A 57671-nucleotide genomic window follows, 5' to 3' on the forward strand; every position below is an offset into this window, starting at 1 on the left:
GCTGGTGCCCCTGGTCCTGGCCGGGCTGCCCGGGGAGGGCCCCGTACGCCGGGTGATCGTCGCGGAGCCCCGGCGGATCGCGGCGCGCGCGGCGGCCCGCCGGATGGCCTGGCTGCTGGGCGAGCGGGTCGGGGAGCGCGTCGGTTTCACCGTGCGCGGGGAGCGCGCTGTGGGGCGCGCCACGGTGGTGGAGGTGGTGACCACCGGGGTGCTGCTGCAACGCCTCCAGCGCGACCAGGAGCTGGCCGGGGTCGACGCGGTGATCCTCGACGAGTGCCATGAGCGTCATCTCGACGCGGACACCGTCGCGGCCTTCCTGCTGGACGTACGGGCCGCGCTCCGCCCCGAACTGCGGCTGGTGGCGGCCTCCGCGACCACCGACGCGCAGGGGTGGGCGCGGCTGCTGGGGGACGCGCCGGTGGTGACGGCGAGCGGTGTGTCGTACCCGGTGGAGACGGTGTGGGCGCCGCCCTCGGCCCCCGTACGGCCGCCGCACGGGATGCGGGTCGATCCTGCGCTGCTGACCCATGTGGCGTCGGTGGTGCGCCGGGCGCTGGCCGAGCGCGACGGCGACGTGCTGTGTTTCCTGCCCGGGGTGGGCGAGATCGGCCGGGTGGCCGGGCTGCTCGCGGAGTGCGGCGCCGAGGTGCTCCAGGTGCACGGCCGGGCGCCCGCCGCCGTGCAGGACGCGGTGCTGGCGGGCTCGTCGGCGGGGCGCCGGGTGGTGCTGGCCACGGCGGTGGCCGAGTCGAGCCTGACGGTGCCGGGTGTACGGGTCGTCGTGGACGCCGGGCTGGCGCGCGAGCCCCGTACGGATCACGCGCGGGGGCTGAGCGCGCTGACGACGGTACGGGTGTCGCAGGCGGGTGCCGGGCAGCGCGCGGGGCGGGCCGGGCGCGAGGCCCCCGGGACGGTCTACCGCTGCTGGTCCCAGGCCGAGGACGGCCGGCTGGCGCGCTTCCCCTCTCCCGAGATCAAGGTCGCGGATCTGGCGGCGTTCGCGCTCCAGGCGGCGTGCTGGGGCGACCCGTCGGCGGAGGGGCTCGCGCTGCTGGACGCGCCGCCCGCGGGGGCGCTGGCGGCGGCGCGCTCCGTACTGGCCGCGATCGGCGCGGTGGACGGGGACGGCCGCGCGACCGGGCGGGGCGTACGGATGGCGGGGCTCGGTCTGCACCCCCGGCTCGCGCGGGCGCTTCTGGACGGCGCGGGGCAGGTGGGCGCGCGCCGGGCGGCGGAGGTGGTGGCGCTGCTGAGCGAGGAGCCGCCGAGGGCGTACGGGGACGACCTGGCGGCGGCGTGGCGTACGGCGCGCAGGGGCGGCGGGGGCGCGTCCGGGAGCGGGGGTTCGAACGGGGACGCGTACGCGGCGCGCTGGCGCCAGGAGGTGCGGCGGCTGTCCTCCTCTGTAGGGGGCTCCTCCATGACAGATGCCGGGGCCGGGTCCGACGATGTCGCCGCCGGGCTGGTCACCGCGCTCGCCTTCCCCGAGCGGGTCGCGCGGGCGCGGGGCGAGGGGGCGTTCCTGATGGTCTCGGGCACGGGGGCCGAACTGGGCCAGGGGTCGGGGCTGCGGAGTGCGGGCTGGCTGGCGGTGGCGGTCGCGGACCGGCCCGCCACGGCGGCGTCGGCGCGGGTACGGCTGGCCGCCGTCATCGACGAGGACACCGCGCGGGAAGCGGCGGGCCACGCGTACGCCGAGGGCGAGGAGGTCGGCTGGGAGGGCGGTGAGGTGGTGGCCAGGCGGGTGGCGCGGCTGGGTGCGGTGGACTTGTCCGTACGCCCGTTGCGGCAGCCGGACCCCGGTCTCGTACGGCAGGCGCTGCTGGCCGGTCTGGAGCGGGAGGGGCTGGGGCTGCTGCGCTGGACGCGCGACGCCGAGGGGCTGCGCGAGCGGCTGGGGTTCCTCCACCGGGAGCTGGGCGGCGGCTGGCCGGACGTCTCGGACGGGGCGCTGCTGGCGCGGGCGGACGCGTGGCTGGAGCCGGAGCTGTCCCGGGCCCGGCGCCGCGCGGATCTGGGGCGGCTGGACGCGGGGCAGGCGCTGCGGCGGCTGCTGCCGTGGTCGACCGGGGAGGCGGCGCGCCTGGACGAGCTGGCGCCGGAGCGGATCGAGGTGCCGAGCGGTTCGCGGGTACGGGTGGAGTACGGGGGGCCGCAGCCCGTGCTGGCGGTGAAGCTCCAGGAGTTGTTCGGGCTGCGGGACACGCCCCGGGTGGCCGGGGAGGCGGGCGTTCCCGTGCTGGTGCACCTGCTCTCGCCGGCGGGGCGGCCCGCGGCGGTGACGGCGGACCTGGCGTCGTTCTGGCAGGACGGCTACCGGGCGGTGCGGGCGGAGTTGCGGGGCCGCTATCCGCGCCATCCCTGGCCGGAGGACCCGTCGACGGCGGTGGCGACGCGCCGTCTGAACAACCGCCGCTGACGGACGGCGGCGGCTCGGGCAGCCGGAAGGCCGGTGAGCGGAGGAGTCCGCTCACCGGCCCCGGCCGTGCGGTGCGTCAGGCGACCGTCAGCTCGACGGTCAGGGTGGCGCCGCCCTCGGTCCCGATACGGAGCAGGAACGTGCCTGCCGTGTCGCCCGCGAAGATCTTCGGGAGCTGGAGGACGCCGTTGGCGTCGGTCTTGAGCTCCGTCAGGGTGCGCAGCGGGTTGCCGTCGGCGTCCTTGAAGTAGGGGCTGTCGGCGGGGACGGTGTCGTCGGTCGCGGAGGTGACGAAGGCGGCGGTCGCGGCCACGTTCGGGGCTGCGGCGCCCTGGTAGGTCGCCTTGACCTCGACCGGGGCGGTGAACTCGGCGCCGGGGGCGGCCGTCAGCGCCGTGTCGGCGGTCCTGGCCAGCTCGTCGGCCTGACGGGCCGTCACGGTCGCCTTGTAGTCGACGCCCGCGACGTCCTTGTTGTCGACGACGGTGGCGCGGATCGTGAACGCGCCGGTCACCTCGCCCGCCTGGACGACCGGGGCGGTGGCCTTGCCGTCCGCGCCGGTGACGACGGTCAGCCCGGCCTTGCCGGGCGCGAAGCGGGCGTCGGTGTCGCCGACGATCTCGAACCGTACGGACACGTCGGCGACGGGCTTGCCTGCGGCGTCCGTGGCGCGGACCGAGGCGCCTTCGGTGAACCGGCTGCCCGCCACGGCGGTGGCCGTGGCCGGGCCGGTCTTCACCAGCGTCTTGACGACGGGCTTCGGGGTGGGTGTGCCGGGGGGCTCGGTGTCGCCCGGGGAGGGGCTGGTGCCGCCACCGGGCTTGGGCGGCGTGGGGCTGCCGGTGCCGGGTCCGGTCGTCGGCGGCTTCGACGGCGTGCCGGAAGGCGTGTCCGGGGTGGCCGGCTTGCTCGGCTTCGACACGGAGGGCTTGGGGGTGGTGCTGGGCGTCGGGATCGGGGTCCGGGTCGGGGTGGGGCTCGGCTGGACGGTCGTGGGGCTGCCGGGTCCGCTGCCGACGGGCAGTACGCCCTGGCCGTCCGGGACCTCGTGCGTACCGTTCTTGTAGTACCGGAACCAGGTCAGGACCGTGTTCAGGTACTCCCGCGACTGGTTGTAGCCGAGGATCGCCCGGTGGAGGTCGGCCTCCACGGAGAGATCGCGGTTCCCCGCGCAGAGGTAGTAGCCCGCCGCGAGCGCCGCGTCGTAGATGTTGTTGGGGTCCTTGCGGCCGTCACCGTTGCCGTCCTGGCCCCAGGTCGCCCAGGTGGACGGGATGAACTGCATGGGGCCGACGGCGCGGTCGTGCGTGGTGTCGCCGTCGTAGAGGCCGTTGTCGGTGTCGGAGATGTTGGCGAAGCCGACGCCGTTGAGGACCGGGCCGAGGATCGGCGCGTTCGTGGTGCCGTCCGCGTCGACCTGGCCGCCGCGCGCCTGGCCCGACTCGACCTTCCCGATGGCGGCGAGGAGTTGCCACGGCAGGTTGCAGCCGGGCTTGTCCTCCGTGAGCGTCTGTTCCGCCCTCTTGTACGCGGCCAGGACCGTGGCCGGTATGCCCGCTTCCGCCGGACCCGTGGCCGGCAGCTCTATCGAGGTGCCCGGCTTGTCCGGGGTGGTGAGCGGCGGAAGCTCCGTGTAGTACGGGGAGTTGCCGGTGACCGCGGTGTCGGGGGACGGGGTCGCGTCGGCGGCCTGGGCCCCGCCCGTGCCCGTGGGGATGGCACCGGGCGCCTGGGACGCGGAGAGCGCCGCGATCGCGGCGGCGGCCACGGCCGTGGTGGTCGCGCCTCTGCGCAGTCGGCTGCCGAATAGCGCTGGCATAGGTCGGGCCCCTCCCCGTGGACGGCTGTTCGCGCTCCCCGCGCGAGGACTCAGGCGACCCTATGTCAACTCCTGGCCCCAGCACACCGGTCGGTCGGCCGTTTTCACCAGTTCGCCACCTCGGCATCGCCCAGTTGTCCGTACCGACCGCGACCGCTTGTGCTCCCTTCCCTCGTGCGCCCCTTCTGTGCTCAGTGCGCCGCGGACTCCCAGTCGGCGCCCACGCCGATCGAGACGTCCAGCGGCGCGCGCAGCTCGGCCGCGCTCGCCATCTCGCGGCGCAGCAGCTCCTCCACCCGCTCCCGCTCGCCCGGGGCGATCTCCAGGACGATTTCGTCGTGGACCTGGAGGAGCATCCGGGAGGTGAGACCGGCCTGTTCCATCGCCCGGTCGACCTTGAGCATGGCGACCTTCACGATGTCCGCCGCGGTGCCCTGGATGGGCGCGTTGAGCGCCATCCGCTCGGCCATCTCGCGGCGCTGGCGGTTGTCGCTGTTCAGGTCCGGGAGATACCGGCGCCGGCCGAGCATCGTCTCCGTGTAGCCCGTGGCCCTGGCCTCGACGACCGCGCGGTGCAGATAGTCCCGTACGCCGCCGAAGCGCTCGAAGAACGTGTCCATCAGGCCACGCGCCTCGGCGGCCTCGATGTTGAGCTGCTGGGAGAGGCCGAACGCCGAGAGGCCGTAGGCCAGTCCGTACGACATCGCCTTGATCTTGCGGCGCATCTCGGGGTCGACCGCGGTCTTCTCCACGCCGAACACCTGGGAGGCGACCGTGGTGTGCAGGTCCTCGCCGGAGGTGAACGCCTCGATCAGACCCGCGTCCTCGGAGAGGTGGGCCATCACCCGCAGCTCGATCTGGCTGTAGTCGGCCGTCATCAGCGACTCGTAGCCCTCGCCGACGACGAAGCCGCGGCGGATCGCCCGGCCCTCGTCGGTGCGGACCGGGATGTTCTGGAGGTTGGGGTCGGTGGAGGAGAGCCGGCCGGTGGCCGCCACGGTCTGGTTGAACGTGGTGTGGATCCGGCCGTCGGCCGCGATCGTCTTGATCAGTCCTTCGACCGTGACGCGCAGCTTCGCCTGCTCCCGGTGGCGCAGCATGATCACCGGCAGCTCGTGCTCGGTCTGGGCGGCGAGCCAGGCCAGCGCGTCGGCGTCCGTGGTGTAACCGGTCTTGGTCTTCTTGGTCTTGGGCAGGCCCAGCTCGCCGAAGAGGACTTCCTGGAGCTGCTTGGGCGAGCCCAGGTTGAACTCGTGGCCGACCGCGGCGTGCGCCTCCTTGACGGCCTGCTGCACCGCGCCCGCGAACTGCTGCTCCATGGACTCCAGATGCGCCCGGTCCGCGGCGATGCCGTGCCGCTCCAGACGGGACAGCAGTACGGAGGTGGGCAGCTCGACCTCGTCGAGCAGCTCGGTGGCGCCGACCTCGCCGAGCCGCTCGGTGAACGCGCCGCCCAGGTCGAGGACCGCGCGGGCCTGCGCCATCAGCGCGTCGGCCTCGGCCTGCTCGTCGGCGCCGAAGGCGAGCTGTCCGTCGGAGGACGCGGGGGCCAGCTCACGGCCCAGGTACTCGATGGCGAGGGCGTCCAGCGCGAAGGAGCGGCGGCCCGGCTTGACCAGATAGGCGGCCAGGGCGGTGTCCATCGTGACGCCGCCGACCCGCCAGCCGTGCTCGGGGGCGACGCGCATCACGCCCTTGGCGTTGTGCATCACCTTGGGGCGGTCGGAGGCGTCCAGCCAGGCGGCGAAGGCCCGCTCGTCGGCCTCGTCGAGCCGCGTCGGGTCGAACCAGGCCGCGGCGCCGTCCGCCGCGGCGAGCGCGACCTCGGTGACGCTGCCCGTGCCCAGCGCCCAGGTGTCGGTGGTGGCGACGCCGAGCGGCTGCTCGCCGTGGGCCGCCAGCCAGGGCGCCAGCTCGCCGGAGCCCAGGACCGCGCCGTCCAGCTCGACGCCCGCCGCGGGCGCCGGGGCCTCGTCCTCGACGGCCCCCGGGTCCACGGCGAGCAGCCGCTCGCGCAGGCTGGGATTACGGATCTCCAGCACGTCGAGGACGCCCTTGAGCGCCGCACGGTCGTACGGGGCGCGCTCCAGCTCCTGCGGGGTCTTGGGCAGCTCGACGTCACGGACCATCTCCGTGAGCCGGCGGTTGAGCTTGACGGACTCCAGGTGGTCGCGGAAGTTCTGCCCGGCCTTGCCCTTGACCTCGTCGGCGCGCTCCACCAGCGCGTCGAACGAACCGAACTGGTTGATCCACTTGGTGGCCGTCTTCTCACCGACCCCCGGGATACCGGGAAGATTGTCGGACGGGTCGCCGCGCAGAGCCGCGAAGTCCGGATACTGCGCCGGGGTCAGCCCGTACTTCTCCTCGACCTTCTCCGGGGTGAACCGGGTCAGCTCCGAGACGCCCTTCGTCGGGTACAGCACCGTCGTGTGCTCGCTGATGAGCTGGAAGGAGTCCCGGTCGCCGGTGACGATCAGCACCTCGAACCCCGCGGCCTCCGCCTGCGTGGCCAGCGTCGCGATGACGTCGTCCGCCTCGAAGCCGTCGATCGCGAACCGGTCCGCGTGCATCGCGTCCAGCAGCTCGCCGATCAGCTCGACCTGCCCCTTGAACTCGTCGGGCGTCTTCGAGCGGTTCGCCTTGTACTCAGGGAACTCCTCGGAGCGCCAGGTCTTGCGGGACACGTCGAACGCCACCGCGAAGTGCGTGGGCGCCTCGTCACGCAACGTGTTCGCCAGCATCGACGCGAAGCCGTAGATGGCGTTCGTCGGCTGGCCCGTCGCGGTCGTGAAATTCTCCGCGGGCAGCGCGAAGAACGCCCGGTACGCCAGGGAGTGCCCGTCCATGAGGAGCAGGCGGGGACGGTTGTCTGCGGTCTTCTTCGATGCTGTCTCAGCCACGGGTCCGATCCTGCCACGCCCCACTGACAATCCCGACCGCCAGCACCCGCCGGGCCGCCCTCGGGCCGCCCGTGAGCCACTCGCCGGACCGGCCCCGGGACCGCCCGTGAGCCACCCGCCGGACCGCCTGCCGGGGCCTCTGCCGACGGTTGTCGGCGGCCCGTGACAGGATCGGGGCCGTACGCGAAAAACCCACGCCCGAGGGAGAGCGCGATGGCCAGCAAGCCGCCCACAGGTGATCCGGTCCAGGACGCGCCCCAGGTCTCGGCGCCCAAACACGCGGCGGCGGGACTCCCCGCCATCGGACACACCCTGCGCATCGCCCAGCAGCAGATGGGCGTGCGGCGCACCGCGCAGACCCTCCTCAAGGTCAACCAGAAGAACGGCTTCGACTGCCCCGGCTGCGCCTGGCCCGAGGGCGACCACCGGCACACGGCGGAATTCTGCGAGAACGGCGCGAAGGCCGTCGCCGAAGAGGCCACCCTGCGCCGGGTCACCCCCGAGTTCTTCGCCGCCCACCCCGTCGCCGACCTCGCCACCCGCAGCGGCTACTGGCTGGGACAGCAGGGCCGGATCACCGAACCGATGCTTCTCGACCGGGACGCCGAAGGCCGCTCCGCCGACCACTACACGCCGGTGACCTGGGAACGGGCCTTCGCGATCATCGCCGAGGAGCTGACCGCGCTCGGCTCCCCCGACGAGGCCCTCTTCTACACCTCGGGCCGCACCAGCAACGAAGCGGCGTTCCTGCTCCAGCTCTTCGCCCGCGAGTTCGGCACGAACAACCTGCCGGACTGCTCCAACATGTGCCACGAGTCCTCCGGCTCAGCGCTCTCGGAGACCATCGGCATCGGCAAGGGCAGCGTCTCCCTCGAAGACATGCACCAGGCCGACCTGATCATCGTCGCCGGACAGAACCCGGGCACCAACCACCCCCGGATGCTCTCCGCCCTGGAGAAGGCCAAGGCCGCCGGCGCGAAGATCATCTCGGTGAACCCGCTGCCCGAAGCCGGCACCGAGCGGTTCAAGAACCCGCAGACCCCCCAGGGCATGCTCAAGGGCGCCGCCCTCAACGACCTCTTCCTCCAGATCCGCATCGGCGGCGACCAGGCCCTCTTCCGGCTGCTCAACAAGCTCGTCGTGGAGACCCCCGGCGCCGTCGACGAGGTCTTCGTCAGCGAACACACCCACGGATACGAGGAGTTCACCGCCGCCGCGCGCGCCGCCGACTGGGACCAGACCCTGGCCGCCACCGGCCTGACCCGCACCGAGATCGAACAGGCCCTCCGCCTCGTCCTCGCCTCGAAGCGCACCATCGTCTGCTGGGCCATGGGCCTCACCCAGCACAAGCACTCCGTGCCGACCATCCGCGAGGTCGTCAACTTCCTGCTGCTGCGCGGCAACATCGGCCGCCCCGGCGCCGGCGTCTGCCCCGTGCGCGGCCACTCCAACGTGCAGGGCGACCGCACCATGGGCATCTTCGAACGGCCCGCCCCGGCCTTCCTCGACGCCCTCGACCGGGAGTTCGGCATCACCTCGCCGCGCCACCACGGCTACGACGTCGTACGGTCCATCGAGGCGCTCCGCGACGGCAAGGCCAAGGTCTTCTTCGCGATGGGCGGCAACTTCGTCGCCGCCACCCCCGACACCACCGTCACCGAGGCCGCGATGCGCCGCGCGAGCCTCACCGTCCACGTCTCGACCAAACTCAACCGCTCCCACGCCGTCACCGGCGCCCGCGCGCTGATCCTGCCCACCCTGGGCCGCACCGACAAGGACGTCCAGGCGGGCGGACGGCAGATCGTCACCGTCGAGGACTCCATGGGCATGGTGCACGCCTCGCGCGGCAACCTGCCGCCCGCCGGCCCGCGTCTGCTCTCCGAACCGGCCATCGTCGCCCGCCTGGCCCGCGCCACCCTCGGCCCCGGCTCCCTCACCCCGTGGGAGGACTTCGAGAAGGACTACGCCACCATCCGCGACCGGATCGCCCGCGTCATCCCCGGCTTCGAGGACTTCAACGCCCGCGTCGCCCGCCCCGGCGGCTTCGCCCTCCCGCACGCCCCGCGCGACGAGCGCCGCTTCCCGACCGCCACCGGCAAGGCCAACTTCACCGCCGCCCCCGTGGAGTACCCGAAGCTCCCCGCAGGCCGGCTGCTGCTCCAGACGCTGCGCTCCCACGACCAGTACAACACCACGATCTACGGCCTGGACGACCGCTACCGCGGCATCAAGGGCGGCCGCAGGATCGTCATGGTCAACCCGGAGGACGCCGCCGAACTGGACCTGGCCGACGGCTCGTACACCGACCTGGTCAGCGAATGGAGCGACGGCGTGGAGCGCCGCGCCCCCGGCTTCCGCGTCGTCCACTACCCCACCGCGCGCGGCTGCGCCGCCGCGTACTACCCGGAGACCAATGTGCTGGTCCCCTTGGGCGCCACCGCCGACACGAGCAACACCCCGGCGAGCAAGTCCGTGGTCGTGCGCTTCGAGTGAGAGCCGCCCGGGTCCCGTCCCGTCGGTCAGGACCCGAGGCGGGACGGGACAGGCCAGGACCTAAGCGTTCGCTCAGCCATCTGATACACAGGACGGTGTACACCGCACACACAAGCGAACACCGCAGCCGATCGGAGCCTGGCCCATGGGTGAGCAGACCACCGTGAAGTTCCCGCAGCACGTCCTCGACGAGTACGCCGCGCTGGGCGTCGACCTGCCCGCGCTCTTCTCCGCCGGGCACCTCGGCCACCGGATGGGCGTACAGATCGTCGAGGCGTCCGCGGAGCGCATCGTCGGCACCATGCCCGTGGAGGGCAACACCCAGCCGTACGGGCTGCTGCACGGCGGCGCCTCCGCCGTGCTCGCCGAGACCCTCGGCTCGATCGGTTCGATGCTGCACGGCGGCGCCACCAAAATCGCTGTCGGCGTGGACCTCAACTGCACCCACCACCGCGGCGCGCGCAGCGGCCTGGTCACCGGCGTCGCCACCCCCGTCCACCGCGGCCGCTCCACCGCGACGTACGAGATCGTCATCACCGACGACCACGACAAGCGGGTCTGCACCGCCCGGCTGACCTGTCTGCTCCGTGACGCCGCGGCCGGACACGTCGGGCCCGTCGCCGCCCGACCCGACGCCGTCGCGCCGCGATAGGCCCCGAAGGACCCCTTGTACGGACCGGTAGCACCACCTACCGTGCCCCCATGGCCTCGGGCGGACGGCGCGGATCCGGTGCGGGCGGGCGGCACGCCCCCGCACGGATCCGTCCGGTCCGCGCGCCCGCGCCGGCCCCGCCGATCGCCCTCGCCGCGCTGATCGCGGCCCTGGCTCTGACCGGCTGCACGGGCGGCGGCAACAGCTCCGCAACCTCGGCGCCCTCCGCCCGTAACACCCCTTCCCCGCACCGCACCACGCCCGCCGAACTCTGCGCCACCCTCGTCTCGTACTGGGCGAAGGAGGAGCTGAACGGCGGTGAATGGGCAGGTATCGACTGGGAACAGAAGGGGCTGTCCAACGAGCAGTACGTGATCCACGACGCCGTTGTCGCCGCCGCCCGCCGGGAGTTGGCACTCCACGGCGCCGCCGCGGCACGGACCCTCGTCGACCGTGCGGCGAAGCGGGAGTGCGCGGCACGGGACGGCGCCACCGGCAGTACGGAGAACTGGCGCGAGCCGCCGTAACCCCTCCCGGACCCCGGTCGAGCACCTGTACGACCGCTCCGCCGCCCATCACCCTGTGTAACAACCAGGTGAACCAGGATCCGCCCGCTGCCCGCGCGGAACGCCCGGCTGCCCGTTTCCCTCTCCACCTGTGCCCGATCCGGCCGTCAGTACCAAAAAGCGCCCAAGTCCCTTAGCGGAACTGCGGGTTCTCACGATGTGGTCGAAAATCGGAATGCACGGAACATCCGGATACACATGAAATGCACCCACCTGGTGTTGGTCTCGGCATAACAAGACAGTCACATCCTGACCTCACCGCTCCCCACCTCCCTCACCTCGGCTTAGAGTCACGCCCAGTCACCGCGCCGCCGGTGTGAGCATCAGCTCATATGTACGCACCAGTACAGTCCGGCGAACGCAACGGCACCTCAGCAGAGGAGGCCGCGCCAGGGAGAGGACTCAACGTGCGACACCGTTCCTTGCTCATGCTCACCACCGTGATAACCACGGGTGCGCTCACACTCACCGCTTGTGGCTCCCGCGACGACAGCAAGGGCAACAGCGGTAGCGACAAGACCACCGTCGTCATCGGTGTGGACGCGCCGCTCACCGGCTCGCTGTCCGCCCTCGGCCAGGGCATCAAGAACTCCGTCGACCTCGCCATCAAGACCGCGAACAAGAACAACGAGGTCCCCGGCGTCGAGTTCAAGATCGAGGCCCTGGACGACCAGGCCGTCCCGGCCTCCGGTCAGGCCAACGCCACCAAGCTGGTCGGCGACACGAACGTCCTCGGCGCGGTCGGCCCGCTGAACTCCGGCGTCGCCCAGTCGATGCAGGGCGTCTTCAACACCGCCAAGCTCGTCCAGGTGTCGCCCGCCAACACCAACCCCGCCCTCACCCAGGGCGACAACTGGGCCAAGGGCGACCTGAAGCGCCCCTTCGCCTCCTACTTCCGCACCGCCGCCACGGACGTCGTCCAGGGCAAGTTCGCCGCGCAGTACTACTACAACGACGCCAAGAAGCGGAAGGTCTTCGTCGTCGACGACAAGCAGACCTACGGCGCCGGCCTCGCGGCGATCTTCTCGACCGAGTTCAAGCGCCTCGGCGGCAAGGTCGTCGGCACCGACCACGTCACCGTCAAGGAGACCGACTTCTCCGCCACCGCCGACAAGGTCAAGTCCACCGGCGCCGACTCCGTCTACTTCGGCGGCCAGTACCCCGAGGGCGGCCTGCTCTCCGACCAGATCAAGAAGACGGGCGCCAAGGTCCCCACCATGGGCGGCGACGGCATCTACGACCCGAACTTCATCTCCGCCTCCGGTGAGTCCAACGACGGCGACTTCGCCACCTCCATCGGCTACCCCGTGGAGAAGCTGGACACCGCCAAGCAGTTCATCACCGACTACAAGGCCGGTGGCTACAAGGACCCGTACGGCGCCTACGGCGGCTACTCCTACGACGCCGCCTGGACCATCATCCAGGCCGTCAAGGCCGTCGTCGCCGACAACGACGGCAAGCTCCCGGACGACGCCCGCGAGAAGGTCCTCGCCGCTACCGGCAAGGTCACCTTCGACGGCGTGACCGGCAAGGTCGCCTTCGACGAGTACGGCGACACCACCAACAAGCAGCTCACCGTGTACGAGGTCAAGAGCGGTGCCTGGAAGGACGTCAAGAGCGCCACGTTCCAGGACTGATCACTCCGCCACACCCCACAGACGACCGAACCGCGCGAGGGCGCAACAGCGCCCTCGCGCGGTGTCATATCCGACACGCTCATCGGAGGCCCTGCGGTGAACGAACTGCCGCAACAGCTCGCCAACGGCCTTGCCCTCGGTGCCCTCTACGGCTTGATCGCCATCGGGTACACCATGGTTTACGGCATCGTGCAGCTCATCAACTTCGCCCACGGCGAGATCTTCATGATCGGGGGCTTCGGAGCCCTCACCACCTACACCTGGCTCCCCAGCGGAACCTCCCTGACGGTGGCGATACCGCTCATGATCGTAGGTGGCGCCCTCGCCTCGGTGGCCGTCGCCACCGCGGCCGAGCGCTTCGCCTACCGCCCCCTGCGAGGCGCCCCACGACTGGCCCCGCTCATCACCGCGATCGGCCTCTCCATCGCGCTCCAGCAGCTCATCTGGGCGTTCTACCCCGACGCCAAGAAGGCCGTCAGCTTCCCGGAATTCAAGGGTGAGTCCTTCCACATCACGGACAACCTCTACATCCAGCGCGCCGACGCCTTCCTCTTCGTCCTCGCCCCCCTGTGCATGATCGCCCTCGGCCTCTTCGTCTCCAAGAGCCGCAGCGGACGCGCCATGCAGGCCACCTCCCAGGACCGCGACACCGCGAAGCTCATGGGCATCAACACCGACCGCATCATCGTCATGGCCTTCGCGATCGGCGCCGCCTTCGCAGCCGTCGCCGCCGTCGCCTACGGGCTCGACAAGGGCCAGATCAACTTCGAGATGGGCTTCCTCCTCGGACTCAAGGCGTTCACCGCCGCGGTCCTCGGCGGCATCGGCAACATCTACGGAGCGATGGTCGGCGGAGTCGTCCTCGGCCTCGCCGAAGCCATGTCGATCGCGTACATCGAAGAAATCCCCGGGATGCAGCAGCTCGGCGGCGGCGCGTGGGCCAACGTCTGGGCGTTCGTCCTTCTCATCGTCGTACTCCTCGTCAGGCCACAGGGCCTGCTCGGTGAGCGCGTCGCGGATCGGGCGTGAACCCAATGACTGACAAGACTGACAAGACCGGCACGACTGACACGACAGACACGACCGGCACGACCACCAAAACCCCCGCCACGGCACCGGCCGACGCCAAGCGCACCACCCAACTGCGCGCGCTCGCCCTCATCGGCGGCCTCGCCACCGTGGCCAGCACCTTCCTCTCCTGGACCTACACCACCGAGTTCCCCGGCGACCTCACCGTCTACGGCTACCCCGGCGGCCTCCAGCTCCTCACCCTCACCGCCGGGGTACTCATCGCGCTCTTCGCGCTCTCGGCACTCGGGATCAAGGGCCTCGTCTGGCTCACCCCCACCGGCTCCACCAAAGCGCTCCAACTGCTCGCCCTCGGCGCCTTCGCCACCACCTGGTTCACGGTCATCGCCATCGCCGTCGAACTCGGCGGGCTCGTCAACCTCGACCCCGGCGGCTTCGTCGCCGCCGTCGTCACCGTCATCCCCGTCGTCGCCGCCCACCTGCTGCCCGACGACACCCGCCAGGCCAGGCGGCCCAAGGAACTCCCCTCCTGGGCAGAGATCCTCATCATCGTCGCCGCCTTCGCCCTCGGCCTCTTCGTCTTCACCTACGGCATCGACACCGAGTACGCCGAACTCTTCACCGGCTACCTGCTCACCGTCGGCTTCACCGCCACCGCCCTCTTCAAAGCGGGCCTCATCGCGCGGATCAACGGCCTCACCGCCAAGTACCGCCTGATCGCCGTCTCGGCCGCGTTCGTCGCCGCCGCCGCGTTCCCCTTCACCCAGAGCACCGACCAGTTCACCCTCATCGCGGTCAACATCCTCATCTTCGCGACCGTCGCCCTCGGGCTGAACATCGTCGTCGGCCTCGCCGGACTGCTCGACCTCGGATACGTCGCCTTCCTCGGCGTCGGCGCCTACACGGCCGCCCTCGTCTCCGGAACCACCGCCTCCGTCTTCGACGTCCACTTCCCCTTCTGGGCCGCCGTCCTCACTGGCGCCGTCGTCTCCCTGATCTTCGGCGTCCTCATCGGCGCACCCACCCTGCGGCTGCGCGGCGACTACCTCGCCATCGTCACCCTCGGCTTCGGAGAGATCTTCCGCATCGCCGTCGGCAACCTCGACGGCGTATCGGGCCCCCGCATCACCAACGGCCCCAACGGCGTACCGAACATCCCCGACCTCACCTTCTTCGGGTACAACTTCGGCGAGTCCCACACCGTCCTCGGCTTCGAACTCGGCGCCTACGCCAACTACTACCTGCTGATGCTCCTCGCCATGATCCTCGTGGTGGTCGTCTTCAGCCGGGCCGGCGACTCCCGTATCGGACGCGCCTGGGTCGCCATCCGCGAGGACGAGACCGCCGCCACCGCCATGGGCATCAACGGCTTCCGCGTCAAGCTCATCGCCTTCGCCCTCGGCGCCACCCTGGCCGGCCTCGCCGGCACCGTACAGGCACACGTCCAGCACACCGTCGTCCCCGAGATGTACGTGTTCGCCGGCCCCGTGCCGCCCAACTCCGCGTTCCTCCTCGCGGCCGTCATCCTCGGCGGCATGGGCACCATCACCGGACCGCTCATCGGCGCGTCCCTGCTCTACCTGATCCCCGCGAAGCTCCAGTTCCTCCAGGACTACCAGCTCCTCGGCTTCGGTATCGCCCTCATCCTGCTGATGCGCTTCCGCCCGGAAGGGCTCATCGCCAACCGGCGCGCACAGCTCCAATTCCACGAGACGGACCAGCTCGACGTACCGGACGACACCACCGGCGCGGGCGCCGGCGTCGCCAAGGCGGGGGCGTGAACGACATGACGACCGCGACCACAACCACCAGCGTCCTCGACGCCACCGGGGTCACCATGCGCTTCGGCGGCCTCACCGCCGTACGCAACGTCGACCTCCACGTCAACGCGGGCGAGATCGTCGGCCTCATCGGCCCCAACGGCGCCGGCAAGACCACGTTCTTCAACTGCCTCACCGGCCTGTACGTACCGACCGAGGGCACCGTCACCTACAAGGGCACCGTCCTCCCGCCCAAGCCCCACCTCGTCACCAACGCGGGCATCGCCCGCACCTTCCAGAACATCCGGCTCTTCGCCAACATGACCGTCCTGGAAAACGTCCTCGTCGGACGCCACACCCGCACCAAAGAAGGACTCTGGTCCGCACTCCTGCGAGGCCCCGGCTTCAAGAAGGCCGAAGCCGCCTCCCACGAGCGCGCCATGGAACTCCTCGAATTCATCGGCCTCCAGCACAAGGCCGACCACCTCGCCCGCAACCTCCCCTACGGCGAACAGCGCAAGCTCGAAATCGCCCGCGCCCTCGCCGCCGAACCCGGCCTGCTCCTCCTCGACGAGCCCACCGCCGGCATGAACCCCCAGGAAACCCGCGTCACCGAAGAACTCATCTTCGCCATCCGGGACCAGGGCATCGCCGTACTCGTCATCGAGCACGACATGCGGTTCATCTTCAACCTGTGCGACCGCGTCGCCTGCCTCGTCCAGGGCGAGAAACTCGTCGAGGGCACCCCCTCGGCCGTCCAGGGCGACGAACGCGTCATCGCCGCCTACCTCGGCACCCCCTTCGAAGGCGCCCCCGGCGGCGAAGAGGTCGCCGCGGTCGAAGCGGCGGAGGCAGCCGCCGAGGCAGCGGAACCGGCCGCCGACGCACCGGGCACCACCAGCACCACGGGTACGGAAGGGGACGCGAAGTGACCGCGCTTCTGGAGGTCGAGGACCTCAAAGTCGCCTACGGCAAGATCGAAGCCGTCAAGGGCATCTCCTTCAGCGTCGAAGCCGGCCAGATCGTCACCCTCATCGGCACCAACGGCGCCGGCAAGACGACCACCCTGCGCACCCTCTCCGGGCTCCTCAAGCCCTCGGGCGGCCGGATCGTCTTCGACGGAAAGCCCCTCACCACCGTCCCCGCGCACAAGATCGTCGCCCTCGGACTCGCCCACTCCCCCGAGGGCCGGCACATCTTCCCCCGGCTCACCATCACGGAGAACCTCCAGCTCGGAGCGTTCCTGCGGACGGACAAGGCCGGCATCGAGAACGACATCCAGCGCGCCTACGACCTCTTCCCCATCCTGGGCGAACGACGGAAGCAGGCAGCCGGCACCCTCTCCGGCGGCGAACAGCAGATGCTCGCCATGGGACGCGCCCTGATGTCCCAGCCCAAACTGCTCATGCTCGACGAACCCTCCATGGGCCTCTCCCCGATCATGATGCAGAAGATCATGGAAACCATCGTGGAGCTCAAGTCACAGGGCACCACCATCCTGCTCGTCGAACAGAACGCCCAAGCCGCGCTCTCCCTCGCCGACCAGGGCCACGTCATGGAAATCGGCAAGATCGTCCTGTCCGGCACGGGCGACTCCCTGCTCCACGACGAATCCGTACGCAAGGCATACCTCGGCGAGGACTGACCCGTACGCACACGAAGAGGGCCCGCCCCCGGCCGATGACCGGGAGCGGGCCCTCGTTCACGTACGGAACAAGGTCACATACGCGACCAGGGGCCTACTGCCCCTTCCCCGCCTTCTTCTCCGCCGCGTCCTCGATGACCGCCTCGGCCACCTGCTGCATCGACATCCGCCGGTCCATCGACGTCTTCTGAATCCACCGGAACGCCGCCGGCTCCGTCAGCCCGTACTGCGTCTGCAGCACCGACTTCGCCCGGTCCACCAGCTTCCGCGTCTCCAGCCGCAGCGTCAGATCCGCGACCTCCCGCTCCAGCGTCCGCAGCTCCGTGAACCGCGACACCGCCATCTCGATGGCCGGCACCACATCACTCTTGCTGAACGGCTTCACCAGATACGCCATCGCCCCGGCGTCCCGCGCCCGCTCCACCAGATCCCGCTGCGAGAACGCGGTCAGCATCAGCACCGGCGCGATGGACTCCTCCGCGATCTTCTCCGCCGCGGAGATCCCGTCCAGAACGGGCATCTTCACATCGAGGATCACCAGATCGGGCCGGTGCTCCCGCGCCAGCGCGACAGCCTGCTCCCCGTCACCGGCCTCACCGACGACGGAGTACCCCTCCTCCTCCAGCATCTCTTTGAGATCCAGACGGATCAGGGCCTCGTCCTCAGCAATGACGACACGCGTCGTCAGCGGCGGGACGTGCGACTTGTCGTCATCGTCGGCGGGCTGGGGCGACTCGGGGGCGGTCACGGGGGGCTCCTCGTTCCAGACAGGATGCTGCTCCCCATGAGCCTACCGAGCTGCGGTAAAGTAGGCCCAGGCGGGGGACCTGAATCCCTTGTATTCTCAGGCCCCAGTACTCCAACTGGTTAGAGAGGCCGCTCTCAAACAGCGGACAGTGTGGGTTCGAATCCCACCTGGGGCACTTTCCTTTCATTCCAAGGTCGCGCGAACTCTCTCCGCAGTCACTTGATCGTGTGGTTTTCCGCGGTTCCAAGGCCAAGGCCTCCGGTGCTGGTCAGGATCGGCCCCATGTACGACCTTCGGACCCGGCGACGTGCACTGGCCCTTCTGGGTCAGGGGCGCAGCCTCAACACTGTCAGCAAACAGACCGGCATATCCCGGTCGGCGATTCGCTCCTGGCTCACCCGCATTGAGCCGTTGCCACGCATGCTCGAACCTGACATATGCCCGAGATGCCAGCCCGCGCCCGGCTCACCCGCCACCCCTGCGGCGTACGCCTACCTCCTAGGCCTCTATCTCGGCGACGGCTGCATCAGCCCGCGTCCCCGGGGCGGCTACTACCTGCGTATCGCGTGCGCTGACGCCTGGCCCGGACTCATCAGGGAGTGCGAGGAGGCCATAAGGGATGTTCGCCTCGACAGCCGTGTGTGCATCCTCCAGAAGGAGGGATGCGTCATGGTCACCTGTTACGGACGCCACTGGCCGTGCCTGTTCCCTCAGCATGGCCCGGGCAAGAAGCATGACCGGCACATCGCCCTCGAACCCTGGCAACAACGGATCGTGGACGAGCACCCCTGGGAGCTACTGCGCGGGCTCATCCACTCCGACGGCAGCCGCTGCACCAACTGGACCGAGAAGATCATCGGCGGCGAACTCAAGCGGTACGAGTACCCCCGCTACTTCTTCACCAACCTGTCCGCCGACATCATCCGGCTCTTCACCGACACCCTCGACGCCGTCGGCGTCGACTGGCGGCGCGCCAACGCGAAGAACATCTCCGTCGCCAAGCGTGCGTCCGTCGCCCTGATGGACGCCCACATAGGTCCCAAGCACTGACAGAGCCGGCGGACCGCCTTGGCCTGATCGCGTGAAGCTGTGCTTTCACCCGGGGCGTCAGTGCCGAAAATACTATTACCGCATCAATGGTGGCCTTCGGAGACGTAGACCGGAGGCCCTCAATGGATCAGAACATCGTGCGGGTGAAGATCCACCCTGCCATCGGAGTCGCCCGCGTCGGTAACAGTGCCACGGAGTTCTTCGTCGGCCCGGAGTCGCCCGACCGATTGCCCGAACAGCCCGGGTTCTACAAGGACGCGGCCGGGGCGGTCAAAAGGCAGGCGGCGCGGTTTCGGGTGTACGGCTACAACGCGGCCGGGGAGGTCGTGCGGGAGCTCAAGGTGAACGAGGGGGGTGTGTCCGAGGTCGCGTGGACCGTGCACCTCGCCAACAAGAAGGCCGCCTGGTACCAGTTCCATGTGCCGCTCGACATCCCCGAGGGGAAGAATCTGACGCCCGCGCAGTACGGCCTGCGGAACGCCGGTGTCGTGGGGGCCAACCGGAAGAAGCTGGTCAACGATCCGGGAAGCCGGACCGTCCTCGCGTCCGCCGCCGAGACCCGGAAGTTCGACTCCGGGAAGATCATGGACAGGACGGTCTACCTCGGGGAGATCTCCGCCCGGTCGGACGGCCGTCTGCTGGTGCTCGGCGGCATGGGTACGTCCAAGTCCTACGCGAACCAGCCGGCGACCGGGGTCGCCAACAACGACACCTGGTACGACGACACCTCCGACGGCCCGGTGACGGCGACCGTCACCCTTGAGGGCCGCATGCTCACGGCGACGCCCGCCTGGGTCGTGGTCGGCCCTCCGGACTACGCGCCGAACACGAAGAGCGTGCGCACCCTGTACGACCTGCTCCACGACGTGTTCTTCGGCGGTACGCAGCCCCCACCGCAGGTCTCGTTCGCGCAGGACATCGAGCCCGTCCTGCGCCGGTTCTGCGATCTCCAGTGGGTCAATCACGGGTTCGCCTCCCAATTCGGCTGGAAGGGGCCGCACGACTTCCTCGCTCCGGCGATGCTGAGCCGTCTCGCCGACGCGTCCGACCGGAACGCGGAGCTGCGCCGTCAGGTGTACATCGCGCTGCGCGACTACGACCGGGACGGGACCTCTCCGCTGCCGTGGCCGTGGGTCTACGGCGACGCGATGGCCACGGCCGCCCATCCGTCCGTACGGCACTATCTGCTGCTGTCCCCGACCCAGGACCGGATGATGGAGCGCTGGGCGGAAGGGAAGTTCACGCCCGGCACGGAGCGGACGGTGTATCCGGAGGTCGACGACGCCCCCGTCGCCGAGCAGCCGGGCCTGCTGGACCGCGCGGCGCTGGAGCACTGCGCGGCCGACGCCTTCCACCCGGGCAGCGAGGTGACCTGGCCGATCCGGCGCACCACCATGTACACGGAGCCGTTCCGGATCCGGCATCGTGCCGCGGGCGCCTCCGAGCCCGACTACGGGGCGTCGCTCACGCCGGAGAAGGCGCTCGCGCCGAACGGCCCGACGTATGCCCAGGGGCCCGGGGACCTCACCCGGTGGATGGCGGCTCCCTGGCAGACGGACGCGGCGCGCTGCCGTTCCGGGTACGAGGTCCTGAGCCATCTGGGTCCTCGTTACAGTCCGTACCTGCCGACGTTCTGGCCCGCCCACGTGCCCAATCACGTGCTGAAGGAGGACGACTTCACGATCGTCAACTCGGCGCCGACGCCGGGTGATGACAGTGTGCGGGCGACGGCCTTCGAGCGGCGTGCGGTCTGGTTGCGCGGTCTTGTGGGTACGGTCGCGCAGCAGACCAATCAGATGATCACCGACTGGCCGAAGTTCGGCATCGTCGAGGAGCGCGCCTACACCGTGGGGGACGGCGCGTTCCCGGAGAGGATCTCGGTGGAGTCCCGTCCCGCCGCGCCGTTCGATGCCGCGCCGGACACGCGCAATCTGGTCAATCTCCAGGTGCCTCAGGCCGCTTTCCCGCATTTGTCCGCCGCGGCGGGTACCTGGGCGGCGGAGGGTCCTGGTGCGGAGGCCGTGGAGGAGGCGCTGGTGAGTCAGGCGGTTCGTCGGGCCGTGGCGGAGACCCGGTTCACCGAGGAGGAGATCTCCGCCGGGTACGACGAGCGACTCGACCCGTTCCACGAGGGGCTGTGAGGGGTGGGGGTGTGGCCCGCGAGGTCGTGAGCCGCGCGCCGTCCTTCGGTCGGTCCCCGGGCGGCCGTCCCGGCGCCGGGTTCGACGTGGTGGTCGCGGGTGGTGGGCCGGCCGGCTGCGCGGCGGCGCTGGCGCTCGCCCGTGCGGGCCGGAGGGTCCTGCTGGCGGACGCGGGGACCGGCCCGCCGAAGGTCGGGGAGGCGCTCGTGTCCGCCGGTGCGGTGCTGCTGGAGGACCTCGGGGCCGGTGGCGGGGTGCTGGGCTCCGGGCATCTGCCCTGTTACGCGAACCTGTCGGCCTGGGGTTCGTCCGAGTTGCGGGCGGTCGACCTCATCAACGATCCGCGGGGCCATGGGTGGTACCTGGACCGGAGGGTGTTCGACGGGCGGCTGCGTGAGGCGGTGCGGGCGGCGGGGGCCGAGGTGGTCGAGAACAGCGCGGTGCGCCGGCCCGTCCGCCGGCCGGACGGCGGTTGGGTCCTGGTTCTGCGCGGCGCGGGCGGTGACCGTACGGTGCGCTGTCGCTGGCTGGTCGACGCCACGGGGCGGGCCGCCGCGGTGGCCGTCGGATGCGGTGCGCGGCGGCGGAGGTGTGATCGGCTGGCCGCCTTGTGTCTGGTCCTCGGGGCGGCTCCGGGCGCCGTCGAGGGCTGTTCGCTGGTCGAGTCGGACGAGGACGGCTGGTGGTACACGGCGCCGCTGCCCGGGGGGCGTCGGCTGGTGGCCTATTTCACCGACGCCGATCTGCCGTCGTCCGCTCTTCGTACCGCGGCGGAGTTGCGACCGCGTCTTCTGGCGACCCGCCATGTGGGGCGGCGGGCGGAGCCCCATGGTTTCGCCGAGTCGGCGGTGCTGCGCAGGGCGCCCGCGCACAGTGTGTTCCTGGACCGGGTGTGGGGGGACGGCTGGGTCGCGGCCGGGGACGCGGCCGTCGCCTTCGACCCGCTCTCCTCGCAGGGTGTCCTGACCGCCCTGTACACGGGGATGGGCGCCGGGCAGGCCGTGGACGCCCGGTTGCGGGGGGACGCGGCGGCTCTGGCCGGTTACGAGGACGGGGTGCGGCGGGCGCGTGCGGCGTACGTGCGTGGCCACCGGATCGTCCACGCGCGGGAGACCCGTTGGGCCCATCGCGTCTTCTGGGCCCGCCGGCTGGCAACGGCACGGAACGGCGTACCGCCCCGGGTACGGGCCCGGACGTGACGGGCGGCTACTTCGGGGTGTCGTCCTCGCCGATGTGGTGCACCCGGACGAGGTTGGTGGAGCCTGCCACGCCCGGCGGGGAGCCCGCCGTGATGACGACCACGTCGCCCTTGCGGCAGCGGCCGATCCGCAGGAGTTCCTCGTCGACCTGGGCGACCATGGCGTCGGTGGAGTCCACGTGGGGGCCCAGGAAGGTCTCCACTCCCCAGGTGAGGTTGAGCTGGGAGCGGGTGGCCGGGTCGGGGGTGAAGGCGAGGAGGGGGATCGGGGAGCGGTAGCGGGAGAGGCGTTTGACGGTGTCGCCGGACTGGGTGAAGGCGACCAGGAACTTCGCGCCGAGGAAGTCGCCCATCTCCGCGGCCGCGCGGGCGACCGCGCCGGCCTGGGTGCGGGGTTTGTTGCGGTCCGTGAGGGGCGGGAGGCCCTTGGCGAGGATGTCCTCCTCCGCGGCCTCCACGATGCGGCCCATGGTCCTGACGGTCTCGACGGGGTATTTGCCGACGCTGGTCTCGCCGGAGAGCATCACCGCGTCGGTGCCGTCGATCACGGCGTTCGCGACGTCGGACGCCTCGGCGCGGGTGGGGCGGGAGTTGTCGATCATCGAGTCGAGCATCTGAGTGGCGACGATGACCGGTTTGGCGTTGCGCCTGGCGAGTTTGATGGCGCGCTTCTGGACGATCGGCACCTGTTCGAGGGGCATTTCCACGCCGAGGTCGCCCCGGGCGACCATGATGCCGTCGAAGGCGGCAACGATGTCATCGATGTTCTCGACGGCCTGGGGTTTCTCGACCTTGGCGATGACGGGGAGCCTGCGGTGTTCCTCGTCCATGACGCGGTGGACGTCGTCGATGTCGGCGCCGCTGCGCACGAAGGAGAGGGCGATGATGTCGGCGCCGAGGTGGAGCGCCCAGCGGAGGTCGTCGATGTCCTTGTCGGAGAGCGCGGGGACGGAGACGGCGACGCCGGGGAGGTTGAGGCCCTTGTGGTCGGAGACCATGCCGCCTTCGACCACGAGGGTGCGGACGCGGGGTCCGTCGACGGAGGTGACTTCGAGGGTGACCTTGCCGTCGTCCACGAGGATGCGCTCGCCCGTGGTGACGTCGGCGGCGAGTCCTCCGTAGGTGGTGGAGCAGGTGTGGCGGTCGCCTTCGTGGGGTTCGACGGTGATGGTGAACTCGTCGCCGCGTTCAAGGAGTACGGGGCCTTCGTGGAAGCGGCCGAGGCGGATCTTCGGGCCTTGAAGGTCGGCGAGGATTCCGACGCTGCGGCCGGTTTCCTCGGCGGCTTTCCGTACGCGCTGGTAGCGCTCCTCGTGTTCGGCGTGGGTGCCGTGGCTGAGGTTGAGGCGGGCGATGTCCATTCCGGCTTCGACCAGTGCTTTGATCTGGTCGTACGAGTCGGTGGCGGGCCCCAGGGTGCAGACGATCTTCGCTCGGCGCATAGGTCGAGCGTAGAGCTTACCCACCGGTAGGGAATTGGGTCTGCATGACTGCTCAACAACCTTTGCGTGAAGGGTTGTTGACTGGGTTGAAGTGTGCGCGGGGGTGCTCCGATGAGCGCTTTCGGGGCGGTCGGATTCCGGCGGATTCAGGAACTGAGATCCGGCGGCGTCATCGTGAAGCGCGCGTTCACCTGCGCGTGGACGGTCTGCCGCTGCGGTTCGAGGTCGAGCGCGGGCGCCGCCTCCGCGGAGGCCGCGCCTCCGTACGCCGCGCTGCGCAGGGCACCGGGGGCGGCGGGCATCCCGTATCCCCCGCTGTTCTCCGCGCCGATGTCGGCCAGCTCGACCAGGGCGGCGAGGCGGGCGCCGAGCGCTTCCGCGTACTCCCGGGCGCGCTGGACCGCTTCCCGTACGGCCTGGCGGCGGGCCTCGCCGCGGGCCGGGGAGTCGGGGCGCAGGGACCACCAGGGGCCGGCGACGCTGGTGAGTTCGAGGTCGGCGATACGGGTGGTGAGTTCACCCAGAGCGGTGAAGTCGGCGAGTTCGACGGTGAGGTGGACGCGGCCGTGGTAGGCGCGGATGCGTTCGCCGCGGCCGTGCCTGGTCAGCTCGGGGCTGATGGAGAAGGCGCCGGTCTCCAGCTTCTCGACGGCGTCGCCGTAGCTCTTGACGAGGTCGAGGACCCAGGCGTTGCGCCGGGTGAGGTCGTCGAGGGCGGTGCGCCGGTCGGTGCCGCGGGCGCCGACGGTGATGGAGATACGGGCGATCTCGGGGTCGACTTCGAGCCGTGCCTCGCCGCGGACGGCGACCCTGGGTGTGTCGGGGGTGCCGTAGGAGGGGGCGGGGGTCGGGGTGTCGGTGGTCATGGGGGCGGCTCCCTCGTACGTACGGCGGTGGCGGTCCGTGCTGCTGCGTGCCGGTCCGTGCTGCTGTGCCGGTCCGTGCTGCTGTGCCTACTCTCGCATCCGGGTCCGACACTCTCCGCGTGGACCGGGGACGCGACCTCTGGCAGTCATCTGATCGAAACCGGCAGGGGGTGTTGCGGTGCGGTGGTTCTGAGCCAGAATCTACGCGCGTTGTGCAATGGATCGTTGCGCGATGGATCGAGGGAGAAGAAGAAATGCCGCTGAACCGTAGGACGCTCCTGGGCAGTGCGGCCGTCGCCGGTGCCGGAGCGGCGCTGGCCGCCGGGGGTACGGCTCCGGCGCAGGCCGCCGTCCATGGTCAGGGTTCCGCTCATGGACGTCCGCCCAAGCGGTACGCGTTCACGGTGATGGGGACGACCGACCTGCACGGAAACGTCTTCAACTGGGACTACTTCACGGACAAGGAGTTCGACGACGCCGCCCACAACGACGTCGGTCTGGCGAAGATCTCGACGCTGGTCGATCAGATCCGCGAGGAGAAGGGCCGCCACAACACGCTGCTGATCGACGCGGGTGACACCATCCAGGGCACCCAGCTCTCGTACTACTACGCGAAGGTCGACCCGATCACCGCGAAGCGCGGTCCGGTGCATCCGATGGCGCAGGCGATGAACGCGATCGGTTACGACGCGGCGGCGCTCGGGAACCACGAGTTCAACTACGGCATTCCGGTGCTGCGCAAGTTCGAGGAGCAGGTGCGTTTTCCGCTGCTCGGGGCGAACGCGCTGGACGCGAAGACGCTGAAGCCGGCGTTCGCGCCGTACGTCATCAAGAAGCTGCGGACACCGGGCGGCCGTGAGGTGCGGGTGGCGATTCTCGGGCTGACCAACCCCGGGATCGCGATCTGGGACAAGGCGAACGTCCAGGGGAAGATGACGTTCCCGGGTCTGGAGGAGCAGGCGGCGAAGTGGGTGCCGAAGCTGCGTTCGATGGGCGCGGACGTGGTGATCGTGTCGGCGCACTCGGGGTCGGACGGTTCGTCGTCGTACGGTGACCAGCTTCCGTACGTGGAGAACGCGGCGGGTCTGGTGGCCGAGCGGGTGCCGGGCATCGACGCGATCCTGGTCGGGCACGCGCATGCGGAGATCCCGGAGCGCCGGGTGGTCAACAAGGCGACCGGCAAGGACGTGGTGCTGTCCGAGCCGCTCAAGTGGGGTCAGCGGCTGACGCTCTTCGACTTCGAGCTGGTGTGGGAGCGGGGGCGCTGGACGGTCGAGAAGGTCACGTCGAAGGTCCTCAACTCGAACACGGTCGCGGAGGACAACAAGATCACGCGGCTGCTGTCGGACGAGCACCGCAAGGTCGTCGCGTACGTCAACCAGGTGATCGGTACATCGACGGCGGCGATGTCCACGGTTGACGCGCCGTGGAAGGACGAGCCGATCATCGACCTGATCAACCACGTTCAGGCGGAGACGGTGAAGGCGGCACTGGCGGGCGGCGAGTGGGCGGCGCTGCCGGTGCTCTCCCAGGCGTCGTGCTTCTCGCGTACGGCGGGGATCCCGGCCGGCGAGGTGACGATCAAGGACGCGGCGGGGCTGTACCCGTTCGAGAACACGCTGGAGGCGCGGCTGGTGACCGGCGCGCAGATACTGGCGTACCTGGAGTACTCGGCGAAGTACTACGTGCGGACGGCGGCGGGTGCGCCGGTGGACACGTCGAAGCTGACGAACGCGGACGGTACCCCTGACTACAACTACGACGTGGTGTCGGGGCTGACGTACGAGATCGACATCGCGAAGCCCGCGGGTTCGCGGATCGTGGATCCGCGGTTCGGCGGGCAGCCGCTGGATCCGGCGGCGACGTTCGTGCTGGCGGTGAACAACTACCGGGCGAGCGGCGGCGGGAACTTCCCGCACATCGCCGGGGCGCGGCAGCTCTGGTCGAACTCGGACGAGATCCGTAACACGATCATCGCTTGGGTGAAGGCGGCGGGGACGGTCGATCCGTCGGCGTTCGCTTCGGTGGACTGGAAGCTGACGCGGGACGGTACGCCGGTCTTCTGAGGCGTCCGTACAGCCGGTTTCCTGAGCCGTCCGAACAGCCGGTTTCCCGTGGTGATCAGCGGACCTCGGTGAGCGGGACCAGGCCCCTCGGTGCGGGCACCGTGGGGGTCCGGTCCTGGGCGCCGAGTCCGAAGGTGGTGAAGGCGGTGCGCCGGGGCAGGGCGTAGGGCTCTGTCCCGGTGAGGTGGCCCATGAGGTGGTTGAGGATGGTCGCGCCGCGCCACGCGGCGAGTCCGAGGTCGGGTGCGCCCACGCCGTGGGTGTGGCGTTCGGCGTTCTGTACGTAGGCGGAGCCGCTGACGCTCGGGGCGAGGACGAGCCGGTGGTGGGCGTCGATACGGGGGCGTCCCGAGCCGTCCCGGCACATGTACGGGTCGAGCCCGGCGAGGAGCCGGTCGAGGGAGCGTTCCCGGTAGCCGGTGGCGAGGACGACGGCGTCGGTGGTGAGCCGGGTGCGGGTGGCCTGCCTGCGGTGTTCCAGGTGGAGTTCGAGCTTGGTGGTGCCGACGCGGCCCGCGGTACGGATCTGGACGCCGGGGGTGAGGACGGCGTCGGGCCAGCCGCCGTGGAGGGTGCGGCGGTACAGCTCGTCGTGGATGGCGGCGATGGTCTCGGGGCCGATGCCTTTGTGGAGCTGCCACTGGCTGGGGAGGAGGTCGTCGCGGGCGCGTTCGGGCAGGGCGTGGAAGTAGCGGGTGTAGTCGGGGGTGAACTGTTCCAGGCCGAGCTTGGAGTACTCCATGGGCGCGAAGGCTTCGGTACGGGCCAGCCAGTGGATCCGCTCGGCTCCGGCGGGGCGGGCGCGCAGCAGGTCGAGGAAGACCTCGGCGCCGGACTGTCCTGAGCCGATGACGGTGATGTGTCCCGCGGCGAGGAGCCGGTCGCGCTGGTCGAGGTAGTCGGCCGAGTGGACGACGGGCACGGTGGGGGCGTCGACGAGCGGCCTGAGCGGGTCGGGTACGTACGGTTCGGTGCCGATGCCGAGGGCGATGTGGCGGGTGTAGGCGCGGCCGAGGGCTTCGACCTCGCCGTCGGGGTCGAGCTGGGTGAAGTCGACCTCGAACAGGTCGCGTTCGCCGTTCCAGCGGACGGCGTCGACCTGGTGGCCGAAGTGGAGTCCGGGGAGGTGTTCGCTGACCCAGCGGCAGTAGGCGTCGTACTCGGCGCGCTGGATGTGGAAGCGCTCGGCGAAGTAGAAGGGGAAGAGCCGGTCGCGGGCCTTGAGGTAGCTGAGGAACGACCAGGGGCTGGCGGGGTCGGCGAGGGTGACCAGGTCCGCGAGGAACGGGACCTGGAGGGTGGCGCCGTCGATGAGCAGGCCGGGGTGCCAGTGGAAGGCGGGGCTCTGGTCGAAGAAGGCGGTGGTGAGGGGGGATCGGGCGCCGTCGGGGCCGTGGATGCCGTCGGGGCCGGGGATGCCGTCGGCGAGGGCGGCGAGGGAGAGGTTGAACGGGCCGATGCCGATGCCCACCAGGTCGTGGGGGTGGGCGAGGTCGGTGGGGTGGTCGGTCATCGGCGTGTGCTGCCTTCCACGAGTGGTGGTGTCTGGCAAGCACAACGAGGCGACGCTGTCAGGGGTATCGGGGGATCAGGCGCCGGTCGCCGAAAAGGCTGAAAAACACTCCGGGTGCAGCCGGGTGCAACCAGGGGCAGCCGGGTGCAGCCGGGGCGTCCGGTCCGCCGGGGCCGGCCTGGCGCGAGACCGGCCCCCGGTGGATTCCGTGCGCGGTTCAGCCCGTACGGACCCGCAGCGCGCGGGCCAGGTCGTCGATCTGGTCGACCAGCTTGCGGCGCAGGGACGGGATCATCTCCGTACCGTCCAGGCAGTTCCGGCCGAGGCGCAGCGCTTCCTCGTCGACGGCGTACGCGGGGAAGGCGTAGCGGCCGGCGGCGTCGGCGATGGCGGGGCCGCGGCGGTCGGCGAGGGCGACGGCCTCGGGGTAGAAGCGGGGGACGTACTCCCGTACGAGGTCTGCCTGTTCGGGCTGCCAGAAGCCCTTGGCGGTGGCGGTGAAGAGGTAGTTGGACAGCTCGTCGGTCTCGAAGAGCCGGGCCCAGGCGCGGGCCTTGGCCTCCGGGTCGGGGAGGGCGGCGCGGCAGTGGGCGGCGCCTTCCTGGCCGGTGGCGCTGGGGTCGCGGTCGAGTTCGGCGTCGATGGTGGCGGTGTCGACGGCGCCGAGGACGGCGAGGCGGGTGAGGACGCGCCAGCGCAGTTCGGGGTCGAGTTCGGGGCCGCCGGGGACGCTGCCGGAGTCGAGCCAGTCCTGGAGGGGGTCGGGCTGGGTGGCGGCGTCGATGAAGTGGCGTACGGCGGTGAGGCGCAGGCCGGGGTGGTTGCCGTCCTCGGTGCGGCGGATGAGGTCGCGGCAGAGGGCGGTGAGGGTGGCGAGCGCGGCGGGCCGCTGTCCGGCGGTGAGGTAGCGGTCGGTGATCTGGGCGGCGGCGAAGGCGAGGACGCCTTCGGCGAGGGCGACGTCGGTCTCGTGGGGCAGGTGGGTGCGGGCGGCGTCGAGGTAGGCGGTGGGGGCGAGTTCCCCGTCGCGGACCATGTCGCGGGCGGCGTTCCACAGGACGGTACGGGTGAGGGGTTCGGGGATGCCGGAGAGGGCGCGCAGCGCGGTGTCCCAGGAGGGCGCGTCGAGGCGGACCTTGGCGTAGGTGTAGTCGCCGTCGTTGAGGAGGACGAGGGCGGGCCTGCGGCCGGGGAGGGTGAGGGGCTCGGTGAGGGGGAGGTCGAGTTCGAGCCGGTCGCGTGCGACGAGGCGGGCGGGGTGGGCGCCGTCGTCGGGGGCGGTGTCGTACGTGCCGACGGTGAGGCGGTGGGGGCGGCTGCCGTCGCGGTCGACGTCGAGGGTCCAGCGGGTGGCGTGGTCGGTGACCCTGGGGGTGAGGGTGTCGACGCCGGTGGTACGGAGCCACTGCTCGGCCCAGGCGTGGACGTCGCGGTCGGTGGCGTGGGCGAGGGAGTCGATGAAGTCGGCGAGGGTGGCGTTGCCGAACTTGTGGCGGGCGAAGTGGGTGTTGATGCCGGCGAGGAAGTCCTTCTCGCCGAGCCAGGCGACGAGTTGGCGGAGCGCGGAGGCGCCCTTGGCGTAGGAGATGCCGTCGAAGTTGAGGAGCGCCGAGGCGGTGTCGGGGACGGCGGCGGGGTCGGGGGCGACGGGGTGGGTGGAGGGGCGCTGGTCGGCGTCGTACCCCCAGCCCTTGCGCCAGATGCCGAAGTCGACCCAGGTGTCGGTGAAGCGGGTGGCCTCGGTGAGGGTCTGGTAGCCCATGTACTCGGCGAAGGACTCGTTGAGCCAGATGTCGTCCCACCAGGTGAGGGTGACGAGGTCGCCGAACCACATGTGGGCCATTTCGTGGGCGATGACCATGGCGCGGGTCTGGCGCTCGTTGTCGGTGACGGCGGAGCGGTAGACGAACTCGTCGCGGAAGGTGACGAGGCCGGGGTTCTCCATGGCGCCCGCGTTGAACTCGGGGACGAATGCCTGGTCGTAGGAGTCGAAGGGGTACGGCTCCTCGAACTTCTCGTGGTAGCGGTCGTAGCAGGCGCGGGTGACCTCGAAGATCTCGTCGGCGTCGGTGTCGAGGTGGGGTGCGAGGGAGCGGCGGCAGTGGATGCCGAAGGGCAGGCCGGCGTGTTCGGTGCGGATGCTGTGCCAGGGGCCCGCGGCGACGGCGACGAGGTAGGTGGAGATGCGGGGAGTGGGGGCGAGACTCCAGTGGCCCGCGCCGCCCTGCGCCTTCCCGCCCTGCCCCTTCCCGCTCTGCTCCGTGCCCCCGTGCTCCGGGCCGGTCCGCTCGGCGATTCCGTTGCCGAGGACGGTCCACCGGTCGGGCGCGGTGACGGTCAGCTCGAAGACGGCCTTGAGGTCGGGCTGGTCGAAGGCGGCGAAGACGCGCTGGACGTCCTCCATGAAGAGCTGGGTGTAGACGTACGTCTCGCCGTCGGTGGGGTCGGTGAAGCGGTGCATGCCCTCGCCGGTACGGGAGTACCGCATGGCGGCGTCGACGCGCAGCTCGTGCGCGCCCGGGGTGAGCCCGGTGAGCGCGAGCCGGTTCCCGTCGAGGGCGGCGGGGTCCAGGGGCGCGCCGTCGAGGGTGACGGTGCGCAGGGTGGCGGGCTTCAGCTCGACGAAGGTGTCTCCGGCCGCCCGGGCCGTGAACTGTATGACGGTGCTGGAGTCGAAGGTGTCCTCGCCGGTGGTCAGATCGAGGGCGATCGTGTACCGCTGGACGTCGAGGAGCCGGGCTCGGGTCTGCGCTTCGTCGCGCGTCAGTACGGACATGGAGCCATGCTGCCCGATGGTCCTGGGGCCGCGCAGCAAGGTTCTTTGCGCTGTGAGCGCACGGATCCCGCCGCCGGATCCCCCCTTCAGGGGGCGTGGCGGGATCCGTCTCAGGCGTGGTGCTCAGGCGCCGTACTCAGGCGTGGTGCTCAGGCGTCGTGGCCGCGGCTCTCGCCGGCGATCGTCTCGTGGTGGCGGATCACCTCGGCGATGATGAAGTTGAGCAGCTTCTCCGCGAAGGCCGGGTCGAGGCGGGCGCTCTTCGCGAGCTGGCGCAGCCGGGTGATCTGGCGGGCCTCGCGGGCCGGGTCGGCCGGGGGGAGGTGGTGTTCCGCCTTGAGGAAGCCGACCTGCTGGGTGGCTTTGAAGCGTTCGGCGAGCATGTGTACGACGGCGGCGTCGATGTTGTCGATGCTCTCGCGGAGCCGGGTCAGCTCGGACTGCACCGACGCGTCGATGGGGCTGCCGCTACCGCTGTCGCTACGGCTACCGCTGTCGCCGTAGCCGTCGCCGTCGCTGGCAGGAGGGGTGCCGGGGTCGCTCGTGGTCATGGTCAGGCAGCTTAGACGGAGCGGGGCCCCGGGCTCCCGGGGTGGTCAGAATGCGGGATCCCCTCTTCCGGTACGCCCGGCACCGTACGGCTCTGCTGCTCCCGGAACCGTACGGGCGCGGTCCCGACCCGGCGGGTGAACAGCCGGGAGAAGTAGGCGGGGTCGTCGTAGCCGACCCGGCGGGCGACGGCCGCGACGGGGAGTTCGGTGGCCACGAGGAGTTCCTTGGCGTGGCCGAGGCGGATCCCCAGCAGGTAGTCCTTCGGGCTGCGCCCGGAGGCCCGGCGTACGGCGGTGCGCAGGGCGGCCGGGGTCATCCCGTGGCGGGCCGCGTGGTCGGCGACCGTGAGCGGCCGGCAGGCGTCGCGGGCGAGCGCCTGGAGTACGGGGTCGCCCTCGGCGTCGGTGTCGGCGCGGGCGCGGCGCAGGGCGACGAGCAGTTCGTGGACGGCGGCGCCGGTCTCGACTTCGAGCAGGGGGTTGCCGTGGCGGGCTGCGCGGGCGATCCGGGCGACGGCGGCGCGGGCGTCGGTCGCGTCGGAGAGGGGGACGACGGGCCGGTCGGGTTCGATGTAGCCGAGTTCCGTGTAGGTGGCGGTGGCGGGTCCGGCGAAGTCGACGAAGCTCTCGTCCCAGCCACCCTGCCGGTCGGGGCCGTAGTGGTGGGCGACGCCGGGCGTGAGCCAGAGCAGCGCGGGCGCGGTGACGGTGGTGCGGCGTCCGTCGGCGGAGCGGAACCAGCCGCTGCCCGTGCTGATGACGACGGCGACGTGGTGGTCGAGGGTGCGGGGTCCGACGACGGGGATGGCGCCCTGCTGGAGGCCGACGCCGAGGCAGACGAGCCCGAGCCCGTGGTGGACCGGGCCGGGGCTGAAGAACCGCATCCAGGTGTGGTACGTCATCCGGTACGTCGTCCCCTCCCCCGGCCTGCTCCCCGCCGTTCCGTCCAACCAGTGCTGATCTTTGTCCATGGACCGTGCCGACGCCACCGGGAGAGGGTTGGTCCGGCAGACGCGACGGCGGACAACCAGAACGGACGGTGGCTGAGCCGATGACCGGATTCACGGTGGGGAAAGAGCACTTCGAGGTGGACGGCCGTCCGGTACGGCTGCTGTCCGGCGCGCTGCACTACTTCCGGGTCCATGAGGAGCACTGGACGCACCGGCTCGGGATGCTGCGCGCGATGGGCCTCAACTGTGTGGAGACGTACGTCCCGTGGAACCTGCACGAGCCGGAGCCCGGCCGGTTCCACGAGGTCGCGGCGCTCGGCAGGTTCCTGGACGCGGCGCACGCGGCCGGGCTGTGGGCGATCGTCCGGCCGGGCCCGTACATCTGCGCGGAGTGGGAGAACGGCGGGCTGCCGCACTGGCTGACGGGGCCGCTGGGCGCGCGGGTGCGGACCAGGGACACGGCGTTCCTGGGTGCGGTGGGGCGCTGGTACGGGGAGCTGCTGCCGCAGGTGGCGGCCAGGGAGCTCGGCCGGGGCGGTCCGGTGATCATGGTGCAGGTGGAGAACGAGTACGGGAGTTACGGCACCGACCAGGTCTATCTGGAGCGGCTGACGGAGCTGACGCGCGCCTGCGGGATCACGGTTCCGCTGGTCACCTCGGACGGCCCCGAGGAGCACATGCTGACGGGCGGCATGGTGCCGGGGCTGCTCGCGACCGTCAACTTCGGTTCGGGCGCGGGCGCGGCCTTCGAGACGCTGCGCCGGTACCGTCCCGAGGGCCCGCTGATGTGCATGGAGTTCTGGTGCGGCTGGTTCGAGCACTGGGGCGGCAAGCCGGTCGTACGGGATCCCGCGGACGCGGCGGGCGCGCTGCGGGAGGTCCTGGAGGCGGGCGCCTCCGTCAATGTGTACATGGCGCACGGCGGGACGAACTTCGCCGGGTGGGCCGGGGCGAACCGGGCCGGTGAGCTGAACGGCGGGGCGCTGGAGCCGGATGTGACGTCGTACGACTACGACGCGCCGATCGACGAGGCCGGCCGCCCGACGGAGAAGTTCCGGCTGTTCCGTGAGGTGTTCGCGGAGTACCAGGAGGGTCCGCTGCCCGAGATCCCGCAGGCGCCGCCCGTGCTGGCCGCGCCCGTGACGGCGGAGTTCACCGGGTGGGCGCCGCCGGACGCGGTCCTGGAGACGCTCGGCGGCCCCGAGTCGCGGTCGGTGCTGCCCCCGACGTTCGAGGAGCTGGGCGTGGACCGGGGGCTGGTCCGCTACCGCGTGGACATTCCGGGTCCGCGTACCCCGCAGCGGCTCACGCTGGCCGGGCTGCGCGATCTGGCGGTGGTGTACGTGGACGGCGTACGGGCCCAGGCGGGCACCCTGAGCGACGGGGAGCCGGCGCTGACGGAGCCGGTGGCCGGGCCCGCGTCCGTGGAGATCTGGGTGGAGTCGCTGGCGCGGATCAACTACGGGCCGAGCCTGGGCGAGTCGAAGGGCATCACGGGCGGGGTGCTGCACGAGCGGCAGTATCTGCACGGGGTACGGGCGCGGGGGCTGCGGCTCGACGCGTTCGACGACGCGGAGGCGGTGGCCCGGATCCCGTACGGGGCGGTGCCGGAAGGGCTGCCGGACGGAGGGCGTGAACGCGGGCTGTACCGGGCCGCGTTCACGGTCACGGGCGCGGGTGACGCCCGGCTGACGCTGCCGTCCTGGACCCGGGGCTTCGTCTGGGTGAACGGTTTCTGCCTGGGCCGCTACTGGTCCGCGGGCCCGCAGGAGTCGCTGTACGTCCCGGGGCCGGTGCTGCGCGAGGGCGCCAACGAGCTGTGGGTCCTGGAGCTGGACGCCGCGGGTGAGCCCCGGGCGCATCTGGCCTGAGCGCCTGAGAACCCGAGAGCCTGAGAGCCTGAGACGCACGGATCAGGGGGCGTGCACCGGACCGGCGGGTCCGGTGCACGCCCCCTCATGTCACGGTGTGCGGACGGGCACTAGAGAGTGGCCGCGGCCGAGGCGATCGCGGAGGCGAAGGTCGAGACCTCGGTGTAGACGCCGGGGTAGCCGGGCCGGGCGCAGCCGTTGCCCCAGCTCACGATGCCGACCTGGACGAAGGCGCCGGAGTTGTCGGTACGGAACATCGGGCCGCCCGAGTCACCCTGGCAGGTGTCGGTGCCACCGCTCGCGTAACCGGCGCAGATCTCCTCGCTGGCTATGATGTCGCCGCCGTACGAGGAGTTGCAGCTCGCGTCGGAGACGAACGGCACGGTCGCCTTGAGCAGGTAGCGCTGCTGGGCGCCGCCCTCGGTGGCCGCGCCCCAGCCGGCGACGGTGAAGTTGCCGGTGTTGTACTGCGTGGTGGTCGCGATCTTCAGCGTCGCCTGGTTGATCGGCGACGCGAGCTTGATCAGCGCCCAGTCCTTGCCCGAGCCGTTGTAGCCGGGGGCCTGGAGGACCTTGGTGGACTTGACCTTGATGGCGCTGGTGCTCTGGAGGTCCACGACACCCGCGGTGGCGGTGATGCTCGTGTTGTTGCCCGAGCCGCTCACACAGTGCGCGGCGGTCAGCACGATGGTCGATGAGTACAGCGAGCCGCCACAGCCCATGGAGAGCCGGACCATGAAGGGGAATTCACCCTGGGCGGCGCGGGTGCCGCCGACGACGGGCGGGGCGAGGGGCGCGGCGGCCTGAGCGGCCGGCGCCGGCAGCGGCGACGCGGAGGCGGAGGACGGCTGAAGGCTGATGGCGGCGAGAGCGACGGCGCCGACGGCGGCGCATCTCTTCAGGGCACCAAGAATGTTCAACGGTCTGCCTTTCGTGGGGGATGCGTGTGGGGGCACTGCACCGGGCCCGGGTCGACGCGCGTTGCGTCGCGATGACATGGGCCCGACAAGAAAGCGTGATCCGGATTATGCGGAGGGAATACGCCGCGCCACAAGAACCATGTTTCGGCCACCACGCGAGATCACTTGTCGGCCACTGCCCGCTGACCGGACGCCCCACAGATGCCTGAAGGCCCCCCGTCGGCCGGACATCGACGCGGTGCGCTCCCGCGCTCCGTCCGGGCACCGCCGTACAGTTGACGGGTGCGGGCTCGACCGCCCCGCGAGCCGGACACGGGGCAGGCGGAGGGGGCAGAGGACGTGACAGACGGCGGCGCGGTCGTCCACGGTTATCCGCATCTGGACACGGTGCGGGCCGCGATCACCGCGCTCTACCACCGGCTCTCGGCCGACGGGATCCGGGCGTACGCCCCCAGCGTGGCCCCGGCCGATGTCGCCTTCTCCGATCTGGACGATCTCCATCTGGGCACCCAGCGGGTGGCGCACGCCCTGGTGCAGCAGCTCCGGCTGCCCGACGCGCGCGTGATCGTGAGTTTCCGGGAGATGACGCACGCGGCCAACGTGGAGCTGGCGGCGGGCCCCGAATACTTCGTCGAACTCAACGACCGCTTCCGTACCCACCGCAGGGACATCGGCGCCGCGCTCGCCCACGAGATCACCCATGTCCTGCTGCACCGGCTGGGGCTGAGCTTCCCCGGCACCCGGGACAACGAGATCCTCACCGACACGGCCACCACCTACCTGGGCGCGGGCTGGCTGCTGCTCGACGCGTACCGCGAGGACCGCGACTCCAGCCAGAAGCTCGGCTATCTGACGCCGGAGGAGTTCGGCTACGTCCTCGCCAAGCGCGCGGAGGTCTTCGACGAGGATCCGCGGATCTGGTTCACGAGCCCGCAGGGGTACACGTCGTATACGAAAGGCAGCGCACAGGCGCAGCGCGACGAGCAGCAGCCGCCGCTGACGACCGCGGGGTGGACGGGCCGCCATCGCTACGCCAAGGACCGCCGCTACGCGCTCGACCACCCGGGCGCCGCCCCCGACCCCGCGGCGCCGTACGCCTTCGAGACCCTGCCGGACGGGCTGCGCGTCTCGTTCCCCTGCCCGACGTGTCTCCAGCGGATCCGGGTACCCGTACGCGGACGGGTCAGGGCGCGGTGCGGGCTCTGCGGGACCGTGCTGCACTGCGACACCTGAGCGAATCGCGAGTAACACGGCCGGCTCGGGAAACGTAGGGTCGAAGCATGACGAAAGAGGCGGCAGCAGGCGTCACCGACCTGTTCGAGGCGGTGAGCGACGGCGAGGACGACACCGTCGTACGGCTGCTCAGGGCAGGCGTGTCGGCCGAGGCGACCGACACGGACGGCGAGACGATCCTGTACCGGGCGGCGGTCGGCGACGAGCCGGGGATGGTACGGCTGCTGCTCGCGGCGGGCGCCGATCCGCAGCGCGCGAGCGGCCCCGAGGGCTGGGACCTGCCGCTGTGCGCGGCGGCCTGCGGCGGCCACACCGAGGTCGTACGGGCGCTGCTCGCGGCCGGCGCGGCGCCGGACGGCCGGGAGGCGTTCGACTACACGGCCATCGCGTGGGCGGTGGTGCAGGGGTTCGCGGACACGGCGGAGACCCTGCTGGAGTACGGCGCGGACCCGGATCTGCCGGGCCCGGGCGGGGAGGCGCCCCTGGTACTGGCGGCCCGGCGCGGCTCGACGGCGACCGTACGCGTGCTGCTGCGGTACGGCGCCGGCGCGCGCGACGGCGGATCCGTGTACGGCGGCGGATCCCCTGCCGAGGAGGCGCACGCGGACTCCGGCACGCGCGGGGCGGCGCTCGCCGAGGCGCGGCGCTGGATGGCCCTCGACGTCGAACAGGAGCTGCGGGCCGGGCTGTTGAGCGCCTACGGCGAGGGGTACGAGACGGTGGTGCGCCGGATCCGGGAGGAGGGTTCGGAGACGGTCGTCGTCGAACTGCTGCGGGACGGGGGCAGGGGCCCCGTGGCCGGGCGCGAGCAGCAGACCGGACACGCGGCCGTCGTGACCCTGCTGGAGGCGGAGCTGGGGATCGCGCCGCCCTACGAGGAGCTGGCGGGGCGCGCGCTGGGCTGCGGGGATCCGGACCGGGACGACTGGATCGAGGCGGTCGCCGCGCTGTGGCGGCGCGGCGACGAGGAAACGTTCCTGACCTGCGCCGCGTGGTGCGCGAGCGACGAACCGCTGCGGCAGGCGTTCGCCGCCGACGTACTGGCCCGCCTGGGCGCGACGGGCGGCGACGGGACGGGCGGGACCGGTGCGACCCCGGAGGCGGCCGACGGCGGCTCCCCGTTCGCGGCGCGCGCGGTGCCCCTGCTGCGGGAGCTGTCCCGGCAGGCGGTGGAGCCGGAGCTGATCAGCTCGGTCGTGGTGGCGCTGGGCCAGCACGGCGATCCGGCCGCGCTGCCGGAGATCCTGCGCCACACGGCGCACCCGGACGCGGGGGTACGGCGCCGGGTCGCCGTCGCGCTCACCGGCCTCGTACCGGCGGACCATCAGGACGGCGTACGGGCGGAGCTGCTGCTGAGCCGGGACGCGGACGCCGCGGTCAGGGACCGGGCGGTGCTGGCCCTGGCGGCGCTGGAGGCGGACACGTACGAGATCCGTGAGGCGCTGGCGGCCCGGCTGAACGAGCCGGACGCGGAGACCGCGGCGCGCGCGGCGTGGGGGCTGGCGGTACGGCGCGACCCCCGGGCGGTGGCCGCGCTGGAGCGGATCCTGCTGGACGAGGATCCGGCGGGGCGGGCGCGCAGGACGGCGGTGGAGGCGGTGGCGTACGTACCGAAGGGCCCGGAGCGGCGGCGCCTGGAGTGCACACTCCCGCGCCGCCGCTGACGGACCGTACGTTTCCCACCGCCGGGCGGTGGTTCAGAGGAGCCGCAGCGTCCCGGGGGCCTCTTCCTCGATGAGCTGGACCAGCTCGTCGTAGACCGTGGGCCCCCGGCCCGCGAGGGCGTCCTCCAGCCGGGCCCGCGCGGCGGGCCGGTTGTCCGGATGCGTGCGCTCCAGCCGCCGCTGGAGCGTCCGCACGGTCTCCTCCTGGCCGAGTGCCCGGCGCGACAGCTCGTGCCGGTGCCATTCGATGACGAAGTCGCCGTCGTCCGGCGTCCCGTAGCCGCCGCGCAGACAGTCCGCGAGCGAGTCGAGGTTGCCCCCGAAGTACCCGTCGGGCCCGTTCACGGCGGCGCCGATCACCTGCCAGAAGCGGTCGAGGCCGGTGACCTCCGCCCCGTCGATCACATATGTCACCGTCATGGGACGGAGGTTACCTTCCGTGGAGCCGGTTTCAGCAGGAGTACTTGACGAGCGAGAACGACGCGTAGTGGTCGGCCGTGTAGTAGTCCTCGCTGGCCCTGGAGCCGGTGACGATGCGGCGCGCGCCGCGGTTCGAGGAGCCCGGCGTGATGACGGTGTACTCGTGGTAGTAGCTGGCGGACTGGCTCGGCAGGATGCCTTCCCGGTTCTGGAAGACGCCGCCGTCCTGGGAGTACGGGTACGGCCCGCCGGCGTCGATCAGGTCGAGCGTGTCGTGCGCCTGGGACGGCAGGTTGGAGTAGCAGATGCTGCCGACCGCGGTGGGGGCGGCGGTGGCGGTAGCGGTGACTCCACCGACGAGCAGAGTCGAGACCAGAGCGGCGAGGCCACCAAGGGTGGCGATACGTGGGGGAATTCGCATGCCTCATGATGACGCGCGTAGACGTGCACACGTCAATAACAACCGCGTGGAATTTCCCCGAAGTTAACCGTCCGCCCCGGCCGGGCGCTCCCCGTACACCGCCCCGTGCGCTCCCGGTACACGGCCCGTGCGCCGCCTCATCCCGCGGGCCGGGGGGGGGGGGGCCGGGGGGGGGGGGGGGCGGGGGGGGGGGGGGCGCGGGGGGGGGGGGGGGGGGGGGGGGGGGGGCGCGCGGCGGCGCGGCTCGCCGCCCCCCCCCCCCCCCGCGCCCCGCGCCCCGCCCCCCCGCCCCCCCCCCCCCCCCCCCCCCCCCCCCCCCCCCCCCCCCCCCCCCCCCCCGGAACGCCCCCAGGAACGAGTGGGGCCCGGTGGCGTGTTCCTCCACGCCACCGGGCCCCACCTGCTGATGTTCTCGCTCAGGCGGCCGTACGCCGGCCTCCCTGGGCGCCACGGCCCGAGCCGCCCGCCCCGCTGGAACTGCCGGAACCGCCGGAGCCACCGCGGCGGCCACGGCTGCCGCGTGACGAACCGCCACCGGTCGCGCCCGCTCCGCCACCCGTGTTGCTCCGGGCCGGACGGGACGTCCGCGTCCGCTGCGCCTTGGGCTTCTGCTGGACCACGGGCTGCGGCACCTCGATGGTGACGGCCACCCCGGAGGGCACCCGCGCACCGGTGAGCGTCGCCAGCTCCTCGTCCGTGGACTTGATCCGCGCGGACCTCGGCGCGATCCCCGCGTCGGACATCAGCCGGGTCATCTCACGCCGCTGCTCGGGCAGGACCAGCGTGACCACACTGCCGGACTCCCCCGCCCTGGCGGTGCGCCCGCCGCGGTGGAGGTAGTCCTTGTGGTCGACGGGCGGGTCCACGTTCACGACCAGGTCGAGATCGTCGACATGGATGCCACGCGCCGCGACATTGGTCGCGACGAGGCAGGTGACCAGGCCGTTCTTGAACTGTTCGAGCGTCCGGTTGCGCTGCGGCTGCGAACGGCCGCCGTGCAGCCCCGAGGCCCGTACACCGCTCGCCAGCAGCCGCTTGACCAGCCGGTCCACGGAGCGCTTGGTGTCCAGGAAGAGCAGCACCCGGCCGTCCCGCGCGGCGATCCGCGTGGTGACTTCCTTCTTGTCCGTCTCGTCCAGGACGTACAGCACGTGGTGCTCCATCGTGGTGACCGCGCCCTGGGACGGGTCGACGGAGTGCACGACGGGGTCGGTGAGGTACTGCCGTACGAGCCGGTCGATGTTCTTGTCCAGCGTCGCCGAGAACAGCATCCGCTGCCCGTCCGGCTCGACCTGCTTGAGCAGCGCCGTGACCTGCGGCATGAAGCCCATGTCGGCCATCTGGTCGGCCTCGTCCAGCACGGTGATCGCGACCTGGTCGAGCCGGCACTCGCCGCGCTCGATGAGGTCCTTCAGCCGTCCGGGCGTGGCCACGAGCACCTCGGCGCCGCGCCGCAGCGCGCCCGCCTGCTTGCCGATGGAGAGCCCGCCGACGACCGTGGTCAGCTTCAGGTTGACGGCGGTCGCGTACGGGGTGAGCGCGTCGGTGACCTGCTGCGCCAGCTCGCGGGTGGGCACCAGCACGAGGGCGAGCGGCGCGCGCGGCTCGGCGCGGCGTCCCGCCGTACGGGCCAGCAGCGCCAGACCGAAGGCGAGCGTCTTGCCGGAACCGGTCCGTCCACGGCCGAGGATGTCCCGGCCGGCGAGGGAGTTCGGCAGGGTCGCGCCCTGGATCGGGAAGGGTTGGGTGACGCCCTGGGCGGTGAGGGTTTTCAGCAGCCCTGCGGGCATGTCCAGCTCGTCGAACGCCTCGACGGCGGGCAGTGCGGGGGTGAGAGTCTCCGGCAGCGTGAACTCCTGCGGCCGGGCGGGGGCGCGGCGGGCGGGGGCCTTCGCAGCTCCTCCCCTGGCGCGGGAGTTCACCGGGCGCTTACCGGCAGGTCGGGGTGCACGTGCCGGGCGTTCGGATCGAGTCATTCGGTACTAGCCTTCCTGGGCCTGAGGACGGCCTGGGCATGTGGCCTGAGGACAGCGCGAGCCGGGGCCCGCACCGTGCAGGTGCGAGCCCCGGCTGCGAGGTACAACGTCCGGGAATTAGGCCGGGACGATGTTCTCCGCCTGCGGGCCCTTCTGGCCCTGCGTGACGTCGAACGAGACCTTCTGGCCCTCCTGGAGCTCACGGAAGCCCTGGGTGGCGATGTTCGAGTAGTGGGCGAAGACGTCGGCGCCGCCGCCGTCCTGCTCGATGAAGCCGAAGCCCTTTTCCGAGTTGAACCACTTCACGGTGCCAGTAGCCATGTCATTCTCCTAAAACAGGTGCAGAGCCGGAAATCCGCACTTTACGGATTCCTCGTCGCCGCATTGAGCCCCATCCGGAGAAGCCGGCAAAAACAATAATGCGCCTGAGGAACATTCCCGTCAGGCGCACATAAAGTTCATGGGTACCAAAACTGCAACGCAGTCAGCCTAGCACGCCTCGGCGGTGGAGATCGAGTGGGACACCCCACATGATCGCACCCTTGTGTCACCGGCCCCCGCGTGTGTCTTCTCGAACCCCTTCGCGACGATCCACCTGGAGATCATCACCGGGGTGACGATCTCCGGGGTGATGATCCCCGGGGGCATCGAAGGGATCCTCGCGGATCGGGCCGTCACCCGGGTCGCGCCGCAGGGTGCGGACCGGACTCCCCGGCCGCCAGACCCGTACCACCAGGTCAGACCCGTCGAGGGAGGTCTCCACGACCTCCTCGGGGATGACCCGGAAGAGCAGGAACGGCTCCGGCGGCGACAACTCATCGACAAACCGCGCCCGCACCTCCTCGTCCCGTACCTCCACCGCGCGCCCGCCGATCCTGACGTCTCCGTCCGCCATTCGGTCATCCGGCCCGGGATTCGCTTGGACAGCGAATCGCGGATCGCGTCCGAGATCCTGCGCCTTCCGCGAATGGGGCATCATCCCGAGCCACAACTCCCCCCACCGGAAGGTGACTTCGAGCCCGGTGACGCGCGGGGCGCCGTCTTTTCTGAGGGTGGCGAGCACATGGTGGGAGTACTTCTCGAATCGCCGCTGAACGCCCTCGGCGAAGCGCGGCTCAGCCGAGGCGAAATCGGCCCAGGTGTCGGCCCAGGTGAATGTCATGGGGACAGCCAACCGTGGATACCCGACATCCTCTGTCGCCATTTAGCGCGCGTTCAACCGGGGCCGGTCGGGGTGGGCCGGGGGTGCCTCATGACGGGCGGTCCACCCCCTCCCCGGTCCGATGATCGCGGCTCCGGGCCGGTTCGCCCTGCGGGGCACGCGGCGGTGGAGTGGGGCAGCCCGGCTTTCGTCAAGCGTCCGTCGACCGGCCGTGCGCTGGGCTTCATGCCCCGCTGGTCACTCGCCATGGGTGGGGCCGGTGGTGAATGGTGCTGCGGAGAGGCAGTGCGGGAGGCCGATCGGGGCTCTGCCTGCCCCTAACGCGGGGTTTATGACCCGATTTACCCCACCGGATCGACAGATTGGCAGTCCGTTGTTCCGTTTACGCGTGCACCGGGCGGGTCGTTCGGCGGGCCCGGGTCAGGAGCAGGGGCCGCCGGGGCGAGGGATGCCGGGGCGGGTGTTCCATGACCACAGGTGCGTGCAGCGCGGGCACTGGAGGTGGACGACCGGTCCGCTGTTGGAGATCAGGTAGCGCCAGTGCTCGCCGCAGTTACGGCGGTCGGCGCAGGTCGCGCAGTGGCGGGCGTCGTCACAGACGGGGCAGGCCACCCAGGCGCGGCGGGCGGGGTCCGCCTGGGGGTCAATGGGTAGCCGCACGACCCGGGCCCTCCCCTGGCAGGACACCGGCGGCCACCAGCATGTCGTAGGTGCGCTGCTGCTCGGCGTCCAGACCCGAGTAGAGGAGGGCATACGCCTCGTCCTCGCCCCGGAGGGCGGCCACCGGGTCCCAGTCGGGGCCGAGCGCGGCCATGACCTCGGTCCGTCGCCGGGCTTCCTCGAAGGTCAGGTCGATCGTGAAGGGGGTGAGTTCGTTGGCGTTGTCCTGGTTCATGGTGAGACTTCCGGTGCGCGGAGGGGACCCCACCATCCCTACCAGGCGCTCCCAGCAACAGGGAAGGGTGGCCTAGTCTCCGCCGGACCGTCCAGGCCGTGCTCCGCCCGGCCCGGCGACAGGGCGCCCATCGGATCGGCCGACAGCGGTGGGCCGTTGCCTCCGCCGGGCACCGACCGGCGGACATCTCCCGCCCCGCGCCGCTGTGACGCACCTCATGGCCCGCACCACAGGGTCGTCCGATACCTGAGATCCACCCCCAGCCGCCCCCGATCACGGCGGGTGACCAGCGGTGCATGAAGCCCAGCCGTCATCCGGTCGGCAGACGCTTGACGAAAGCCGTCACCGCCCCACTCCACTACCGCGTGCCCCGCAGGGCGAACCGGCCCGCAAGCCTGGGACCGAGCGAAGGCACATCGGTGTTTCCCAGGGACCCCCCCGCCCCCTCCCCACTGCCCTTCCAGCGGCGCAGGGGTGTGCGTCAAGGGTGGAGCGCAGCGACATCGGCGAAGCCGACGCGACAAAGGAGCGCCCTTGACGCACACCCCGGAGCCGCGATCATCGAACCAGGGAGGGGGCGGGCCACCCGCCGTAAAACACACCCGGCCCACCCCGACAGGCCAGCCCGAACCACCCCTCAGTGCGGGTCCGCCGAGAAGCCGGCTTTCAGGGTGTCCAGGGTCAGGGGGGTGCCCGGGAGTGTTGAGCCGGCCGGGGCGCGCAGGGAGTCGAGGACCAGGGCCATCGCGCGCTCCGAGACCTGCCAGGACGCCGCGTCGGACACCGCGCGCATCGGGCGCAGCAGCAGGGAGAGCAGCGCGGCCACGTCGCCCGTTCCGACGTCCGGGCGCAGTGTGCCCTCCTCCTGGGCCGCGCGCACCACCTGGTCCAGGATCGCGACCAGTTCGCGCCGGAATTCGGTGGCTTCCGGGTCCGCCTCGACGGCGCGGGACACCAGCGGCGAGAGGATCGTGAGCTGCACGCTCAACTGGAGTTCGCGTGACGTACGGAGCAGCCGCACCAGGGCGTTCCAGGAGCTGGACTCCTCGGCGAGGGCGGCCCGGGCGCCGGCGATGACCTGGGCGTAACTGTCGTGTGCGACGGCCAGGATGAGCGAGGTCCGGTCGGGGAAGCGCCGGTAGAGCGTGCCGATGCCGACGCCCGCCTGGCGGGCGACCTCCTCCATCGGTACGTCGGGGCCCTCGGCGCCGAAGACGCGCTTGGCCGCCGCGAGGATCTGGTCGCGGTTGCGCCGGGCGTCCGCCCTCAGGGGTCTTGCGGGGTCCTGCCTCATGTCACCGCCTCTCCGTAAGGGATGGCTGATTCTGCCACCCCTGATATGGACGAAAAACCTCCACTTAGTTACCGTCGAGAGTGCGCACAGGTGATCGCGCACAGGTGATCCCGCTTTGGCTCCACCGCCTGGAATGGAGTGATCCGATGAGCAATCCCCCTGACGTCACCGACCGGTCCGATGTGACCGACCGGTCCGATGTGAACATGCCTCTCCCCCGCACCTGCCCCTACGCCCCGCCCGCCGAGTACGGGCGGCTGCGCGAGGAGACCCCGGTCGCGCGGGTCTCCCTGCCCACCGGTATGACCGCCTGGGCGATCACGCGGCACGAGGACATCCGTACGGTGCTGACCGACCCCCGGTTCAGTTCGGACCGGATGGCGCCCGGTTTCCCCGCGCTCAGCCCGTCGCAGCAGAAGCTGGCCGCCGACGTCAGGCCCACGATGATCGGTATGGACGGACAGGAGCACGGTACGGCGCGGCGTGCCGTGCTGGGCGAGTTCACCGTACGGCGGATGCGGGCACTCCAGCCGCGTATCCAGCAGATCGTGGACGAGTGCCTGGACGCCATGCTGGCCGGGCCCCGGCCGGCGGATCTGGTGACGGCGCTGTCCCTGCCGGTGCCCTCGCTGGTCATCTGCGAGCAGTTGGGGGTCCCGTACGAGGATCACGAGTTCTTCCAGCTCCATTCGTCCCGGCTGATCGGCCGCACCCCGTCGTACGAGGAGAAGCTCGACGCGTTGAACTCGCTGCAGGGGTATCTGGGGACCCTGATCGCGGACAAGGAGCGGGAGCCGACCGACGATCTGCTCGGCCGGCAGATCGTCAAGCACCGCAAGGAGGGCTCGTACAACCGCGAAGACCTGATCGGTCTGGCGTTCCTGCTGCTCATCGCGGGTCACGAGACCACCGCGAACATGATCTCGCTCGGCACGCTGGCGCTGCTGGAGCACCCGGACGAGCTGGCGGCGCTGCGCGCGGAACCGGCGAGGACTCCGGCGGCCGTCGAGGAGATGCTGCGCTCGTTCACCATCGCCGACGCCGTGGTGTCCCGCGCGGCCACGGAGGACGTGGAGGTGGGCGGGGTGCTCATCCGGGCGGGCGAGGGCGTCCTCGTCCTCAGCAACGCGGGCAACCACGATCCGGCGGTCTACCCGCGCCCGGACGAGCTGGACATCGAGCGTGGCGCCCGTAACCACCTCGCCTTCGGCTTCGGCGCGCACCAGTGCCTGGGGCAGAACCTGGCCAGGATGGAGCTGCAGATCGTCTTCGACACCCTGGTGCGGCGGGTCCCGGGGCTGAAGCTCGCGGCGCCCGTCGAGAAGCTGCCGTTCAAGAACGACAGCTCGGTCTACGGCATCTACGAGATGCCGGTCAGTTGGTGAAAGGAGCTTCCTCATGAGTACCGCACCACGGATCGTCGCGGACCGTACGCGCTGTGTCGGCGCCGGTCAGTGCGTCCTCACCGCACCGGAGCTGTTCGACCAGACCGAGGACGACGGCACGGTGGTCGTCCTGGCCGAGGAGGTCGGGGAGGACGACCTCGACAGGGTCAGGGAGGCCGTGCACATCTGCCCGAGCGGCGCGCTGACGCTGGTGACGGATGAGGCGGGCCGGCTCAGCGCGACCGGGCGGGCGGGACGGTCCGGAGCGTGACGAGCGCCGCGCGTCCCTCGCCCTGGAGGGTCACCGGGCCGGAGCCGGGCGTCAGGACCGCCGCGTCGTAGCGGTCGAGCGGGGTGCCGCCCCGGGTCGCCGCCGTCTCCAGGACCATCGGCGTCTCCAGGGACACGGCCACCACCGTGCCGCCGTCGGGTACGGGGACAGGGAGGGCGCCCCGCACGACGGCGACCTCCGCGGCCGTACGGTCCCTGGCGTACATGACGTTGAAGTTGACGACCGGCCCCGACAGGAGCAGGCAGCCGGTCGGCAGGTCGCCCGGGAAGGACGCCGGGACGTACCGCTCGGCCACCCGTCGGCACCGCCCGCCGACCGTGAGGTCCATGCCCGCGCCCTCGACCATGGTCAGGATCCGGTCGACGCCGGGGAAGACGGAGAACGGGCCGTCCCCGGCGACCTCCGCGAGACTGATCCGCCAGTCGAATCCGGCCGTACCGGCGTTCTCGGGCCAGGAGGCGATCTCGCGGGTGACGCCGCCGCCGTTGCGCCACGGTACGGCGGCGCGGCTCCCCGCTCGCAGCACGGGGGGGGTCACGGGACGATGCCCTGTGCCCGTGCGGCCGCCAGCCAGTGCGGGAACTCGGCGGTCAGCCGGTCGTACAGCTCACCGTCCGGGACCTCGCGCGGGTCCTGGCCCGCGTGGAAGAAGCCCGCGTTGTCGACGGCGCGTTTCTGCGGGACCGGGAGTTCGTCGAGCTTGCGGAGGAAGTCGAACTGGCGGCTGTCCGGGTCGCCGAAGCCGATGAACTGCCAGAACAGCGGCAGCTTGGCGGCCTTGCAGAGGTAGCGCTCGGCCGCCGGCCTGCTGATCGGGCCGCCGTCCGTCTGGAAGACGACCAGGGCCGGGGCGGTCGGGCCGCTGTCCAGGTAGTGGTCGATCACGGCGTCCATCGCCAGGTGGTAGCTGGTCTTCCCCATGTGCCCCAGGGAAGCGACGATCTTGGCGATACGGTCCTCGTGACCGGCGAGCGAGATGTCCGTCTCCGCGTCGATGTCCGTCGAGAAGATGACGACCGGGACGATCCCGTCGTCGTCCAGGTTCGCCGAGAGACCCAGCACCCGGTCGGCGAGGGCCTGGACCGTGCCGTCCCGGTAGTACTCGCGCATCGAGCCGGAGTGGTCGAGGACGAGGTAGACGGCGGCGCGCTCCCCGCTCAGCCCGTTCTTCTCCAGCGAGATCTTCGCGCTCTTGTAGAGGCTGACCAGCGCGGGGGCCGTCTCCTCCAGCTTCCTCAGGCTGATGCCCTGGCCGGAAGGGCTGGAAGGGGCGGAACCGGGAGCCGTGACCATGCGCGTCCTCTGCGGTCGGCGGAGCTGAACTCCCGTGATTCTCCCACTGGTCAGGACGCTGCCGGTCCCCACGCACGCCACGGCGCCTGCCATGGGTCCGGTCGGGGACTTGGAGGCAGGCGCCGCGTCTTGCGGGAGGGCCCGGGAGACGCTCCCCGGGCCAACACCGCCCGTACGCCGTTGTACGGGAGTCTCTTGGGTCGTGCAGTGGTGATGCGGTGGTGCAGTGGTACGGATCAGGCCATCAGGGCCCGGTCCGTCGGGCGGATCGGGGACGGGAGGTCGCTGGCCCCGGTGAGGTGCCGGTCCACGCCCGCCGCCGCCGAGCGGCCCTCGGCGATCGCCCACACGATCAGGGACTGGCCGCGGCCCGCGTCACCCGCGACGTACACGCCGGGGACGTTGGTCGCGTACTGCGCGTCCCGCGCGATGTTGCCGCGCTCGTCCAGCTCCAGGCCGAACTGCTCGACCAGGCCGTTCTGCTGGTCGGTGCCGGTGAAGCCCATCGCGAGGGTGACGAGCTGGGCGGGGATCACGCGCTCCGTGCCCGCCTTCTGGTTCAGCTTGCCGTCCTTGAACTCCACCTCGATCAGGTGCAGGGACTGGACGTTGCCGTCCTCGTCGCCCTCGAAGTGGGTGGTCGAGACGGAGTAGAGCCGCTCGCCGCCCTCCTCGTGCGCGGAGGTGACCTTGTAGAGCATGGGGAAGGTCGGCCACGGCTGGTGCGCGGCGCGCTCGGCGCCGGGCTGCGGCATGATCTCCAACTGGGTGACGGAGGCGGCGCCCTGGCGGTGCGCCGTACCGACGCAGTCCGCGCCGGTGTCGCCACCGCCGATGACCACCACGTGCTTGCCCTCGGCGGTGATCGGGGAGACCGTCAGGTCACCCTCCTGCACCTTGTTGGAGAGCGGCAGGTACTCCATCGCGAAGTGGATGCCGTTGAGGTCGCGGCCCGGGACGGGCAGGTCGCGCGAGACGGTGGCGCCCGCCGCGATGACCACCGAGTCGTACCGCTTGCGCAGGGTCGACGCGGTGATGTCCCGGCCGACCTCCGTCTCCGTACGGAACTTGGTGCCCTCCGCGCGCATCTGCTCGATACGGCGGTTGATGTGCGACTTCTCCATCTTGAACTCGGGGATGCCGTAGCGCAGCAGTCCGCCGATGCGGTCGGCGCGCTCGTACACCACGACCGTGTGACCGGCACGGGTGAGCTGCTGGGCCGCCGCGAGGCCGGCCGGGCCCGAGCCGATGACGGCGACGGTCTTGCCGGAGAGCCGCTCGGGGGGCTGCGGGGTGACGTCGCCGCTGTCCCACGCCTTGTCGATGATGGAGACTTCGACGTTCTTGATGGTGACGGCCGGCTGGTTGATCGCGAGGACGCAGGCGGACTCGCAGGGCGCCGGGCAGAGCCGTCCGGTGAACTCCGGGAAGTTGTTGGTGGCGTGCAGGCGCTCGCTCGCCGCCGTCCAGTCCTCGCGGTAGGCGTAGTCGTTCCACTCGGGGATCAGGTTCCCGAGCGGACAGCCGTTGTGACAGAACGGGATGCCGCAGTCCATGCAGCGCCCGGCCTGCTTGCTGATGATGGGGAGCAGCGAGCCCGGAACGTAGACCTCGTTCCAGTCCTTGACGCGCTCCTCGACGGGGCGGGACGTGGCGACTTCGCGCCCGGTGGTGAGGAAGCCCTTCGGGTCAGCCATTGGTCGCCGCCTCCATCATCTTCTCGGTGGTCTCGGTCTCGGAGAGACCTGCCAGCTCGGCGGCGTCCTTGGCGGCGAGCACTGCCTTGTAAGTGGTCGGGATGATCTTGCTGAAGCGGTCCGCGGCGGCGTCCCACTCGGCCAGCAGCTTCCCGGCGACGGTGGAACCCGTCTCCTCCTGGTGGCGGCGCACCACGTCGTGCAGCCACTGCTTGTCGGTGTCGTCGAGGGGTTCGACAGCCGCCAGGTTCCCGGCGTTGACGTTGTCCGGGTCGAGGTCGATGACGTACGCGACGCCGCCGGACATGCCGGCCGCGAAGTTACGTCCGGTCTCGCCGAGGACGACGGCCTGGCCGCCGGTCATGTACTCGCAGCCGTGGTCGCCGACGCCCTCGGAGACGACCGTGGCGCCGGAGTTGCGGACGCAGAAGCGCTCGCCGGTCCGGCCGCGCAGGAACAGCTCGCCGCTGGTGGCGCCGTAGCCGATGGTGTTGCCGGCGATGGTCGAGTACTCGGCGAGGTGCTCGGCGCCGCGGTCGGGACGTACGACGACCCGGCCGCCGGAGAGGCCCTTGCCGACGTAGTCGTTGGCGTCGCCCTCCAGGCGCAGGGTGACACCGTGCGGCAGGAACGCGCCGAAGGACTGGCCCGCGGAGCCGGTGAAGGTGATGTCGATGGTGTCGTCGGGCAGGCCCGCGCCACCGAACTTCTTGGTCACCCGGTTGCCGAGCATGGTGCCGACGGTCCGGTTGATGTTGCGGATGGCGACCTGGGCGCGTACGGGCTGGGCGGCCTCGGCGCTGTCGGCGCCGAGCGCGTCGGCGGCGAGCCGGATCAGCTCGTTGTCGAGGGCCTTCTCCAGGCCGTGGTCCTGCTCGATGACCTGGTGGCGCGGGGCGGTCTCGGGCAGCTCCGGTACGTAGAAGAGCGGCGCGAGGTCGAGGCCCTGGGCCTTCCAGTGGTCGACGGCGCGCTCGGTGTCGAGCAGCTCGGCGTGGCCCACGGCCTCTTCGAGGCTGCGGAAGCCCAGCTCGGCGAGGAGTTCGCGGACCTCTTCGGCGATGAACTGGAAGAAGTTGACGATGTACTCGGCCTTGCCGGAGAAGCGCTCGCGCAGCACCGGGTTCTGGGTGGCGATGCCGACCGGGCAGGTGTCCAGGTGGCAGACGCGCATCATGACGCAGCCGGAGACGACGAGCGGCGCGGTCGCGAAACCGTACTCCTCGGCGCCGAGCAGCGCGGCGATGACGACGTCGCGGCCGGTCTTGAGCTGGCCGTCGGTCTGGACGACGATACGGTCGCGCAGGCCGTTGAGCAGCAGGGTCTGCTGGGTCTCGGCGAGGCCGAGCTCCCAGGGGCCGCCCGCGTGCTTGAGCGAGGTGAGCGGCGAGGCGCCCGTACCGCCGTCGTGGCCCGAGATGAGCACGACGTCGGCGTGTGCCTTGGAGACACCGGCGGCGACGGTGCCGACGCCGACCTCGGAGACCAGCTTCACGTGGATGCGGGCCTGCGGGCTGGCGTTCTTCAGGTCGTGGATGAGCTGGGCGAGGTCCTCGATGGAGTAGATGTCGTGGTGCGGCGGCGGCGAGATCAGGCCGACGCCGGGGGTGGAGTGCCGTGTCTTGGCGACCCACGGGTAGACCTTGTGGCCCGGGAGCTGACCGCCCTCGCCGGGCTTGGCGCCCTGGGCCATCTTGATCTGGATGTCGTCGGCGTTGACCAGGTACTCGCTGGTGACGCCGAAGCGCCCGGAGGCGACCTGCTTGATGGAGGAGCGGCGGGCCGGGTCGTACAGCCGGTCCGCGTCCTCGCCGCCCTCGCCGGTGTTGGACTTGCCGCCGAGCTGGTTCATGGCGATGGCCATGGTCTCGTGCGCCTCTTGGGAGATCGAGCCGTACGACATGGCGCCGGTGGAGAAGCGCTTGACGATCTCGGAGGCGGGCTCGACCTCGTCCAGCGGCACGGGGGCGCGTCCGGAGGTGAAGTTGAACAGGCCGCGCAGCGTCATCAGCCGCTCGGACTGCTCGTTCACCCGGCCCGTGTACTGCTTGAAGATGTCGTAGCGGCGGGTGCGCGTGGCGTGCTGGAGGCGGAAGACCGTCTCCGGGTCGAACAGGTGCGGCTCGCCCTCGCGGCGCCACTGGTACTCGCCGCCGATCTCCAGCTTGCGGTGGCTCGCGGAGATCCCGGAGGCGGGATAGCCCTTGGCGTGCCGGGCGGCGACCTCCTGGGCGACGACGTCGAGTCCGGCGCCGCCGATCTTGGTGGCGGTCCCGTTGAAGTACTTGTCCACGAACGCCTGGTCCAGGCCGACGGCCTCGAAGACCTGTGCGCCGCGGTAGGAGGCGACGGTGGAGATGCCCATCTTGGACATCACCTTGAGGACGCCCTTGCCGAGCGCGTAGATCAGGTTGCGGATCGCCTGCTCGGCCGTCAGGCCCTCGATGAACGTACCGGCGCGGACCAGGTCCTCGACGGTCTCCATGGCGAGGTACGGGTTGACGGCGGCGGCGCCGAAGCCGATGAGCAGCGCGACATGGTGCACCTCGCGTACGTCGCCGGCCTCGACCAGCAGCCCCACCTGGGTGCGCTGCTTGGTGCGGATGAGGTGGTGGTGGACGGCCGCGGTGAGCAGCAGCGAGGGGATCGGGGCGTGCTCGGCGTCGGAGTGCCGGTCGGAGAGCACGATGTTCCGGGCGCCGCTCTCGATGGCGGCGTCGGTCTCGGCGCAGATCTCCTCTATACGGGCGGCGAGGGCGTCGCCGCCGCCGCTGACCCGGTAGAGGCCGGAGAGCGTGGCGGCCTTCATGCCCGGCATGTCGCCGTCGGCGTTTATGTGGACGAGCTTGGCCAGCTCGTCGTTGTCGATCACCGGGAAGGGCAGGGTCACGCTGCGACAGGACGCGGCGGTCGGCTCCAGCAGGTTGCCCTGCGGGCCGAGCGAGGAGCGCAGCGAGGTGACCAGTTCCTCGCGGATGGCGTCCAGCGGCGGGTTGGTGACCTGCGCGAAGAGCTGGGTGAAGTAGTCGAAGAGCAGCCGGGGCCGGGCGGAGAGCGCGGCGATCGGCGAGTCCGTACCCATGGAGCCGATGGGCTCGGCGCCCGCGCGGGCCATCGGCGCGAGCAGGACGCGCAGCTCCTCCTCGGTGTAGCCGAAGGTCTGCTGGCGGCGGGTGACCGAGGCGTGGGTGTGCACGATGTGCTCGCGCTCGGGGAGGTCGGACAGCTCGATCTCGCCGGTCTCCAGCCACTCCTTGTAGGGCTGTTCGGCGGCGAGGGACGCCTTGATCTCGTCGTCCTCGATGATGCGGTGCTCGGCGGTGTCGACGAGGAACATCCGGCCGGGCTGGAGGCGGCCCTTGCGGACGACCTTCGCCGGGTCGATGTCGAGGACGCCGACCTCGGAGGAGAGGACGACGAGCCCTTCGTCGGTCACCCAGTAGCGGCCGGGGCGCAGTCCGTTGCGGTCGAGGACCGCGCCGACCTGGGTGCCGTCGGTGAAGGTGACACAGGCGGGGCCGTCCCACGGCTCCATCATCGTGGCGTGGAACTGGTAGAACGCGCGCCGGTCGGCGTCCATCGAGTCGTGGTTCTCCCACGCCTCGGGGACCATCATCAGCACGGAGTGCGGCAGCGACCGGCCGCCGAGGTGGATCAGCTCCAGGACCTCGTCGAAGGAGGCGGAGTCGGAGGCGTCGGGCGTACAGACGGGGAAGATCCGCTCCAGCTTCTCCGCCGTGTCCGCCCCGAAGAGGTCGGAGGCGAGCTGGGACTCACGGGCGCGCATCCAGTTGCGGTTGCCCTTGACCGTGTTGATCTCGCCGTTGTGCGCGACGAAGCGGTACGGGTGGGCGAGCGGCCAGCTCGGGAAGGTGTTGGTGGAGAACCGCGAGTGGACCAGCGCGACGGCGGTCGCGAACCGGCGGTCCGAGAGGTCCGGGAAGAACGGTTCGAGCTGGCCGGTGGTGAGCATGCCCTTGTAGACGATGGTCCGGGCGGAGAGGGAGGGGAAGTAGACCCCGGCCTCACGCTCGGCGCGCTTGCGCAGCAGGAATGCCTTGCGGTCCAGGGCGATGCCGGTGCTGGTGCCGTCCGCGACGAAGATCTGGCGGAAGGCCGGCATCGTCGAGCGGGCGGTGGAGCCGAGCAGCTCGGGGGCGACGGGGACCTCGCGCCAGCCGAGGACGTTCAGGCCCTCTTCGGCGGCGATCGTCTCGATGCGCGAGACGGCGTCCGTGGCGTCGTCGGCGGGCAGGAAGCCGATACCGGCGGCGTACGCGCCGGCCTCGGGCAGGTCGAGACCCGCGACCTCGCGGAAGAAGGCGTCCGGCACCTGGAGGAGGATTCCGGCGCCGTCGCCGGAGTCGGGCTCCGATCCGGTGGCGCCGCGATGTTCGAGATTGCGCAGTACGGTCAGCGCCTGCTCCACCAGCTCATGGCTGGCAACACCGGTGAGGGTGGCCACAAAGCCGACGCCGCAGGCGTCGTGCTCGTTACGGGGGTCGTACATCCCTTGCGGGGCGGGGCGACCGTCCATGGGCGACCAGGCGTCGGAACGCATCGGCTCTCCCGTCGTCGTGTGTATCGGCTTGGCATATGCGATTACCGAGGGACGACGCTGGCCCTCCAAGAAATTTCGTGCAGGTTACATGATGGAAAGCTTCTCGGGAAGCGGATGGCGCGTTCCAGCATGTGGACACCGCTCGTAGCGGTGGATGTGGGGGCGCAGACGGACAGATCGTCGTCCGTTCGGCTGTGGCGGAGCTGGCTTCGTTGCCTGCGGCGCCTACGGCTCATGCCCGGTGATGAACGACTCGAAACCGCCGGGTAACGGCTACATATGTGGCGCCAGGCATAGTGTCGCACCCGCAGGGCCGGAACGCCCAGGGACGTAGGTCACAGGGAGGCCGATTTCCCCCGCCGGGCACGGCCGACGGGGGATTCTTTTCGGCCGCGCCATGTGTCGTACGGATGTACGACACGTACCGGGAATGTACGAGGCGGATGTCCGGGGCGGGGGTTACGGGGCTACCGGCTTCACGGGGCTACCGGCTTTACGGGGCTACGCGGCGGGCGCGTCAGAGCGCGGCGCCGAACAGCGCGCCGAGCCCGTACGTGAGCGCCGCCGCCGTACCGCCGAGGACGAGCTGCCGCAGCCCGCTGTACCACCAGCTCCGCGCGGTCACCCGGGCCACCAGCGCGCCACAGGCGAAGAGCCCGACGAGCGCGAGCAGCACCGCGGGCCAGAGCACGGTGGCACCGAGCAGATACGGCAGGACCGGCAGCAGCGCGCCCAGCGCGAAGGAGCCGAACGACGACACGGCGGCGACCAGCGGCGACGGCAGATCGTCGGGGTCGATGCCCAGCTCCTCGCGGGCGTGGATCTCCAGCGCCTGCTCGGGGTCGCGGGAGAGCTGCGTGGCCACTTCGAGGGCCAGGTCCGGCTTCACGCCCCGGGAGACGTAGAGCGCGGCCAGCTCGGCCAGCTCGTCCGCCGGATGCTTGCGCAACTCCCGCCGCTCGACGTCGAGTTCGGCCTGGACCAGCTCCCGCTGGGAGGCCACGGAGGTGTACTCGCCCGCGGCCATGGAGAAGGCGCCCGCGGCGAGCCCCGCCAGCCCGGTGATCACGATCGTCTGCTGCGAGACGGCGCCACCGGCGACCCCGGTCATCAGCGCCAGGTTGGAGACCAGCCCGTCCATCGCGCCGAACACCGCGGGACGCAGCCAGCCGCCGTTCACATCGCGGTGCGTGTGATTGTCACGGTGGGCCTCGTGGAGTGTGGCCTCGGTTTCGATGATGGACATGCTTCTCCCCTTCGCGGGGGCGGATCCCGGGTCCGTCCGCGGACCGGTCCACACCCCCCAACGCTTCGAAAATACGCACGAAAAATCGCTCCCGCCAGCAAGGAAGGCCGTACTTACCAGGCAGGAGGAGGGGGAAAGGCGAGGAAAGGAAGGCGGTCAGACGCCCGGACCGCCGAACGGCAGATCGCGGTGGAAGACGGCCATGGGCTGCCCCGGCCCGTTGTAGTCGTCGACGATCTCCACGGCGAAGCCGAGACGCCGGTGGAAGGCGACGGAGCCGGTGTTCCCCACCGAGGTGACCGCCTTGAGCCGCTCAGCGCCCTGCCCCCGCGCGGCCTCGGCGAACGCCGCGTACAGCCGTCGTCCGAGGCCGGTGCCCCGCGCGTCGTCCCGGACGGCGACGAGATGGGTGTACCCCGTGCCCGTCGGGGTGACGAACCCGAAGAGATAGCCGCGGATGCCGTCCTCGGCGCGCGCCACCAGGCAGGTCGGGCCGAACTCCTGCACCAGGGCGAGCAGGTGCAGCGACCGGAGATCGCGCTCGCCCCAGTAGCGGGGGTGGTCGGCGAGGACCTGATGGACGTCCGCCGTCCGCGCCGGTTCGATCCGTGGGCCGTTCGCCGTCGCCGTCATGGTCACGAGCATGGCAGGTGACACGCGTCCGCGGATGCCACCCGGGTGACAGCGAGGCGCCACCCGACTCGTCCGGTGTTCCGCGTGGCAGGGATGGCGGAAGGCGCCATGGGTGCAGTGGGCGAAGTGGGTGCAGAGGTCCGGGGTCGAGTTAGGGGTCACACCATGGAACAGACGGCATGCGACCCCGCCGCCGAGATCGCGGTGGTACGTGACCGGGCGCGCGGCGCGCTGCTGGGCCTGGCCGTCGGCGACGCGCTCGGCGCGCCCGCCGAGAACATGCGGCCCTCCGAGATCCGGCGCCGCTGGGGCCGGATCGAGGGCTTCGTGGCCGAGCACCCGGCCGGTACGGACGACACCGAGTACGCCATCTTCTCCGGGCTGCTGCTCGCCCGGCACGGCTCGGCGCTGACCGTCGCCCATGTCGAGAAGGCGTGGCACCACTGGCTCGCGGACCACGACGAGGGCCCGTTCCACGGGGCCGGCTTCAGCGAGCGCGGCACCCTGGAGAACCTCAGGCGCGGGCTCGCCGCACCGATCACCGCCCAGCACCGGCACGCCTGGAGCGACGGGCTCGCGATGCGCGCCGCGCCGTTCGGGGTCTTCGCTGCGGGCCGCCCCGAGGAGGCGGCGCGGCTGGTCGCCGTCGACGGCCGGGTCAGCCACGACGGCGAGGGCATCTACGGCGGCCGGGCGGTCGCGGCGGGCGTCGCCGCAGCGATGACGGGCGCGGGACCCGCCTCGGTGATCGCCGCCGCGCTCTCCGTCGTCCCCATGGACTCCTGGACGGCCCGCACCCTGCGCCGCGGCGTCGTCGCCGCGCAGCGCGCCTACCCCGACACCCTCACCAGGGAACGCGCGGTCCGCTCGGCGGTGGTCATCGGCGGCTACCCGTGGACGGACCTGGCCCCCGAGGCGGTCGGCCTGGCCTTCGGCGCGTTCGCCGCCGCGCGCGGCGACTTCCGTACGTCGGTACTCACCGCCGTCAACATGGGCCGCGACGCGGACACCACGGCGGCGGTCGCGGGCGCGCTGGCGGGCGCCCTGTCGGGGGCACGGGCGATCCCCACGGAGTGGTCCTCGGCCATCGGCCCGGTACGGGGAAGCTGTCTGCCGTCGATGCGCGGCTACCACGTCCTGGACATCGCGGACCTGCTCACCCCGTACGACGACGATCCGTACGACGACGAAGAGGCGGCCTCATGACGACGGGACGGGACGACGCGCAGGCCAGGACGAGGGAGGGGGAGGGGGTGGAGGTGGGGTACGGATCCGGGCTGCTGCTCGCCGCGGAGCCGGCCGGCGCCGCCCCCCGTGATCCGTTCCGGCGGATCGAGGGCCTGCTCCTCGGGCTCGCCGCCGGGGATGCCGCGGGCTGGCCCGCCGCGCGCCACCGGGCGGCCCGGATGCCCGAGTGGACCCGCCGGCTCACCCGTGAGCTGGACACCTTCGCCGAGCAGAACGCGACCACCACCCTCCCCGTCCCCATCGCCCTCAACCAGCCGCCCGAACCGCTCCGGCTCGGGCCCTCCGACGACGCCGAGTGGGCGGCCTTCGCCGCCGGGTGCGTGCTCGCCGCCGCCGGGCGGCGCTTCGACGGGTTCACCGCCGCCCGCAGGGTCCGCGTCGCCGTCGACCTCGCCTGGAACTCCCTGGCCGGCGAGATCGCCGCCGCCGCGGCACGCGCGCCCGAGGTCGAGTCGGCCGTGCCGCCCCTGCGGGCCCGGATCTCCGTACGCGCGGGCCTCGGCAACCTCGCCACCGGGCTGCGCCCACCCGCCACCGGTCACGACAATCCGCACTACTTCGACGACGCGGCCTGTGTCCGCGCCGCCGTCCTCGCCACCGTCCACCCCGGCGACCCCTCGCGCGCCGCCGCGCTCGCGGAGTTCGACGCCCGGTACACCCAGGACGGCGACGGGGTGCACGGGGCCCGTGCGATGGCCGCGGCCGTCGCCGCCGCACTGGGCGGCGCGGACCCCGAGGCCGCCGTGGACGCCGCGCTCGCCCAGCTCCCCGGTACCACGGAGATCGGCCGCAACGCCCGCCACGCCGTCAAACTGGCCCGGGACTTCGTCCATGAACCGGCCGGTGCCTTCGCCCTCGTACCGCTGCTGGAGCATCAGATCGTCGACCACGTCTACAGCTACGGCATCGCCGCGGCCGAGACCGTCCCCGTCGCCCTCGCCCTGACCCTCGCCGCCCGGGGCGAGGTCAGCGGCGCGGTCCCGGCCGCCGCCTGTCTCTCCCGGGTCGCGGACTCCGCCCCCGCGCTGGCCGGCGCGCTGACCGGCGCGCTCGGCGGCGGGGACGCCGTGCCCGTCGCCTGGCGGGACGCCTGCCGCACGCTCGCGGGGTGTGCGCTGCCCCGGCTCGCCGGTACGGATCTGGTGGAACTCGCCGGGCTTCTCACAGCCACGGAACTGACCGCCCCGGGGGGACAATTCCGACATGACGACGCTGAGCACTCCCCCGACGCCCGGCACA

The 57671-nt window shown here is 71.3% G+C and carries 44 protein-coding genes, 1 tRNA gene and 1 pseudogene (3 of these 46 running past the window's edge); 22 read left to right on the top strand and 24 right to left on the bottom strand.

Going from position 1 to position 57671, the window contains the following annotated elements:
- Positions 1-2419 carry the 3' portion of an ATP-dependent helicase HrpB gene (hrpB, locus tag ACIO3P_RS34980; protein ID WP_401850329.1) on the top strand. Its footprint begins 122 nt before the window's first position, so 2419 of the gene's 2541 nt are visible here — the last part of the coding sequence; the start codon falls outside the window, past its left edge; the stop codon is at positions 2417-2419.
- A gap of 76 nt (positions 2420-2495) precedes the next feature.
- On the opposite strand, the gene ACIO3P_RS34985 is transcribed toward hrpB, so the two are convergent.
- Together ACIO3P_RS34985 and polA are read right to left on the bottom strand one after the other, a co-directional pair.
- Positions 2496-4238: a lytic murein transglycosylase gene (locus ACIO3P_RS34985; protein WP_329826114.1), complete on the bottom strand. Its 1743-nt coding sequence runs from the start codon at positions 4236-4238 to the stop codon at positions 2496-2498.
- A gap of 191 nt (positions 4239-4429) precedes the next feature.
- Positions 4430-7138 carry a DNA polymerase I gene (gene polA / locus ACIO3P_RS34990; protein WP_329826113.1) on the bottom strand — a complete coding sequence of 903 codons (2709 nt, stop codon included), beginning with the start codon at positions 7136-7138 and terminating at the stop codon, positions 4430-4432.
- 213 nt (positions 7139-7351) lie between these two features.
- Between polA and ACIO3P_RS34995 the strand changes: the two genes are divergently transcribed.
- The 8 genes from ACIO3P_RS34995 (at position 7352) to ACIO3P_RS35030 (ending at position 16920) form a co-directional block, all read left to right on the top strand.
- Complete coding sequence (locus ACIO3P_RS34995) at positions 7352-9631, top strand: FdhF/YdeP family oxidoreductase (protein WP_401850331.1); 2280 nt, start codon at positions 7352-7354, stop codon at positions 9629-9631.
- A 145-nt stretch (positions 9632-9776) separates the two neighbouring features.
- Positions 9777-10283: a PaaI family thioesterase gene (locus tag ACIO3P_RS35000; protein ID WP_401850332.1), complete on the top strand. Its 507-nt coding sequence runs from the start codon at positions 9777-9779 to the stop codon at positions 10281-10283.
- A 50-nt stretch (positions 10284-10333) separates the two neighbouring features.
- Complete coding sequence (locus ACIO3P_RS35005; protein WP_329826110.1) at positions 10334-10810, top strand: hypothetical protein; 477 nt, start codon at positions 10334-10336, stop codon at positions 10808-10810.
- A 446-nt stretch (positions 10811-11256) separates the two neighbouring features.
- Entirely contained in the window at positions 11257-12486 is a 1230-nt protein-coding gene (locus ACIO3P_RS35010) for a branched-chain amino acid ABC transporter substrate-binding protein (protein ID WP_329826109.1), read from the top strand.
- A 96-nt stretch (positions 12487-12582) separates the two neighbouring features.
- On the top strand, positions 12583-13515 hold the full coding sequence (locus tag ACIO3P_RS35015; protein ID WP_329826108.1) for a branched-chain amino acid ABC transporter permease: 933 nt from the start codon (positions 12583-12585) through the stop codon (positions 13513-13515).
- A 5-nt stretch (positions 13516-13520) separates the two neighbouring features.
- The gene (locus ACIO3P_RS35020; RefSeq protein ID WP_329826107.1) at positions 13521-15296 is read left to right on the top strand and encodes an ABC transporter permease subunit; all 1776 of its coding nucleotides are present in this window, start codon (positions 13521-13523) and stop codon (positions 15294-15296) included.
- A 5-nt stretch (positions 15297-15301) separates the two neighbouring features.
- A complete protein-coding gene (locus tag ACIO3P_RS35025) occupies positions 15302-16207 on the top strand; it encodes an ABC transporter ATP-binding protein (protein WP_401850844.1) in 906 nt (301 codons plus the stop codon).
- Positions 16204-16920 (top strand): ABC transporter ATP-binding protein, encoded by a 717-nt coding sequence (locus tag ACIO3P_RS35030; RefSeq protein ID WP_329826106.1) that lies wholly within the window; start codon positions 16204-16206, stop codon positions 16918-16920. The genes ACIO3P_RS35025 and ACIO3P_RS35030 overlap by 4 nt, the downstream gene beginning before the upstream one ends.
- Before the next feature lie 94 nt (positions 16921-17014).
- On the opposite strand, the gene ACIO3P_RS35035 is transcribed toward ACIO3P_RS35030, so the two are convergent.
- On the bottom strand, positions 17015-17668 hold the full coding sequence (locus ACIO3P_RS35035; protein ID WP_329826105.1) for a response regulator: 654 nt from the start codon (positions 17666-17668) through the stop codon (positions 17015-17017).
- A 100-nt stretch (positions 17669-17768) separates the two neighbouring features.
- Between ACIO3P_RS35035 and ACIO3P_RS35040 the strand changes: the two genes are divergently transcribed.
- From ACIO3P_RS35040 to ACIO3P_RS35055, 4 genes are all read left to right on the top strand, one after another.
- Positions 17769-17843 (top strand) — tRNA-Leu (locus ACIO3P_RS35040).
- A 107-nt stretch (positions 17844-17950) separates the two neighbouring features.
- Positions 17951-18718, top strand: a complete 768-nt coding sequence (locus tag ACIO3P_RS35045; protein ID WP_401850333.1) for a hypothetical protein — start codon at positions 17951-17953, stop codon at positions 18716-18718.
- A gap of 122 nt (positions 18719-18840) precedes the next feature.
- Positions 18841-20859 carry a LodA/GoxA family CTQ-dependent oxidase gene (locus ACIO3P_RS35050; protein WP_401850335.1) on the top strand — a complete coding sequence of 673 codons (2019 nt, stop codon included), beginning with the start codon at positions 18841-18843 and terminating at the stop codon, positions 20857-20859.
- An 11-nt stretch (positions 20860-20870) separates the two neighbouring features.
- Positions 20871-22058, top strand: coding sequence for an NAD(P)/FAD-dependent oxidoreductase (locus tag ACIO3P_RS35055; RefSeq protein WP_401850337.1), 1188 nt, complete (start codon positions 20871-20873; stop codon positions 22056-22058).
- A 7-nt stretch (positions 22059-22065) separates the two neighbouring features.
- On the opposite strand, the gene pyk is transcribed toward ACIO3P_RS35055, so the two are convergent.
- Together pyk and ACIO3P_RS35065 are read right to left on the bottom strand one after the other, a co-directional pair.
- The gene (pyk, locus tag ACIO3P_RS35060; protein WP_329826102.1) at positions 22066-23499 is read right to left on the bottom strand and encodes a pyruvate kinase; all 1434 of its coding nucleotides are present in this window, start codon (positions 23497-23499) and stop codon (positions 22066-22068) included.
- A 146-nt stretch (positions 23500-23645) separates the two neighbouring features.
- Entirely contained in the window at positions 23646-24365 is a 720-nt protein-coding gene (locus ACIO3P_RS35065) for an SIMPL domain-containing protein (protein ID WP_401850339.1), read from the bottom strand.
- A gap of 254 nt (positions 24366-24619) precedes the next feature.
- Here ACIO3P_RS35065 and ACIO3P_RS35070 point away from each other — a divergent pair, with 254 nt between their 5' ends.
- Entirely contained in the window at positions 24620-26431 is a 1812-nt protein-coding gene (locus ACIO3P_RS35070; RefSeq protein WP_401850340.1) for a bifunctional metallophosphatase/5'-nucleotidase, read from the top strand.
- A 55-nt stretch (positions 26432-26486) separates the two neighbouring features.
- Here the strand turns inward: ACIO3P_RS35070 and ACIO3P_RS35075 are convergent, their stop codons facing one another.
- From ACIO3P_RS35075 to ACIO3P_RS35090, 4 genes are all read right to left on the bottom strand, one after another.
- Positions 26487-27944: a lysine N(6)-hydroxylase/L-ornithine N(5)-oxygenase family protein gene (locus ACIO3P_RS35075; RefSeq protein WP_401850341.1), complete on the bottom strand. Its 1458-nt coding sequence runs from the start codon at positions 27942-27944 to the stop codon at positions 26487-26489.
- Between the two features lie 217 nt (positions 27945-28161).
- Positions 28162-30720 carry an aminopeptidase N gene (gene pepN / locus ACIO3P_RS35080; RefSeq protein ID WP_401850343.1) on the bottom strand — a complete coding sequence of 853 codons (2559 nt, stop codon included), beginning with the start codon at positions 30718-30720 and terminating at the stop codon, positions 28162-28164.
- Between the two features lie 149 nt (positions 30721-30869).
- On the bottom strand, positions 30870-31271 hold the full coding sequence (locus tag ACIO3P_RS35085; RefSeq protein ID WP_401850344.1) for a chorismate mutase: 402 nt from the start codon (positions 31269-31271) through the stop codon (positions 30870-30872).
- An 11-nt stretch (positions 31272-31282) separates the two neighbouring features.
- Positions 31283-32173, bottom strand: a complete 891-nt coding sequence (locus ACIO3P_RS35090) for an AraC family transcriptional regulator (RefSeq protein WP_329826324.1) — start codon at positions 32171-32173, stop codon at positions 31283-31285.
- A 149-nt stretch (positions 32174-32322) separates the two neighbouring features.
- On the opposite strand from ACIO3P_RS35090, the gene ACIO3P_RS35095 reads away from it, so the two are divergent.
- On the top strand, positions 32323-34092 hold the full coding sequence (locus ACIO3P_RS35095; protein ID WP_401850346.1) for a beta-galactosidase family protein: 1770 nt from the start codon (positions 32323-32325) through the stop codon (positions 34090-34092).
- Positions 34093-34202: 110 nt separating this feature from the next.
- Here the strand turns inward: ACIO3P_RS35095 and ACIO3P_RS35100 are convergent, their stop codons facing one another.
- Positions 34203-35090 carry a S1 family peptidase gene (locus ACIO3P_RS35100; protein ID WP_401850348.1) on the bottom strand — a complete coding sequence of 296 codons (888 nt, stop codon included), beginning with the start codon at positions 35088-35090 and terminating at the stop codon, positions 34203-34205.
- 261 nt (positions 35091-35351) lie between these two features.
- Between ACIO3P_RS35100 and ACIO3P_RS35105 the strand changes: the two genes are divergently transcribed.
- Together ACIO3P_RS35105 and ACIO3P_RS35110 are read left to right on the top strand one after the other, a co-directional pair.
- Positions 35352-36245, top strand: a complete 894-nt coding sequence (locus tag ACIO3P_RS35105) for a hypothetical protein (RefSeq protein ID WP_329826095.1) — start codon at positions 35352-35354, stop codon at positions 36243-36245.
- A gap of 47 nt (positions 36246-36292) precedes the next feature.
- Positions 36293-37909 carry an ankyrin repeat domain-containing protein gene (locus tag ACIO3P_RS35110; protein ID WP_401850349.1) on the top strand — a complete coding sequence of 539 codons (1617 nt, stop codon included), beginning with the start codon at positions 36293-36295 and terminating at the stop codon, positions 37907-37909.
- Between the two features lie 33 nt (positions 37910-37942).
- Here the strand turns inward: ACIO3P_RS35110 and ACIO3P_RS35115 are convergent, their stop codons facing one another.
- From ACIO3P_RS35115 to ACIO3P_RS35150, 8 genes and pseudogenes are all read right to left on the bottom strand, one after another.
- Positions 37943-38329, bottom strand: a complete 387-nt coding sequence (locus tag ACIO3P_RS35115; protein ID WP_329826093.1) for a barstar family protein — start codon at positions 38327-38329, stop codon at positions 37943-37945.
- A gap of 31 nt (positions 38330-38360) precedes the next feature.
- Positions 38361-38750: a ribonuclease domain-containing protein gene (locus tag ACIO3P_RS35120; protein WP_329826092.1), complete on the bottom strand. Its 390-nt coding sequence runs from the start codon at positions 38748-38750 to the stop codon at positions 38361-38363.
- 416 nt (positions 38751-39166) lie between these two features.
- The gene (locus tag ACIO3P_RS35125; RefSeq protein WP_329826091.1) at positions 39167-40726 is read right to left on the bottom strand and encodes a DEAD/DEAH box helicase; all 1560 of its coding nucleotides are present in this window, start codon (positions 40724-40726) and stop codon (positions 39167-39169) included.
- 117 nt (positions 40727-40843) lie between these two features.
- Positions 40844-41047: a cold-shock protein gene (locus ACIO3P_RS35130; protein ID WP_015607926.1), complete on the bottom strand. Its 204-nt coding sequence runs from the start codon at positions 41045-41047 to the stop codon at positions 40844-40846.
- A 346-nt stretch (positions 41048-41393) separates the two neighbouring features.
- Positions 41394-41888, bottom strand: a pseudogene (locus tag ACIO3P_RS35135) (pyridoxamine 5'-phosphate oxidase family protein); the annotation flags it as partial.
- A gap of 420 nt (positions 41889-42308) precedes the next feature.
- The gene (locus ACIO3P_RS35140) at positions 42309-42548 is read right to left on the bottom strand and encodes a hypothetical protein (RefSeq protein ID WP_329826090.1); all 240 of its coding nucleotides are present in this window, start codon (positions 42546-42548) and stop codon (positions 42309-42311) included.
- Positions 42532-42783: a DUF6400 family protein gene (locus ACIO3P_RS35145; protein ID WP_401850352.1), complete on the bottom strand. Its 252-nt coding sequence runs from the start codon at positions 42781-42783 to the stop codon at positions 42532-42534. Before ACIO3P_RS35145 ends, ACIO3P_RS35140 begins: the two co-directional genes overlap by 17 nt.
- A 637-nt stretch (positions 42784-43420) precedes the next feature.
- Positions 43421-44077: a TetR/AcrR family transcriptional regulator gene (locus ACIO3P_RS35150; RefSeq protein ID WP_401850354.1), complete on the bottom strand. Its 657-nt coding sequence runs from the start codon at positions 44075-44077 to the stop codon at positions 43421-43423.
- 146 nt (positions 44078-44223) lie between these two features.
- Between ACIO3P_RS35150 and ACIO3P_RS35155 the strand changes: the two genes are divergently transcribed.
- Positions 44224-45462, top strand: coding sequence for a cytochrome P450 (locus ACIO3P_RS35155; RefSeq protein ID WP_401787973.1), 1239 nt, complete (start codon positions 44224-44226; stop codon positions 45460-45462).
- 13 nt (positions 45463-45475) lie between these two features.
- Positions 45476-45733 carry a ferredoxin gene (locus ACIO3P_RS35160; RefSeq protein ID WP_329826087.1) on the top strand — a complete coding sequence of 86 codons (258 nt, stop codon included), beginning with the start codon at positions 45476-45478 and terminating at the stop codon, positions 45731-45733.
- Here ACIO3P_RS35160 and ACIO3P_RS35165 read toward each other — a convergent pair.
- The 6 genes from ACIO3P_RS35165 to ACIO3P_RS35190 form a co-directional block, all read right to left on the bottom strand.
- Positions 45696-46292 (bottom strand): HutD family protein, encoded by a 597-nt coding sequence (locus ACIO3P_RS35165; RefSeq protein WP_401850356.1) that lies wholly within the window; start codon positions 46290-46292, stop codon positions 45696-45698. The genes ACIO3P_RS35160 and ACIO3P_RS35165 overlap by 38 nt on opposite strands.
- The gene (locus tag ACIO3P_RS35170; protein ID WP_329826085.1) at positions 46289-47047 is read right to left on the bottom strand and encodes a VWA domain-containing protein; all 759 of its coding nucleotides are present in this window, start codon (positions 47045-47047) and stop codon (positions 46289-46291) included. Before ACIO3P_RS35170 ends, ACIO3P_RS35165 begins: the two co-directional genes overlap by 4 nt.
- Positions 47048-47283: 236 nt before the next feature.
- Entirely contained in the window at positions 47284-48744 is a 1461-nt protein-coding gene (locus ACIO3P_RS35175) for a glutamate synthase subunit beta (protein WP_329826084.1), read from the bottom strand.
- Positions 48737-53305 carry a glutamate synthase large subunit gene (gene gltB / locus ACIO3P_RS35180; protein WP_329826083.1) on the bottom strand — a complete coding sequence of 1523 codons (4569 nt, stop codon included), beginning with the start codon at positions 53303-53305 and terminating at the stop codon, positions 48737-48739. The genes ACIO3P_RS35175 and gltB overlap by 8 nt, the downstream gene beginning before the upstream one ends.
- A gap of 517 nt (positions 53306-53822) precedes the next feature.
- The gene (locus tag ACIO3P_RS35185) at positions 53823-54551 is read right to left on the bottom strand and encodes a VIT1/CCC1 transporter family protein (protein WP_329826082.1); all 729 of its coding nucleotides are present in this window, start codon (positions 54549-54551) and stop codon (positions 53823-53825) included.
- Positions 54552-54707: 156 nt separating this feature from the next.
- The gene (locus tag ACIO3P_RS35190) at positions 54708-55184 is read right to left on the bottom strand and encodes a GNAT family N-acetyltransferase (protein ID WP_401850357.1); all 477 of its coding nucleotides are present in this window, start codon (positions 55182-55184) and stop codon (positions 54708-54710) included.
- A 165-nt stretch (positions 55185-55349) separates the two neighbouring features.
- Here ACIO3P_RS35190 and ACIO3P_RS35195 point away from each other — a divergent pair, with 165 nt between their 5' ends.
- Entirely contained in the window at positions 55350-56390 is a 1041-nt protein-coding gene (locus ACIO3P_RS35195) for an ADP-ribosylglycohydrolase family protein (protein WP_329826081.1), read from the top strand.
- Positions 56387-57671 carry the 5' portion of an ADP-ribosylglycohydrolase family protein gene (locus tag ACIO3P_RS35200; RefSeq protein ID WP_329826080.1) on the top strand. The gene runs 5 nt beyond the window's last position, so 1285 of the gene's 1290 nt are visible here — the first part of the coding sequence; its start codon is at positions 56387-56389; its stop codon lies beyond the right edge, outside the window. The genes ACIO3P_RS35195 and ACIO3P_RS35200 overlap by 4 nt, the downstream gene beginning before the upstream one ends.
- Positions 57636-57671 carry the 5' portion of an ADP-ribosylglycohydrolase family protein gene (locus ACIO3P_RS35205; protein ID WP_329826079.1) on the top strand. It continues 1239 nt past the right edge of the window, so only the first 36 of its 1275 coding nucleotides appear in the window; the start codon lies at positions 57636-57638; the stop codon falls past the right edge of the window. The genes ACIO3P_RS35200 and ACIO3P_RS35205 overlap by 41 nt, the downstream gene beginning before the upstream one ends.

Origin of the sequence: Streptomyces sp. NPDC087310, from assembly GCF_044744405.1 — a bacterium.
In the GTDB taxonomy this organism is placed as follows: Bacteria; Actinomycetota; Actinomycetes; order Streptomycetales; family Streptomycetaceae; genus Streptomyces.

Excerpts from the sequence above, each read along its gene's own strand:
- ACIO3P_RS34985 (WP_329826114.1), bottom strand. The coding sequence starts at position 4,238 with ATGCCAGCGCTATTCGGCAGCCGACTGCGCAGAGGCGCGACCACCACG.
- ACIO3P_RS34995 (WP_401850331.1), top strand. The coding sequence starts at position 7,352 with ATGGCCAGCAAGCCGCCCACAGGTGATCCGGTCCAGGACGCGCCCCAG.
- ACIO3P_RS35000 (WP_401850332.1), top strand. The coding sequence starts at position 9,777 with ATGGGTGAGCAGACCACCGTGAAGTTCCCGCAGCACGTCCTCGACGAG.
- ACIO3P_RS35005 (WP_329826110.1), top strand. The coding sequence starts at position 10,334 with ATGGCCTCGGGCGGACGGCGCGGATCCGGTGCGGGCGGGCGGCACGCC.
- ACIO3P_RS35020 (WP_329826107.1), top strand. The coding sequence starts at position 13,521 with ATGACTGACAAGACTGACAAGACCGGCACGACTGACACGACAGACACG.
- ACIO3P_RS35025 (WP_401850844.1), top strand. The coding sequence starts at position 15,302 with ATGACGACCGCGACCACAACCACCAGCGTCCTCGACGCCACCGGGGTC.
- ACIO3P_RS35045 (WP_401850333.1), top strand. The coding sequence starts at position 17,951 with ATGTACGACCTTCGGACCCGGCGACGTGCACTGGCCCTTCTGGGTCAG.
- ACIO3P_RS35050 (WP_401850335.1), top strand. The coding sequence starts at position 18,841 with ATGGATCAGAACATCGTGCGGGTGAAGATCCACCCTGCCATCGGAGTC.
- pyk (WP_329826102.1), bottom strand. The coding sequence starts at position 23,499 with ATGCGCCGAGCGAAGATCGTCTGCACCCTGGGGCCCGCCACCGACTCG.
- ACIO3P_RS35065 (WP_401850339.1), bottom strand. The coding sequence starts at position 24,365 with ATGACCACCGACACCCCGACCCCCGCCCCCTCCTACGGCACCCCCGAC.
- ACIO3P_RS35070 (WP_401850340.1), top strand. The coding sequence starts at position 24,620 with ATGCCGCTGAACCGTAGGACGCTCCTGGGCAGTGCGGCCGTCGCCGGT.
- ACIO3P_RS35075 (WP_401850341.1), bottom strand. The coding sequence starts at position 27,944 with ATGACCGACCACCCCACCGACCTCGCCCACCCCCACGACCTGGTGGGC.
- pepN (WP_401850343.1), bottom strand. The coding sequence starts at position 30,720 with ATGTCCGTACTGACGCGCGACGAAGCGCAGACCCGAGCCCGGCTCCTC.
- ACIO3P_RS35085 (WP_401850344.1), bottom strand. The coding sequence starts at position 31,271 with ATGACCACGAGCGACCCCGGCACCCCTCCTGCCAGCGACGGCGACGGC.
- ACIO3P_RS35090 (WP_329826324.1), bottom strand. The coding sequence starts at position 32,173 with ATGACGTACCACACCTGGATGCGGTTCTTCAGCCCCGGCCCGGTCCAC.
- ACIO3P_RS35095 (WP_401850346.1), top strand. The coding sequence starts at position 32,323 with ATGACCGGATTCACGGTGGGGAAAGAGCACTTCGAGGTGGACGGCCGT.
- ACIO3P_RS35100 (WP_401850348.1), bottom strand. The coding sequence starts at position 35,090 with ATGTCATCGCGACGCAACGCGCGTCGACCCGGGCCCGGTGCAGTGCCC.
- ACIO3P_RS35110 (WP_401850349.1), top strand. The coding sequence starts at position 36,293 with ATGACGAAAGAGGCGGCAGCAGGCGTCACCGACCTGTTCGAGGCGGTG.
- ACIO3P_RS35115 (WP_329826093.1), bottom strand. The coding sequence starts at position 38,329 with ATGACGGTGACATATGTGATCGACGGGGCGGAGGTCACCGGCCTCGAC.
- ACIO3P_RS35120 (WP_329826092.1), bottom strand. The coding sequence starts at position 38,750 with ATGCGAATTCCCCCACGTATCGCCACCCTTGGTGGCCTCGCCGCTCTG.
- ACIO3P_RS35125 (WP_329826091.1), bottom strand. The coding sequence starts at position 40,726 with ATGACTCGATCCGAACGCCCGGCACGTGCACCCCGACCTGCCGGTAAG.
- ACIO3P_RS35130 (WP_015607926.1), bottom strand. The coding sequence starts at position 41,047 with ATGGCTACTGGCACCGTGAAGTGGTTCAACTCGGAAAAGGGCTTCGGC.
- ACIO3P_RS35145 (WP_401850352.1), bottom strand. The coding sequence starts at position 42,783 with ATGAACCAGGACAACGCCAACGAACTCACCCCCTTCACGATCGACCTG.
- ACIO3P_RS35150 (WP_401850354.1), bottom strand. The coding sequence starts at position 44,077 with ATGAGGCAGGACCCCGCAAGACCCCTGAGGGCGGACGCCCGGCGCAAC.
- ACIO3P_RS35155 (WP_401787973.1), top strand. The coding sequence starts at position 44,224 with ATGAGCAATCCCCCTGACGTCACCGACCGGTCCGATGTGACCGACCGG.
- ACIO3P_RS35160 (WP_329826087.1), top strand. The coding sequence starts at position 45,476 with ATGAGTACCGCACCACGGATCGTCGCGGACCGTACGCGCTGTGTCGGC.
- ACIO3P_RS35170 (WP_329826085.1), bottom strand. The coding sequence starts at position 47,047 with ATGGTCACGGCTCCCGGTTCCGCCCCTTCCAGCCCTTCCGGCCAGGGC.
- ACIO3P_RS35175 (WP_329826084.1), bottom strand. The coding sequence starts at position 48,744 with ATGGCTGACCCGAAGGGCTTCCTCACCACCGGGCGCGAAGTCGCCACG.
- gltB (WP_329826083.1), bottom strand. The coding sequence starts at position 53,305 with ATGCGTTCCGACGCCTGGTCGCCCATGGACGGTCGCCCCGCCCCGCAA.
- ACIO3P_RS35185 (WP_329826082.1), bottom strand. The coding sequence starts at position 54,551 with ATGTCCATCATCGAAACCGAGGCCACACTCCACGAGGCCCACCGTGAC.
- ACIO3P_RS35190 (WP_401850357.1), bottom strand. The coding sequence starts at position 55,184 with ATGACGGCGACGGCGAACGGCCCACGGATCGAACCGGCGCGGACGGCG.
- ACIO3P_RS35195 (WP_329826081.1), top strand. The coding sequence starts at position 55,350 with ATGGAACAGACGGCATGCGACCCCGCCGCCGAGATCGCGGTGGTACGT.